The 57,671-nt window shown below is 37.5% G+C and carries 52 protein-coding genes, 5 tRNA genes and 1 pseudogene (2 of these 58 only partly in view); 42 read left to right on the forward strand and 16 right to left on the reverse strand.

Annotated elements, in window-relative coordinates:
• Positions 1 to 1,401: the 3' portion of an MBOAT family O-acyltransferase gene (locus OCV73_RS03640; RefSeq protein ID WP_147549134.1), read on the forward strand. It extends 45 nt beyond the left edge of the window; only the last 1,401 of its 1,446 coding nucleotides appear in the window; the start codon falls outside the window, past its left edge; the stop codon is at positions 1,399 to 1,401.
• A gap of 3 nt (positions 1,402 to 1,404) precedes the next feature.
• Positions 1,405 to 2,424, forward strand: coding sequence for a hypothetical protein (locus tag OCV73_RS03645; protein WP_147549136.1), 1,020 nt, complete (start codon positions 1,405 to 1,407; stop codon positions 2,422 to 2,424).
• Here the strand turns inward: OCV73_RS03645 and OCV73_RS03650 are convergent, their stop codons facing one another.
• The 3 genes from OCV73_RS03650 to OCV73_RS03660 form a co-directional block, all read right to left on the reverse strand.
• Positions 2,425 to 2,865: a GNAT family N-acetyltransferase gene (locus tag OCV73_RS03650; protein WP_147549138.1), complete on the reverse strand. Its 441-nt coding sequence runs from the start codon at positions 2,863 to 2,865 to the stop codon at positions 2,425 to 2,427.
• An 11-nt stretch (positions 2,866 to 2,876) separates the two neighbouring features.
• The gene (locus OCV73_RS03655; RefSeq protein WP_147549140.1) at positions 2,877 to 3,707 is read right to left on the reverse strand and encodes an META domain-containing protein; all 831 of its coding nucleotides are present in this window, start codon (positions 3,705 to 3,707) and stop codon (positions 2,877 to 2,879) included.
• Between the two features lie 85 nt (positions 3,708 to 3,792).
• Positions 3,793 to 5,079: an NAD(P)/FAD-dependent oxidoreductase gene (locus tag OCV73_RS03660; protein ID WP_147549142.1), complete on the reverse strand. Its 1,287-nt coding sequence runs from the start codon at positions 5,077 to 5,079 to the stop codon at positions 3,793 to 3,795.
• A gap of 152 nt (positions 5,080 to 5,231) precedes the next feature.
• On the opposite strand from OCV73_RS03660, the gene OCV73_RS03665 reads away from it, so the two are divergent.
• From OCV73_RS03665 to OCV73_RS03730, 14 genes are all read left to right on the forward strand, one after another.
• Positions 5,232 to 7,322, forward strand: a complete 2,091-nt coding sequence (locus tag OCV73_RS03665; protein WP_449500940.1) for a tetratricopeptide repeat protein — start codon at positions 5,232 to 5,234, stop codon at positions 7,320 to 7,322.
• 140 nt (positions 7,323 to 7,462) lie between these two features.
• Positions 7,463 to 9,403 carry a threonine--tRNA ligase gene (thrS, locus tag OCV73_RS03670; protein ID WP_147549146.1) on the forward strand — a complete coding sequence of 647 codons (1,941 nt, stop codon included), beginning with the start codon at positions 7,463 to 7,465 and terminating at the stop codon, positions 9,401 to 9,403.
• 6 nt (positions 9,404 to 9,409) lie between these two features.
• Positions 9,410 to 9,979: a translation initiation factor IF-3 gene (gene infC / locus OCV73_RS03675; protein WP_147549148.1), complete on the forward strand. Its 570-nt coding sequence runs from the start codon at positions 9,410 to 9,412 to the stop codon at positions 9,977 to 9,979.
• Positions 9,980 to 10,039: 60 nt separating this feature from the next.
• Entirely contained in the window at positions 10,040 to 10,237 is a 198-nt protein-coding gene (rpmI, locus tag OCV73_RS03680) for a 50S ribosomal protein L35 (RefSeq protein ID WP_147549150.1), read from the forward strand.
• A 116-nt stretch (positions 10,238 to 10,353) separates the two neighbouring features.
• Positions 10,354 to 10,704 (forward strand): 50S ribosomal protein L20, encoded by a 351-nt coding sequence (rplT, locus tag OCV73_RS03685; RefSeq protein WP_147549152.1) that lies wholly within the window; start codon positions 10,354 to 10,356, stop codon positions 10,702 to 10,704.
• A 502-nt stretch (positions 10,705 to 11,206) separates the two neighbouring features.
• A complete protein-coding gene (locus OCV73_RS03690) occupies positions 11,207 to 11,749 on the forward strand; it encodes a DUF1599 domain-containing protein (RefSeq protein ID WP_147549154.1) in 543 nt (180 codons plus the stop codon).
• A complete protein-coding gene (locus OCV73_RS03695; protein WP_147549156.1) occupies positions 11,739 to 13,085 on the forward strand; it encodes a BT_3928 family protein in 1,347 nt (448 codons plus the stop codon). Before OCV73_RS03690 ends, OCV73_RS03695 begins: the two co-directional genes overlap by 11 nt.
• A gap of 63 nt (positions 13,086 to 13,148) precedes the next feature.
• A complete protein-coding gene (gene tpiA / locus OCV73_RS03700) occupies positions 13,149 to 13,904 on the forward strand; it encodes a triose-phosphate isomerase (protein ID WP_147549158.1) in 756 nt (251 codons plus the stop codon).
• A 93-nt stretch (positions 13,905 to 13,997) separates the two neighbouring features.
• A complete protein-coding gene (locus tag OCV73_RS03705) occupies positions 13,998 to 14,486 on the forward strand; it encodes an SPOR domain-containing protein (RefSeq protein WP_167551199.1) in 489 nt (162 codons plus the stop codon).
• 21 nt (positions 14,487 to 14,507) lie between these two features.
• Positions 14,508 to 15,107 carry a GTP cyclohydrolase I FolE gene (gene folE, locus OCV73_RS03710; protein WP_147549162.1) on the forward strand — a complete coding sequence of 200 codons (600 nt, stop codon included), beginning with the start codon at positions 14,508 to 14,510 and terminating at the stop codon, positions 15,105 to 15,107.
• 156 nt (positions 15,108 to 15,263) lie between these two features.
• Positions 15,264 to 15,336 (forward strand) — tRNA-Gly (locus tag OCV73_RS03715).
• A 46-nt stretch (positions 15,337 to 15,382) separates the two neighbouring features.
• Positions 15,383 to 15,455, forward strand: a tRNA-Gly gene (locus OCV73_RS03720).
• Positions 15,456 to 15,481: 26 nt separating this feature from the next.
• Positions 15,482 to 15,565: transfer RNA gene (locus tag OCV73_RS03725), tRNA-Leu, on the forward strand.
• Positions 15,566 to 15,582: 17 nt separating this feature from the next.
• Positions 15,583 to 15,666: transfer RNA gene (locus OCV73_RS03730), tRNA-Leu, on the forward strand.
• Positions 15,667 to 15,778: 112 nt separating this feature from the next.
• Here OCV73_RS03730 and OCV73_RS03735 read toward each other — a convergent pair.
• A complete protein-coding gene (locus OCV73_RS03735) occupies positions 15,779 to 17,146 on the reverse strand; it encodes a hypothetical protein (protein ID WP_147549164.1) in 1,368 nt (455 codons plus the stop codon).
• A 324-nt stretch (positions 17,147 to 17,470) separates the two neighbouring features.
• Here OCV73_RS03735 and dnaN point away from each other — a divergent pair, with 324 nt between their 5' ends.
• The 6 genes from dnaN to rlmB are packed head-to-tail and all read left to right on the forward strand — an operon-like array spanning position 17,471 to position 23,983.
• Positions 17,471 to 18,598: a DNA polymerase III subunit beta gene (dnaN, locus tag OCV73_RS03740; RefSeq protein WP_147549166.1), complete on the forward strand. Its 1,128-nt coding sequence runs from the start codon at positions 17,471 to 17,473 to the stop codon at positions 18,596 to 18,598.
• Between the two features lie 19 nt (positions 18,599 to 18,617).
• The gene (locus OCV73_RS03745; protein WP_147549168.1) at positions 18,618 to 19,385 is read left to right on the forward strand and encodes a 3'-5' exonuclease; all 768 of its coding nucleotides are present in this window, start codon (positions 18,618 to 18,620) and stop codon (positions 19,383 to 19,385) included.
• A 20-nt stretch (positions 19,386 to 19,405) separates the two neighbouring features.
• Positions 19,406 to 20,608 carry a bifunctional phosphopantothenoylcysteine decarboxylase/phosphopantothenate--cysteine ligase CoaBC gene (coaBC, locus tag OCV73_RS03750; protein ID WP_147549172.1) on the forward strand — a complete coding sequence of 401 codons (1,203 nt, stop codon included), beginning with the start codon at positions 19,406 to 19,408 and terminating at the stop codon, positions 20,606 to 20,608.
• A 28-nt stretch (positions 20,609 to 20,636) separates the two neighbouring features.
• Entirely contained in the window at positions 20,637 to 21,542 is a 906-nt protein-coding gene (porD, locus tag OCV73_RS03755; RefSeq protein ID WP_394802945.1) for a type IX secretion system protein PorD, read from the forward strand.
• 11 nt (positions 21,543 to 21,553) lie between these two features.
• Complete coding sequence (recN, locus tag OCV73_RS03760; protein WP_147549177.1) at positions 21,554 to 23,221, forward strand: DNA repair protein RecN; 1,668 nt, start codon at positions 21,554 to 21,556, stop codon at positions 23,219 to 23,221.
• Positions 23,222 to 23,227: 6 nt separating this feature from the next.
• Positions 23,228 to 23,983: a 23S rRNA (guanosine(2251)-2'-O)-methyltransferase RlmB gene (gene rlmB / locus OCV73_RS03765; protein ID WP_147549179.1), complete on the forward strand. Its 756-nt coding sequence runs from the start codon at positions 23,228 to 23,230 to the stop codon at positions 23,981 to 23,983.
• A gap of 99 nt (positions 23,984 to 24,082) precedes the next feature.
• On the opposite strand, the gene OCV73_RS03770 is transcribed toward rlmB, so the two are convergent.
• A complete protein-coding gene (locus OCV73_RS03770; protein ID WP_147549181.1) occupies positions 24,083 to 24,688 on the reverse strand; it encodes a response regulator transcription factor in 606 nt (201 codons plus the stop codon).
• Positions 24,681 to 25,373 carry a hemerythrin domain-containing protein gene (locus tag OCV73_RS03775; RefSeq protein WP_147549183.1) on the reverse strand — a complete coding sequence of 231 codons (693 nt, stop codon included), beginning with the start codon at positions 25,371 to 25,373 and terminating at the stop codon, positions 24,681 to 24,683. Before OCV73_RS03775 ends, OCV73_RS03770 begins: the two co-directional genes overlap by 8 nt.
• Positions 25,374 to 25,538: 165 nt before the next feature.
• Between OCV73_RS03775 and OCV73_RS03780 the strand changes: the two genes are divergently transcribed.
• Positions 25,539 to 27,356: an outer membrane protein assembly factor BamB family protein gene (locus OCV73_RS03780; RefSeq protein WP_147549185.1), complete on the forward strand. Its 1,818-nt coding sequence runs from the start codon at positions 25,539 to 25,541 to the stop codon at positions 27,354 to 27,356.
• A 63-nt stretch (positions 27,357 to 27,419) separates the two neighbouring features.
• Here OCV73_RS03780 and OCV73_RS03785 read toward each other — a convergent pair whose 3' ends face one another.
• The 4 genes from OCV73_RS03785 to rpsF form a co-directional block, all read right to left on the reverse strand.
• Entirely contained in the window at positions 27,420 to 30,800 is a 3,381-nt protein-coding gene (locus OCV73_RS03785; RefSeq protein ID WP_147549187.1) for an AAA domain-containing protein, read from the reverse strand.
• Positions 30,801 to 31,133: 333 nt separating this feature from the next.
• Positions 31,134 to 31,577, reverse strand: a complete 444-nt coding sequence (gene rplI, locus OCV73_RS03790) for a 50S ribosomal protein L9 (RefSeq protein WP_147549189.1) — start codon at positions 31,575 to 31,577, stop codon at positions 31,134 to 31,136.
• 23 nt (positions 31,578 to 31,600) lie between these two features.
• Positions 31,601 to 31,870 carry a 30S ribosomal protein S18 gene (gene rpsR, locus OCV73_RS03795; RefSeq protein WP_147549191.1) on the reverse strand — a complete coding sequence of 90 codons (270 nt, stop codon included), beginning with the start codon at positions 31,868 to 31,870 and terminating at the stop codon, positions 31,601 to 31,603.
• A 3-nt stretch (positions 31,871 to 31,873) separates the two neighbouring features.
• Positions 31,874 to 32,230, reverse strand: a complete 357-nt coding sequence (gene rpsF, locus OCV73_RS03800) for a 30S ribosomal protein S6 (protein WP_147549193.1) — start codon at positions 32,228 to 32,230, stop codon at positions 31,874 to 31,876.
• 424 nt (positions 32,231 to 32,654) lie between these two features.
• On the opposite strand from rpsF, the gene OCV73_RS03805 reads away from it, so the two are divergent.
• Positions 32,655 to 33,110 carry a MarR family winged helix-turn-helix transcriptional regulator gene (locus OCV73_RS03805; RefSeq protein ID WP_147549195.1) on the forward strand — a complete coding sequence of 152 codons (456 nt, stop codon included), beginning with the start codon at positions 32,655 to 32,657 and terminating at the stop codon, positions 33,108 to 33,110.
• 4 nt (positions 33,111 to 33,114) lie between these two features.
• On the forward strand, positions 33,115 to 34,125 hold the full coding sequence (locus OCV73_RS03810) for an alpha/beta hydrolase (RefSeq protein ID WP_262512865.1): 1,011 nt from the start codon (positions 33,115 to 33,117) through the stop codon (positions 34,123 to 34,125).
• 90 nt (positions 34,126 to 34,215) lie between these two features.
• On the opposite strand, the gene OCV73_RS03815 is transcribed toward OCV73_RS03810, so the two are convergent.
• Entirely contained in the window at positions 34,216 to 35,061 is an 846-nt protein-coding gene (locus tag OCV73_RS03815) for a hypothetical protein (protein WP_147549199.1), read from the reverse strand.
• A gap of 22 nt (positions 35,062 to 35,083) precedes the next feature.
• Positions 35,084 to 37,276 (reverse strand): RelA/SpoT family protein, encoded by a 2,193-nt coding sequence (locus tag OCV73_RS03820; RefSeq protein ID WP_147549660.1) that lies wholly within the window; start codon positions 37,274 to 37,276, stop codon positions 35,084 to 35,086.
• 126 nt (positions 37,277 to 37,402) lie between these two features.
• Here OCV73_RS03820 and OCV73_RS03825 point away from each other — a divergent pair, with 126 nt between their 5' ends.
• From OCV73_RS03825 to trxA, 8 genes and pseudogenes are all read left to right on the forward strand, one after another.
• The gene (locus OCV73_RS03825; RefSeq protein ID WP_147549201.1) at positions 37,403 to 38,917 is read left to right on the forward strand and encodes a DUF4301 family protein; all 1,515 of its coding nucleotides are present in this window, start codon (positions 37,403 to 37,405) and stop codon (positions 38,915 to 38,917) included.
• A gap of 75 nt (positions 38,918 to 38,992) precedes the next feature.
• Positions 38,993 to 40,378 carry a DEAD/DEAH box helicase gene (locus OCV73_RS03830; protein ID WP_147549202.1) on the forward strand — a complete coding sequence of 462 codons (1,386 nt, stop codon included), beginning with the start codon at positions 38,993 to 38,995 and terminating at the stop codon, positions 40,376 to 40,378.
• A 549-nt stretch (positions 40,379 to 40,927) separates the two neighbouring features.
• Positions 40,928 to 41,065, forward strand: a complete 138-nt coding sequence (locus OCV73_RS03835) for a transposase (protein WP_262512866.1) — start codon at positions 40,928 to 40,930, stop codon at positions 41,063 to 41,065.
• Positions 41,062 to 41,384 (forward strand): annotated as a pseudogene (locus OCV73_RS03840) (transposase); the annotation flags it as partial. The gene OCV73_RS03835 and the pseudogene OCV73_RS03840, both read left to right, overlap by 4 nt.
• 577 nt (positions 41,385 to 41,961) lie before the next feature.
• Positions 41,962 to 42,396, forward strand: a complete 435-nt coding sequence (locus tag OCV73_RS03845; protein ID WP_147549205.1) for a hypothetical protein — start codon at positions 41,962 to 41,964, stop codon at positions 42,394 to 42,396.
• A 348-nt stretch (positions 42,397 to 42,744) separates the two neighbouring features.
• On the forward strand, positions 42,745 to 43,656 hold the full coding sequence (locus OCV73_RS03850; protein WP_147549207.1) for a DUF2156 domain-containing protein: 912 nt from the start codon (positions 42,745 to 42,747) through the stop codon (positions 43,654 to 43,656).
• Positions 43,656 to 44,705: a GNAT family N-acetyltransferase gene (locus tag OCV73_RS03855; RefSeq protein ID WP_147549209.1), complete on the forward strand. Its 1,050-nt coding sequence runs from the start codon at positions 43,656 to 43,658 to the stop codon at positions 44,703 to 44,705. Before OCV73_RS03850 ends, OCV73_RS03855 begins: the two co-directional genes overlap by 1 nt.
• A gap of 23 nt (positions 44,706 to 44,728) precedes the next feature.
• Positions 44,729 to 45,211 (forward strand): thioredoxin, encoded by a 483-nt coding sequence (gene trxA / locus OCV73_RS03860; protein WP_147549217.1) that lies wholly within the window; start codon positions 44,729 to 44,731, stop codon positions 45,209 to 45,211.
• Positions 45,212 to 45,308: 97 nt separating this feature from the next.
• Here the strand turns inward: trxA and OCV73_RS03865 are convergent, their stop codons facing one another.
• Both OCV73_RS03865 and OCV73_RS03870 read right to left on the reverse strand, forming a co-directional pair.
• A complete protein-coding gene (locus tag OCV73_RS03865) occupies positions 45,309 to 45,605 on the reverse strand; it encodes a hypothetical protein (RefSeq protein WP_167551200.1) in 297 nt (98 codons plus the stop codon).
• Positions 45,606 to 46,005: 400 nt separating this feature from the next.
• Positions 46,006 to 46,080: transfer RNA gene (locus tag OCV73_RS03870), tRNA-Pro, on the reverse strand.
• 208 nt (positions 46,081 to 46,288) lie between these two features.
• On the opposite strand from OCV73_RS03870, the gene aspS reads away from it, so the two are divergent.
• The 4 genes from aspS (at position 46,289) to OCV73_RS03890 (ending at position 50,479) form a co-directional block, all read left to right on the forward strand.
• The gene (gene aspS, locus OCV73_RS03875; RefSeq protein ID WP_147549221.1) at positions 46,289 to 48,052 is read left to right on the forward strand and encodes an aspartate--tRNA ligase; all 1,764 of its coding nucleotides are present in this window, start codon (positions 46,289 to 46,291) and stop codon (positions 48,050 to 48,052) included.
• Positions 48,049 to 49,152, forward strand: a complete 1,104-nt coding sequence (locus tag OCV73_RS03880; RefSeq protein ID WP_147549223.1) for a Nif3-like dinuclear metal center hexameric protein — start codon at positions 48,049 to 48,051, stop codon at positions 49,150 to 49,152. The genes aspS and OCV73_RS03880 overlap by 4 nt, the downstream gene beginning before the upstream one ends.
• A 4-nt stretch (positions 49,153 to 49,156) precedes the next feature.
• The gene (locus OCV73_RS03885) at positions 49,157 to 49,942 is read left to right on the forward strand and encodes a zinc ribbon domain-containing protein (protein ID WP_147549226.1); all 786 of its coding nucleotides are present in this window, start codon (positions 49,157 to 49,159) and stop codon (positions 49,940 to 49,942) included.
• 81 nt (positions 49,943 to 50,023) lie between these two features.
• A complete protein-coding gene (locus tag OCV73_RS03890) occupies positions 50,024 to 50,479 on the forward strand; it encodes a YhcH/YjgK/YiaL family protein (protein ID WP_147549228.1) in 456 nt (151 codons plus the stop codon).
• Between the two features lie 79 nt (positions 50,480 to 50,558).
• Here the strand turns inward: OCV73_RS03890 and OCV73_RS03895 are convergent, their stop codons facing one another.
• Positions 50,559 to 52,550 carry an OPT family oligopeptide transporter gene (locus OCV73_RS03895; protein ID WP_147549230.1) on the reverse strand — a complete coding sequence of 664 codons (1,992 nt, stop codon included), beginning with the start codon at positions 52,548 to 52,550 and terminating at the stop codon, positions 50,559 to 50,561.
• A gap of 166 nt (positions 52,551 to 52,716) precedes the next feature.
• Here OCV73_RS03895 and OCV73_RS03900 point away from each other — a divergent pair, with 166 nt between their 5' ends.
• Both OCV73_RS03900 and OCV73_RS03905 read left to right on the forward strand, forming a co-directional pair.
• The gene (locus OCV73_RS03900) at positions 52,717 to 53,379 is read left to right on the forward strand and encodes a DUF2461 domain-containing protein (protein ID WP_147549232.1); all 663 of its coding nucleotides are present in this window, start codon (positions 52,717 to 52,719) and stop codon (positions 53,377 to 53,379) included.
• Between the two features lie 283 nt (positions 53,380 to 53,662).
• A complete protein-coding gene (locus OCV73_RS03905; RefSeq protein ID WP_147549234.1) occupies positions 53,663 to 54,718 on the forward strand; it encodes a class I fructose-bisphosphate aldolase in 1,056 nt (351 codons plus the stop codon).
• 53 nt (positions 54,719 to 54,771) lie between these two features.
• Here OCV73_RS03905 and OCV73_RS03910 read toward each other — a convergent pair whose 3' ends face one another.
• Positions 54,772 to 55,017, reverse strand: coding sequence for a GlsB/YeaQ/YmgE family stress response membrane protein (locus OCV73_RS03910; protein WP_147549236.1), 246 nt, complete (start codon positions 55,015 to 55,017; stop codon positions 54,772 to 54,774).
• A 212-nt stretch (positions 55,018 to 55,229) separates the two neighbouring features.
• Between OCV73_RS03910 and OCV73_RS03915 the strand changes: the two genes are divergently transcribed.
• From OCV73_RS03915 to OCV73_RS03925, 3 genes are all read left to right on the forward strand, one after another.
• Positions 55,230 to 56,390: a DUF6051 family protein gene (locus tag OCV73_RS03915; protein WP_147549238.1), complete on the forward strand. Its 1,161-nt coding sequence runs from the start codon at positions 55,230 to 55,232 to the stop codon at positions 56,388 to 56,390.
• Between the two features lie 118 nt (positions 56,391 to 56,508).
• Positions 56,509 to 57,135, forward strand: coding sequence for a TetR/AcrR family transcriptional regulator (locus OCV73_RS03920; protein WP_147549240.1), 627 nt, complete (start codon positions 56,509 to 56,511; stop codon positions 57,133 to 57,135).
• A 19-nt stretch (positions 57,136 to 57,154) separates the two neighbouring features.
• Positions 57,155 to 57,671: the start of a TolC family protein gene (locus OCV73_RS03925; protein WP_147549242.1), read on the forward strand. It continues 731 nt past the right edge of the window; only the first 517 of its 1,248 coding nucleotides appear in the window; the start codon lies at positions 57,155 to 57,157; its stop codon lies off the right edge, out of view.

A 57,671-nucleotide genomic window follows, 5' to 3' on the forward strand; every position in this document is an offset into this window, starting at 1 on the left:
TTTCTTTTTTATTGGTATATACTAGGAAAAAGCCGGAAAGGACAAAATCTTTTCTTGTTGATATCCAGTTATATATTCTATGGATGGTGGGACTGGACTTTTTTGTTTCTGATACTATTTACGTCTGTTTGCAGTTATTGCGCAGGACTTATTATTGGAAATAGTGAAAATAAGAAAATCAGAAAGCTTGTTACGATTGCGAATGTATTTATTAATCTAATGATTTTGTTCGTATATAAGTATTATGATTTCTTTATATTGAATTTTCTTCAGGCATTTGAAAGTATAGGTATTCATTTATCTCTTTCAACTTTAAAATTGGTTTTGCCGGTAGGAATCAGTTTTTATACATTTCAGGCATTAGGTTATACAATAGATGTATATAAAAGAAAGGTTAATCCAGAAAAAAATGTAATTATTTTTTTAGCTTTTATAAGCTTCTTTCCTCAATTGGTTGCCGGACCTATAGAACGGGCCTCAAACCTTCTTCCTCAGTTTAGAAATTCCCGCCGATTTAATTATGGCAAAGCGGTGGATGGTATGAGACAGATGTTGTGGGGCTTTTTCAAGAAGATTGTAGTAGCAGACAACTGCGCTATATGGGCGAATACCATATTTTCACAATCCGATACCGCAAGTGCCTCTACATTATTGCTGGGAGCTGTTTATTTTACATTTCAGATATACGGAGATTTTTCCGGATATTCCGATATTGCAATAGGTGCAGCCCGGCTTTTTGGAATAAACTTAATGAAAAATTTTAATGTACCGTATTTTTCCAGGGATATAGCTGAGTTCTGGCGACGATGGCATATTTCTTTAACTACATGGTTTAGAGATTACGTATATATACCTTTAGGCGGAAGTCGAGTCTCGAAAATTAAAGTTATACGAAATGTATTTATTATTTTTTTATTAAGCGGTTTTTGGCATGGTGCCGAGTGGACTTACATTTTATGGGGATTTTACCATGCTTGTCTGTTTATTCCTCTGTTAATCTGGGGTACTCATCGTAAACATACCCGTGTTGTTGCAGAAAATAGGATATGTCCTTCATATAAAGAAATGGCTCAGATGCTTATAACGTTTAGTTTTGTCATGATAGGGCTGGTCATCTTTCGCTCCGAAAATATAGAACAGGCATTTCATTATATTAAAGGAATGTTTAATATTTCCATTTTTTCTATACCGGAATTTATTAATAAAAAGGCATTGTTCGCTATATTCTTTATGCTGGTCGTGGAGTGGTTTACCCGAAAAGCAGATTTTGCCCTGGATTATACGCATATAAAATCATCACTGAATACTCCCGTTATACGTTGGGCATCCTATATTATTATTTTATTGTTGATTTTGTGTCTGGGAGGCAGACAAGCGACATTTATCTATTTTCAATTTTAATATATGGATAAGACTGATTTAAATAGATTTATACGAAAGGTTTTATTGGCTTTAGTGCCGCTTTATATATTGCTGGCATTTTATCTTTGGAGCGACCCTTTTAAAGTTGTTCAGAATTATGATTCGTTTTATGAAGACGGAAAGCCTTCTTATGTAACATTGGACGTTGATTATGTGAGTACGTCAACTTTTGATAAGTATAATAAGATATATAGATACGATTCATTCGTTATGGGTAATTCCCGGAGTATTTTCTATGAAGTGGATGATTGGATGCGACATTTGGATGATTCTTCCAGTTGCTTTCATTTTGATGCTTCTGCAGAATCTTTGTTCGGGATATATAAGAAAATAATTTATTTGGACAGCAGGGTGCCTATTAAAAACTTATTATTCGTTTGGGATGCAAGCATTCTTTTGCAAACAGAGAGAAGAGAAGAGTCTCATTTGTATTTTTTATCTCCTCAACTGGAAGGATATAAGCGTTGGTTTGCTTTTCATAGTTGTTTTATACGTACATTTTTTACACCCCGTTTTTTGATTGCCTATTGTGATTTCAAGATATCGGGTCAGATGAAAGACTATATGAAACGAGAAGGGTTACTAAACGATGATCCTATAACTTATTCGTTAAGGTATAATGAAATACGGCATGATATTTTTGAAGAAGAGATAAAAGCGGGAACGTATTATAATGAAAAACGTATGAAAGTTTTTTATGACAGGCCTTCCAAAGAGATGTATTCAGAAGCTTTTATTGGAGAGAAACAGATAAAAATGTTGAAAGAAATAGCTTCTGTCCTGGCTCGTCACCGCGCAAACGTTAAAATTGTAATAAGTCCTCTATATGATCAGAAAAAGATGGCAGTGGAAGATATTGAAATTTTAAAAGATATTTTCGGAGAAAACGTAGTTTACGATTTTTCCGGTAAAAATGAATTTACCGAAGATTATCGTAATTATTACGAATGTTCACATTATCGTCCTCACGTGGCTCGGGCTATCCTCGATTCTATTTATTAGTTATATTATTTTTTGCATAAGATATTCGGAATGTCCGGTATTTTTGTCAATTCTTTCCTGTAAGATGAAAAAACCGTGTCTTAAATAAAAAGAAACAGCTTTTGTGTTTTCTATGTATACCGAAAGTGTCAGATTGGAAAACCGGTCCGAGACATATTGCAACAAAAGGCTTCCTGTACTTTGGTTTTGATACGGGACGTCGATAAATAAGGCTGCAATGTGATGGTTCCCTACTATTGAGATGAATCCTGTTATTAGATCATTCTCATTATCATAAGCGACTATGGTGTAAGAATTGGGCAAATAAAGCCGTTTCATATTTTCGACTTTATCTGTCCAAAAATCTTTCGGTATAAAATCATGGGCCTTAACGGATGCGTTTAACCATATTTCGGTTAATCTTTCATTGTCTTCCGGTATTGATTCCCGAATAGAAATCATTTTTATGATTCTTATATTTTTTCGATGATAATAATATTTTCTCCTTTGTGGAGAGCGTCATATAATTCGAGCCGGTTTTCGTCTATTTCCTGAAACGCATTGATCGCTTCCAATGACAGTAAAAATTCCATTTCTACGTTGGGCCCCATACAGGCACGCCGGGTCGTTGCTACTCCTGCGAATTGTATGCTGTTGGGCCATTTGTTATCGAGGACAATTGTCCCGTTCATAATATTGCAACTGGTGTTACCGTGTAATTTTTTTTCAGGAATGTCAATAACCATGGTAGGAGCATTTTCTGTAATATTTTTCCCGTTCAGTGATGTGACTTTCCAGCGTCCGTTCAGCAAATAACTTATTCTTTTATTGATTTGCATGACAGGTTGTTTCTGTGCATTATATAATTCTACAACCATAAATTTCCCGTTTTCGGATTTTACTTTAAATGATTGCACATCATTCAGTGCTTTCATAACGGCACCATCGGTTACATTTGGAGCGCAAGCTTTCATTGTCATGACCATCTGGTCGAAACGGATGTGGTTATTACCGCTTAATATAAAATTTCCGTTAAATACGTTACACCCATTATTTCCATATACACGTTTGTTTTTCATATCAAAAGTGATTTGTACCGGTTCTTCTCCTACAACGGTATTACCATTCGCCGTTTCTATGATCCATTCGCCTTCCAGCATTTCAGGTTTAGTATTGATTACGGGTTTAGGTTTTGAAGAAACGGTGGTATTTTTCTTTTCTTTTATAGTTTGTTTACCGGTATTGCAGGATACAGCCAGTAAAATGGCAGATAATGCGATACAAAGATAAATTATTTTTTTCATGTCAAATAAATTTTAGTTAAGTTGTCAGCAAATATAAAAGATACTTTGTGAATAAGTTTCGGTATGAAGGCTTATTTTAGAATGTTTATGAAATAGGTTCTTTCCATTTTTTTCTTATAGGATAAAATGTAGGACGTATAAGTAGTCTTAATGAAGCGTTGTAAGTAAAATAATTCCAGGTCCAGTTTAATAATACGAATATTTTATTTTTCATTCCTAAAAGAGAGATTAAATGAACAAACATCCACATGAACCAGGCAGGTCGTCCATACATATGCATATGAGTGAAATCTGCTACAGCCCGGTTTCTGCCGATAGTCGCCATGCTTCCCATATCATTATATATGAAGGGGGTGTCGAATTTTCGGTTGTTCAGGTGTTTTGCCAGCAATCGTCCCTGTTGTATTGCCACTTGTGCCAGTTGAGGGTGTCCGGACGGATATGCTTCTGTAATCATAAGGGCTATATCTCCTAAAGCGAATATATTGTCGTATCCTTTTATTCGGTTATACTCGTCTGTGAGAATACGGTTTCCACGGCCTATTACTTCTTTAGGCAATCCATCGATAAGAACACCCGTGACACCGGCGGTCCATATAACAGTACGACAGGCCAGTGTTTCTCCGTCATTGAATTGAAGGACTTCTTTATCGTAAGATACCAAGCTTTTATTCAGCTTTATTTCTACTTCCAGTTGCTGCAGATACGTACGAGCCTTTTCCGAAGCGATAGGGCTCATTGTACGTAATAATTTATCGGTTCCCTCGATGATGATAACACGTACATCTTCTTTTTTAAGTTCAGGGTATTCCCGTTGCAATATATATTTTTTCATTTCACCTAATGCTCCGGCTATTTCTACACCCGTGGGCCCCCCTCCGACAACGGCGAAACAAAGCAACGATTTTTTTAGTTCAGGATCGCTACAGGTACTGGCAAGTTCCAGATTATTGAGCACTTCGTTGCGTACCCTGATTGCTTCGGCTGTCGATTTAAGCGTAAAAACAGATTCCTGCAAGTTATTTATATTGAAAAAATTATTCGTCGTACCGGTTGCGATAATTAAATAATCGTAATGCAATATTCCCGAATCTGTTGTAACTGTTTGTTCTTTTGTATCGACAGATTTTGCGTTTCCCATATGAAAACGGACTTGTTTTAATTTCCTTAATTCCTGACGGAACGGAAAACAAATGGCCGCCGGTTCCAGGCCGGATGATGCTATCTGATAAAACAAAGGTGGAAATGCATGAAAATTGTTCTGGTCTATAAGTATTATATCATAGAGGTGGGTATCTATTTTTTTTATCAGGTTTATACCTGCGAAACCTCCTCCTATAATGACGATTTGTTGTTTTGCAGTGTGTGACATATTATTTATCTTAATTATAGTTTTAACGGATAATAATAAAAAATGTTCATTTTCCCGTGTTTAAGAGAAAAAACATATAAAATAGAATACGAAGATAGTCAGAATGCTTTTATTTATTTACATTTGCGTATAATATTGTAATAAATAAATTCATGCTCAAGCTTAGATTTAGATACATACTTCCGGTAATTTTATCTGTTATATCTTTTACTCTTCCAGCCCAGATTAATACAGACAGGGTCATGAACATTGGGCGAAATGCGCTTTATTTCGAAGACTATGTATTGTCCATTCAATATTTCAATCAGGTAATAAAAGTCAAACCGTATCTGGCCGAAGCTTATTTTTACAGGGCCGTAGCGAAGATCAGCCTGGATGATTATACAGGGGCTGAAGAGGATTGTAGCCTTTGTATAGAACGTAATCCTTTTATTGTGAATGCTTACCAGGTGAGAGGGATTGCGCGGCAGAACCTGGGTAATTACCAGGGGGCTATTGATGACTATAACGAGGGGCTTCGTTATGCTCCCGAAGACCGGACTTTCCTTCAAAACAAGGCTATCGCTTTTGTACAGTTAGAAAAATATAACGAAGCGGAAGTAAGTTTTGAAGAGTTGATAAAAATACATCCGAATTATTATAACGGATATATGAGCAGGGGGCAGTTCTATTTAGAAAAAGGAGATACGATAAAAGCCTTAGCCGATATTGACAAAGCTATTTCTATAGATAAGAATATCTCCTCTGCATATGCACAACGTGCGGTAATTAAGCTTCGTCATAATGATGATTATGCCGGAGCTTTGGAAGATATGAACGAGGCTTTGAGGTTGAGTCCGGCCGAGGTGGCATACTACGTGAACCGTGCTTTGATAAAATATCATATGGAAGATCTGAGAGGTGCTATGGCCGATTATGATCATGTTCTTGAAATACAACCGCACAATCTTATTACGCGCTACAATAGAGGTTTGTTGCGCATGCAGGTAGGAGACCGGAACCGGGCTATTACAGATTTTTCGGAGGTTATTAAAGCCGAGCCTGAAAATTACTTTGCTTATTACAACCGGGCCGTATTGAATGACGAATTGGGCAATTATCGGGCTGCCATTAAAGATTATGACGTGGTTCTTAAGGAATATCCTGATTTTGCCGCAGGATTTTATGCCCGTTCCGAAGCCAAAAGGAAATCGGGAGATATGAAAGGTGGCGAACAAGATTTTAACAAGGCTCTGGCTTTACAGAAAACGACACAATATACTCCGGTATCGGCAGATGGTAAGACGGACAATAAAAAGTCAGGCGATAATTCGGAACGAAAAGAATCAGATAAGAATATTAATAAATTTGACCGCATATTAGTTGCCGATGCCGAAAATGACATTAAACCTAAATATGATAACCGTATGAGGGGAAGGGTACAGGATCAAAATATACAGATTACCATAGAACCGTCTTTTATTCTTACTTATTATGAAAAGACCCGTGAGGTAGGTCACGGTGTTGCATATTCCCGTGAGGTAGATGATATTAACAGGTCGAAGTTACTGGCACGCCAGTTATTACTGACCAATGCCGAACTCTCTTTATCAACTGCCCAGATAAATAATCATTTTTCTTCGATAAACGATTATTCGAAATTGATAGATATTAATTCTCAAAATCCAATGCCTTATTTTGCCAGGGCTTTGGATTTCATGCTCATTCAGGATTTTTCCAGTGCTATTGATGACTTGAACCGTACCATAATGTTGAGCCGCAATTTTATGTTGGCATATTTTATGCGCGCTGCTATCCGGTTTAAACAAATCGAGTACAAAATATCCACCGAATCAGCTAATGGCATTGATTTATTACCGTCGCAACAAGAACGGGGAACTTTCGGGTTGCGAGCTCATAAAATAGATACTCCCTTGAAAACAGGCTCGAAAGACGAATCGTTGTCTTTGGAATATGAAATGGTTTTGAGAGATTACGAGAAAGTACTGGAAATGTCTCCCGGTTTTGTTTATGGCTGGTTCAACCGGGCAAATGTACGTTGCGCCCAAAAAGATTTCCGGGGAGCGATTCTTGACTACAACGAAGCAATACGGCTTCGCCCTGATTTTGGCGAGGCCTATTTCAACCGTGGACTGGTTTATTTAAAACAAGGAAATGAAAAAGAAGGTATAGCCGACTTGAGTAAGGCTGGGGAGCTCGGCATAGTAGGAGCTTACAATATTTTAAAGAGATTGAGTGATTAAAACTATTTTTTGTTTCATACCTTTTGGTATTAAAAATTATTATTATTTTTGTGCCTTAATAAAAATGCGTAACTATGTTAAAGTTGGATATCGGCTTGATGTAAATTCGTATTTAATGAAACCAACAAGAACTTAACATTATGATAAAGATCACATTTCCTGATAATTCGGTTAAAGAATTTGAATCCGGGGTTACTCCTTTAGAAATAGCCGAAAGTATCAGTTCTCGTTTGGCGCAGGATGTTCTGGCTTCGACTGTAAACGGTGAAGCCTGGGATTTGATGCGGCCTATAGATAAAGATGCGGCTGTAAAATTGTTCAAGTGGGATGATAATGAGGGCAAACATGCTTTTTGGCATTCTTCCGCTCACTTATTGGCGGAAGCTTTGCAAGAATTGTATCCCGGTATTAAATTTGGTATTGGTCCTGCAATCGAGAATGGATTCTACTACGATGTTGATCCCGGAGAGACACCGCTGAAAGATACCGACCTTCCTGCTGTGGAGGCGAAAATGCTCGAATTGGCAGCCCGGAAAGAAGCCATTGTCCGCAAAGAGATAGCAAAGAAAGATGCTCTCAGGATGTTTGCAGACCGGGGAGAAGAATATAAAGTTGAACTTATCAGCGAATTGGAAGACGGTTCTATCACTACATATACTCAAGGTTCGTTTACTGACCTGTGCCGGGGACCGCATATCCCGAATACAGGAGTGATAAAGGCTGTGAAATTGACATCATTAGCAGGTGCATACTGGCGCGGGGATGAAAAGCGTAAACAGCTTATTCGCGTATATGGAATTTCATTTCCGAAAAAGAAAATGCTGGATGAATATCTTGTGCTGATGGAAGAGGCGAAGAAACGCGATCATCGTAAAATAGGGAAAGAAATGGAATTATTCGCTTTTTCTACGGCTGTGGGACAGGGTTTACCGTTATGGTTACCCAAAGGTGCACAGTTGCGGGAGCGGTTAGAAACTTTTTTACGTCGTATACAAAAACGTTTCGGATATCTTCAGGTAATAACTCCGCATATCGGAAATAAATTACTATATGTAACTTCAGGTCATTATGCAAAATATGGTAAAGATTCTTTCCAGCCGATACATACTCCCGAAGAAGGAGAAGAATTCTTATTAAAACCCATGAATTGCCCTCATCATTGCGAGATATATAAAGCGTTTCCGCGTTCTTATAAAGAATTGCCTTTGCGTTTTGCGGAATTCGGTACTGTATATCGTTATGAACAAAGTGGCGAGTTGCATGGTTTAACGAGAGTACGAGGATTTACTCAGGATGATGCACATATTTTCTGCCGTCCCGAACAGTTGAAAGAAGAGTTCCTCAAGGTGATGGATATTATCTTTATAATATTTAAAGCACTTGATTTCCAAAACTTTGAAGCACAGATATCGTTAAGAGACCCGAATAATCGTGAGAAATATATAGGAAGTGATGAAAACTGGGAAAAAGCCGAACGTGCAATTGTTGAAGCCTGTGAAGAAAAAGGTTTGAAAGCACGCGTCGAATTAGGAGAGGCTGCATTTTACGGACCAAAACTCGATTTTATGGTAAAGGATGCCATAGGTCGCAGATGGCAGTTAGGAACAATACAAGTCGATTATAATTTGCCTGAACGATTCGGTCTTGAATATACGGGAAGCGATAACCAGAAACATCGTCCGGTGATGATTCACAGAGCGCCTTTCGGGTCAATGGAGCGTTTTGTTGCTGTACTTATTGAACATACAGGCGGAAAATTCCCCTTGTGGCTTACTCCCGATCAGGTAGTTATCATGCCTATCAGCGAGAAGTTTAATGATTATGCCAACGAAGTGGCAAAAGTTCTTGCAGAAAAAGATATTCGTGCAATCGTGGATGACCGTAACGAAAAAATCGGTCGAAAAATACGTGATAATGAGTTGAAGAGAATCCCTTATTTGCTCATTGTGGGTGAAAAAGAATCAGAAAATGGTGAAGTTTCTGTAAGAAAACAGGGTGAAGGTGATAAAGGTATCATGAAAATTGCTACCTTTGCCCAGAATTTGACTCAAGAAGTTGAAAGTATGATTAACCAATGGTAATTTTGAATGGAGAAAAAACCTATCGTAGGACCTAAAGGAAACTTCCCTCCCAAGAGAAATGAGGGTATTAAAGAACAGTATCGTATCAACGAAAGAATTCGGGCTAAAGAAGTTCGTCTGGTTGGTGATAATATAGAGCAGGGTGTGTATCCGGTTCAAGAGGCATTGAAAATCGCCGATGAATTAGGGCTCGATTTGATAGAGATCTCGCCTAATGCTGTTCCTCCTGTATGTAGGGTTTTAGATTACCAGAAATTTCTGTATCAGCAAAAAAAGAGACAGAAAGAACAGAAGGCTAAATCTACTAAGGTGGTTGTAAAGGAAATTCGTTTCGGACCACAGACCGATGATCATGATTATAACTTTAAGTTAAAACATGCGATAGGTTTCTTAAATGAAGGAGCGAAAGTGAAAGCTTATGTCTTTTTCAAGGGACGTTCCATATTGTTTAAAGAACAAGGTGAAGTGCTTTTATTGCGCTTTGCAAATGATCTGGAAGACTATGCTAAGGTAGAGCAACTGCCAGTACTGGAAGGGAAGCGGATGATTATCATGTTTACTCCCAAAAAGAAATAAGAATAATTTGAGGAGACTCAAAGTTATATATACAAATTTATAAAACTAAAATTTAGTAAAATGCCAAAGATTAAAACTAACTCCGGTGCCAAAAAGAGGTTTGCCCTTACCGGATCAGGAAAAATCAAAAGAAAACATGCTTTTAAAAGTCACATTTTGACCAAAAAGACTACAAAGCAGAAAAGAAATCTTACTCATATGGGTCTCGTATCTCATGCCGACGAAAATAATGTGAGAGCATTATTAGGTATGAAATAATATTCTTTTCAATGTTTCTTTTAAAACAAATAGTTTAAAGATTTTTATTAACCGAATGCTTTTAGCTTAAAGATCACCGTGAAAAGTGACGCTAACATTCAAAACAAGAAAAAACTATGCCAAGATCAGTAAATCATGTTGCTTCAAGAGCAAGAAGAAAGAAAATTTTAAAACTTACCAGAGGTTACTATGGTTCCAGAAAAAATGTTTGGACGGTAGCTAAAAATACCTGGGAAAAAGGTTTAACATATGCTTATCGTGACCGTAAGGCTAAAAAACGTAATTTCCGTGCATTGTGGATACAACGTATCAATGCTGCAGCCCGTTTGGAAGGAATGTCTTATTCTAAATTAATGGGTGCGCTTCATAAAGCGGGTATCGAGATTAACCGTAAAGTGCTTGCCGATCTTGCTATGAATAATCCTGAAGCATTCCAGGCTATAGTAGCAAAGGTAAAGAATGCCTGATAAGCCAAAATATTTTAAAAATAGGGTTACAATATATTTGTAATCCTATTTTTTTATTTCAACTATTGCAAAATACATATTCAATGCTTATATTTGTAATAGAAAGTACAAGTCGCATTCAAGTTGAATGGGAAACTCATCAAAAATTATGAAATGCCGAGACAAGCTTTCTTCACCAATGGCGGGCCACACCTTCGGGTATGCTTTAGCACGGTGGATTACAAAGGGGGAGGAGCACTCAAATCCTGTCATTCGGAGTTTCATCGCATCCTTGGATGCGACTTCTTTATAGAATAAGGACGCTTGAAAAGGCGTCCTTATCTTATTATATGGCTATTGTTTTTAAGCAAGGGTTGGATATTAAAGTTCAGGAAGAGTTCCGGATTATTTTATATGAGAAGTAATCGTATATTTAAGTAATAAATATGCTCTTTTAATGCCTCGAAAAAATGTGGCTGTTTAAGTTATTTTTTTTACCTTTGCATGAGTAAAAATATCAATTATGGCAGATACTATAGCACAATTTGAGCATGTCATAGGAATATGTCGCGATCTCTATGCAAAAAAATTGAAAGATTACGGACCTTCTTGGCGCATTATGCGTCCTGAGTCTATAACTGATCAGCTTTTTATTAAAGCTAACCGTATACGTAGTATCGAGCTGAAAGGCGAAACAATGGTAGACGAGGGAATCCGTCCCGAATTTATCGCTTTGGTAAATTACGGTATTATCGGTCTTATCCAGCTTTCTTTGGGATATTCCGATGGGGAAGATATTTCGGCAGAAGAGGCTTTGGCTTTGTATGATAAGTTTATGACCGAAACGAAGACTTTGATGTATGCTAAGAATCACGATTATGATGAAGCATGGCGCAGTATGCGGATAAGTTCGTACACCGATCTTATCTTGACTAAAATATACCGCATAAAGAAAATAGAAAACAATCATGGCAAGACACTTGTTTCTGAAGGTGTGGACGCTAATTACATGGATTTGATAAACTACTCCCTGTTTGGCCTTATCAAACTTGAGTATGGAGAATAATAAGGAAAAAACGATTATAAGGAACGGGTGGATAACAGCCGGCGTTATTATTTCAAGAATAGTGGCGGGCGGTACTTTTATATTTTCCGGCTTTGTGAAAGCAATAGATCCGATGGGAACTATATACAAGCTGGAGGATTATTTTTCCGCATTCGGGCTTAATTCCATTTCTATGCTTATTCCTTTAATTGCATTCGTTTTAATAGCATTTGAGTTTTTGTTCGGGGTGCATGCGTTACTGGGTTCATACCGAAAAAGGACGCCCTGGTATCTTTTGCTATTTATGCTGGTCATGACGCCTTTGACTTTATATCTGGCGGTAGCCAATCCGGTGAGCGATTGCGGCTGTTTTGGCGATGCTGTCGTTTTGACTAATTGGCAGACATTCTGGAAAAATATAGTTTTACTTGTGTTTGTAGTTTTTCTTTTATGCTATAATACCCGGGTTAGAGGACTGTATAACATGTCGGTGCAATGGCTCACAGGGTTATTCTCTTTATTATTTATTTTTTCGGTGATGTGGGTTGGATATAATCATCAGCCTATATTGGACTTCAGGCCTTATAAGATAGGGTTGAATCTTTCCGGTGCAGTATCTCATGCAACCGGAGAAGATATGGAATATTTATTTGTGTATGAGAAAGACGGAGTTAAAAAAGAGTTCGGTATAGATGATATTCCGGTCGATGATTCGACATGGGTATTTGTAGAGCGCCATGAGAAAATATCTGATAAAGAAACAATCCGGTCTCAGTATCCGGTTATAGATAATTTTGTGATATATGATGGAAATGAAGATGTTACGAATGATATACTTGGTGACGAGAATTATGTATTTCTTCTTTTATCGCCGGATTTATCTACGGCCGATGACTCTGAAATAAATAAGATAAATGAGCTTTACGACTATAGCAGGGAGTACGGTTATTCATTTTATTGCCTTGCATCTTCTTCCCCCAACGAGATTGCAGAATGGAAAGAGAATGCAGGTGCCGAATATCCTTTCTTTTTTATGGATAAAACGATTATTCGTACTATAGCCAGAGGTAATCCCTGCTTGCTCATTTTAAAGAAGGGTGTCATATATGCTAAATTATCTCCCCGGATGATGCCTGACGAATCGGAACTTACTGCCGGCTTTGATAAACTGGTTTATGGTAACCTGCAGGGATATGACGAACAAAAACGCATAATTTTTATGGTAGGACTATATTTTGCTCCGATGATATTTTTATTATTAACAGAAAAAACAGTAGGCGTTATACTGGATGCTTTGCGTGAGAGCAGGAGAAGGAGGGTCGCCCAAAGGAAAAAAACTTCTAATCCCGGAACGTAAGTGTGCTATGTAAGATTGAAACTATAAAATATTCATTTTTAAACTAATAAAGTTATTATCATTATGAGAAAGAACATTGTTGCCGGAAACTGGAAGATGAACACTACTCTCCAGGAAGGTATTGCACTTGCAAAAGAATTGAATGAGGCTTTAGCTAACGTAACACCTAACTGTGATGTCGTAGTATGTACCCCGTTTACACATTTGACGTCTGTCGTAAATACGGTCGATACGAAAAAGATCGGAGTCGGAGCTGAAAATTGTGCAGATAAAGCAGCAGGTGCATATACAGGTGAGGTTTCGGCTTCCATGGTGGCATCTACCGGTGCAAAATATGTGATAATAGGCCATTCGGAACGTCGTGCTTATTATCATGAAACAAACGATATACTTAAAGAAAAAACATTGTTGGCTCTTGCAAACGGACTTACTCCTATTTTTTGTATCGGGGAAGTATTGGAGGAACGTGAGGCCGGAAAACATTTCGATGTGGTAAAAAAACAAGTAGAAGAATCTCTGTTCGGGCTTTCATCTGAAGATTTCGGAAAACTTATTTTGGCATACGAACCGGTATGGGCTATAGGTACAGGAAAGACCGCTTCGGCTGAACAAGCAGAAGAGATTCATGCTTTCATTCGCAAAACGATAGCAGATAAATATGGTAAAGAAGTTGCAGAAAATATTTCTATATTATATGGAGGAAGCTGTAAACCGTCTAATGCAAAGGAACTGTTTGCAAAAGAAAATGTTGACGGAGGTCTTATCGGTGGGGCCGCTCTGGATGCTGCCTCCTTTATGGGGATAATCACAGCATTTTGATAATTAGATATTTTATGGCTGCGAAAATAAGAAATATTTCTTATTTTTGCAGCCTTGTTATTATGTATGACGTTTATATCTAATTTTATATTTATGATGCGCAGACATTTGTATTTATTCGTTTGTTTCTCTTTCTTTTTTTCTTCTTATTTGTACGCTGAAACTGCGGTATCGGATACTTCGATTGTTCAGTACTTAGAACGTTCGGAAACCGGAGGTATCGTAAAGATATACCAGCCTAAGGAATTAGCAGGAAGGGTGTCGCGTTCTACTGAAGACAGAACTATTATTGAAGCCGGGAAGACAAATTACGTTCAGCGAAATGGATATAGGATACAAGTATTCTCAGACAATCAGCGTCATGCAAAGACTGAAGCACAAAATAAGCAACAACAGATTCGGAATAAATTTCCCGAGATGGGAACATATATTATTTATAATTCTCCTTTTTTTAGATTGCGTGTGGGAGATTTCCGTAGTTATGAAGAAGCGAATAGAGCTTTACAAGACCTTAAGAATGCTTTTCCTCAATTTGCCAGAGAAATGCGCGTGGTTCGGGACAAGATTAATGTCCCGTTATGATTTTTATAATTTGAGAATATAATGATGGACGAACAAAAGATAGGACCGGAGGATGAAAAAAACTCTGTGAAAGAACAATTAGCTTATCATTACCGTTGCATACTTTCCCTTTTGGGAGAAGATGTAGAGCGGGAAGGTCTGAAAAAAACACCGGAACGTGTAGCCAAGGCAATGATGTTTCTTACTAAAGGATATAAGCAGTCGGCAAAAGAAATTCTCTCATCAGCCCGATTTAAATATGAGGGAACACAAATGGTTGTCGTAAAGGATATCGAATTTTATTCTATGTGTGAACATCATATATTGCCTTTTTTCGGAAAAGTCCATATTGGTTATATCGCTGCCGACCAGATTGTGGGGCTTAGTAAAATTCCCCGGCTTGTAGATGCTTTTGCCCGCAGATTACAAGTACAGGAACGTTTTACTACGGAAATGATGAACGCTCTTTCCTGTGAATTAAGTACGCATGGTGTTATTGTTCTGGTCGAAGCCCGTCATTTGTGTATGCAGATGAGAGGAGTGGAAAAACAAGATTCTTCGACTGTTACCTGTGATTTTTGCGGTGACTTTAAAAATGAAAGTTTAAGACAGGAATTTTATCGCCGGATAGGTAGATATTAATAAACATTTAGCTGTAAAAAAGAATAAAAATAAACGGCGTTTTATGTAAATAATTCACATACAAAGTTTAATAAAGTATATCGAAAAAAGTACGAAAAAAATGACTTAAAGCATTTGCATAAACCAAAAACTCGAATTATCTTTGCACACGCAATCGCGAAAGTAGCTCAGTTGGTAGAGCATAACCTTGCCAAGGTTAGGGTCGCGGGTTCGAATCCCGTCTTTCGCTCACAAGCTCAAGAGAGATTGAGTTTTAACTATTGTTTTAATGATTTGCGAAAGTAGCTCAGTTGGTAGAGCATAACCTTGCCAAGGTTAGGGTCGCGGGTTCGAGTCCCGTCTTTCGCTCCGCTCTATTTCTTCGAAATAGCATTGCCCAAGTGGCGGAATTGGTAGACGCGCTAGTTTCAGGTACTAGTGATCGCAAGGTCGTGCAGGTTCGAGTCCTGTTTTGGGCACGCTTCAAAAACAGAATGTCCGGGTGGTGGAATTGGTAGACACGCTACTTTGAGGGGGTAGTGGGCGTTGGCCTGTGTGAGTTCGAATCTCATCCCGGACACTTTCGATAAAAAGCACAACCGATAATTTTGGTTGTGCTTTTTTATTTTCAAATTATTTGTGCATTACATTATCAGGAACAGAATCAATGCCGTAAAGAATATTTTTCCTTGTTAATTTATTGTTGTTAACAACGTCGTATTATAGTACGATCCGTCAGGTTCTTTGCTTATAGTGTTCATATAAAAGAATGGAGCAGGAATTGAATCTACGTCTTTAAATACAGGTATTACCGGATTAAGTTCATTGATTCCAAATGAGAATATACAGGCAGTATCTCCTATTTCTTTAAATAAAGTTGAAAGGTCCGGAGCCATTTCTATATTTTCGTCTGTTGTTATATCATATAAATATGATTCCAGGCTATTCTTGTCCTTCGATATATATAACGCACTATCAAGAATGACTCCGAAATTAATTTCTTCCAGGAAAGAATCAGGAATAAAAAGATTATTTAAAAATATTTTGGGAATACGGTAAGGTGAATTTTCATCATTATCTTTAAAATACATCTTTAAAAGTTCCGGTTTTTTAAGGGGGAGGATAATAACAGCCTCGTTTGTAAGACTGTCTTTACGAGTGAATGCAATATTTATAAAATTGTCAATAGAATGCATTAAAATGTCTTTTGTACTTTGGACTGTATCTTTTGTCGTGTTGTACTCGAATCCTATTTGAATCCCTTTTATGGAGTATTTACTGAAATATTTCGGCTGGAAGAATCTGTTCTTTAAATATGTTGGGGCGAACGTGTTTTTGGGCAAATATCCCGTCAGCCATATTTGGTTGCTTTGGAGAATCATATCCTGTATATACCAGTTCTCTGTTTTTAAAGGAGAAAAGTAATTAATTGTTTGTAATCGTGACAGTAATGTTATAGTACCTTTTTCTTTTATAGCCGGAATAGTATCGTTCGGCTTATTTTGATAGGGGGGAGTTAGTAAATTTTTTATATAGTGGCTACATCCGAATACTCCTGTACCAAAATAACAATGTAAAAAATTTCCATCGGGTAATATATAGTGGTATAGTTCGTTTTTACCGTGGTTTTCTGTTACCGGGTTAAATCCTGATGACTGTTTTTGCTGCAGTCTCTTTTTTATCTGTTTCTGTTCTTCAGGAGAAACGGAAATCCATATTCCACAAGTTTTGTCTTGATAAATAGCAATGTATATGGCCTTTTCGGATAATTTTTTTTCCTTTATATGCAAGAGCCTTATAATATCTAATAATTCGGATAAGCGGGGTATGCTTTGTATATAGTTATGACAAATAGTGTTTTGAGTGATTTTTTCTAAGGCTTTCGGACCGCTTAGCTCTAACAATTGTGTGTTTACAGGAGTAGGTATATAATGTCGGATGTCCGTTTTTGCATAAGTTATTTGTTCATGATACCTCAGAATGAAAATAAGGCAGCAAATACTGGCCAAAAGGAGCAGGGAGACAGGAACCCCCCACTTTGTATATATCTTATTGTCCATACTTTCAATAATTTGATATACAAAATTAATGATTAATCCCATATATATTTATTGGGGATGTATAAATGGAATTATAAATTTTGTATAAGTCGGTAAAAATGGTGTTTGTAATTTGCTGGGGAAAGAAAAATCTTTGGTTATTTCTCTTTCGGAAATATAGGTATTTAATGAAAAAATAGTTACATTTGTTCGTTTAAAGTCTATTGTTAAATGAGGGTACGGTCGGTTAATTTATCTGTTTTACCCTTGATGGAGAAAAATTATATTTTTTGTGGGAATAATTAAATTGAGATTTATTAGAAACAAAATAAAATTAAAATATTTATGAAATTTATCGTATCAAGTACTGCATTGCTTTCGCATTTGCAAACTATCAGCCGGGTTATCAATTCTAAAAATTCGATGGCGATTCTCGATAATTTTTTATTTCGTCTCGAAAGAAATAAACTAACAATGACGGCGTCGGACCAAGAGACAACCATGACAACGTCTGTCGAGGTGATCGAAGCCGAGGGTGAAGGATTATTTGCCGTAAATGCTAAGATATTACTGGATCCGTTGAAAGAATTGCCCGATCAACCGCTTACTTTCGAGATCGATGATAATAATTTGGAAATTTTCCTTTATTTCCAGAATGGTAAATACAATTTTATCGGTGTGAACGGAGATGAATATCCGCAGAAAATGCCTTTAAGCGACTCTGCTATTACTTTTAAAGTGGAAGCTCAGCAATTACTTAATGGCATCGGCTGTACTTTGTTTGCGACGGCCGACGATGAGCTACGCCCGATTATGAACGGTATTTATATGGATATATTTCCCGAGAATGTAACATTTGTATCTTCCGATACTCATAAACTCGTGCGATTTAAAAATGCGGCAATTCAGCCGGGGGTAAAAGCTTCATTTATACTGCCTAAAAAACCTGCTAATCTTTTGAAAAATATATTACCGAAAGAACCGGGAGAGGTATTGGTGACCTTCGATGATAAAAACGCTTGTTTTACGTTGACTAATTTTGTATTGAATTGCCGTCTTATAGAGGGAAATTATCCTAATTATAACTCTGTGATTCCTCAAAGTGGCCCTAATAGATTAATCATAGACCGTTCTATGTTTACGAATGTATTGCGCCGTGTCTCTGTTTTTTCCAATCAGGCAAGCAGCCTTGTGAAATTGCAGTTACAAGAGAATCAGATGGTAGTATCGGCACAGAATATAGACTTTTCTACTTCGGCAGAAGAAACGATTGAATGTAACTATTCGGGAGATAATCTGGTTATCGGTTTCAGTGCCAATTATTTGATTGAAATATTAAATAATATACCTTCTCAGCAGATTGTTCTGGAGCTTTCCGATGCAACCCGTGCCGGTATTATTTTACCTTTGGAAAACAAAGAGAATGGGGAGTTACTTATGCTGCTCATGCCTATGATGCTGACAGATTTTTGATGAAAAAAGCAAACGAAACATGCAATTAAAATTAAATAACCCGATTGTCTTCTTTGACCTGGAGACAACGGGTATAAATGTATCTGCCGACCGTATTGTGGAACTGTCATACCTGAAAGTTTTTCCGAATGGTAATGAAGAGAGTAAAACGATGCGTATCAATCCAGAACGCCCTATTCCTCCCGAATCTACAGCTGTGCATGGAATTACCGATGCAGATGTCGAAAATTGTCCAACATTTAAAGAAGTGGCGCGTACTTTAGCCAAAGAGATAGAGGGATGTGATATCGCAGGATATAATTCGAACCGTTTTGATGTACCCTTATTGGTAGAGGAATTTTTGCGTGCCGGTGTGAATATAGACCTGTCCCGCCGTAAATTTATAGATGTCCAGACTATTTTTCATAAGATGGAACAACGGACTCTTTCGGCGGCTTATAAATTTTATTGCGATGCCGAGCTGGAAGGGGCTCACTCTGCCGATGCCGACACCCGAGCGACATATGAAGTTTTGAAAGCTCAATTGGATCGCTATCCCGAATTAAGGAACGACGTGAGTTTTCTGTCCGAATATTCCTCCCACAACCGAAATGTCGATTTTGCAGGACGTATCGTATATAATGATAAAGGAGAAGAGGTCTTTAATTTCGGTAAATATAAAGGACGAATTGTATCGGAGGTGTTCAAGACTGATATAGGATATTACGGTTGGATGATGCAAGGTGATTTTACACTCAATACTAAAAATGTAATTACGGCAATCAAACTGAGGGAAATGCAGAAGTAATTATTTATTACGGATACGGAATTATGTTGAAAGGAAAGAAAATAGTTTTAGGTATAACCGGTAGTATTGCTGCTTATAAAGCTGCATATCTTTTGCGTTTGTTTATAAAGAAAGGTGCGGAGGTGCAGGTTGTCATTACTCCTGCCGGGAAAGAATTCATTACTCCCGTGACTTTGTCTGCTTTGAGCGGAAAGCCAGTCGTAAGTGAGTTTTTTACGGCAAATGACGGAACGTGGCACAGTCATGTGGATCTGGGACTTTGGGCCGATGCAATGGTGATAGCACCTGCAACGGCGTCCACTATAGGAAAAATGGCTCATGGCGTTGCCGATAATATGCTTATTACCTGTTATCTTTCCAGTAAAGCCCCGGTGTTTATAGCTCCGGCTATGGATCTGGATATGTTCGCACATCCTTCTACTCAGCAGAATCTCGAAACTTTGCGGTCTTATGGTAATTATATTATAGAACCGGGGATCGGGGAGCTGGCGAGTCATCTGGAGGGAAAAGGCCGGATGGAAGAACCGGAACGTATTATTGAATACCTGGAGCATTATTTCGGAAGGAGGCAATCCCTTAGAGAAAAAAAGATCGTGATAACTGCCGGTCCCACATACGAAAAGATTGATCCAGTACGTTTTATTGGTAATTATTCTTCGGGAAAAATGGGTTTTGCACTGGCGGAAGCTTGTGCAGAGAACGGAGCCGAGGTGACGTTGATAACAGGCCCGGTGGCGTTGAAAACTCATTTCTCTTCTATACATCGTATAGATGTGGAATCTGCCGAGGAGATGTATGAGGCTGCCTTAAAATCGTTTCCGACAGCCGATGCTGCAATTATGTGTGCGGCTGTGGCCGATTATTCTCCTGAAGCTCCCAGTGATGTTAAGATTAAGCGTACGGCCGACGATATGTTGTTAAGGCTTAAACCGAATAAAGATATTGCAGCCGCATTAGGACAAATGAAACGGGATGACCAGATATTAGTTGGATTTGCACTCGAAACGAACGATGCTGTGAATAATGCGCTGGCAAAGATGAATAAAAAGAATCTTGACTTTATTGTTTTGAATTCGCTGGAAGATGAGGGTGCAGGTTTCCGTTATGATACCAATAAGGTGACTATTATTGAAAAGAATGGTTGTAGTACGGAATATGATAGTAAGCCTAAGTCCGAGGTTGCGGATGACATTGTAGAATTGCTATCCTCCTATATGCAGTGATTGAATGGATTGAATATATATAAGCATGATGAAAAGGATAACTATACTGTTGGGATGTTTAATATTATGTTTACCCGGACTGATGTCGCAGGAGTTGAATTGTCGTGTCGAAATAAACAGTGATAAGATACAGGGTACTAATAAACAGGTATTCACGACCCTTCAGGAAGCTATTATGGAATATATCAATAACCGGAAATGGAGTAATGCACAGGTTGCAATAAACGAGCGTATAGAATGTACCATGATGATTACGGTAAATACATATGCCGATGACCATTTTGCCTGCGATATACAGGTACAATCGCGCCGTCCGGTATATAATAGCTCTTATTCTACAACATTGTTCAACTTTAAAGATACGAAATTCGAATTCGATTACAGGGAAGCCGAACCATTGATATTTAATGAAAATACGATGGAAAGTAATCTTACTGCAGTACTTAATTATTATGTATATATGATTTTGGCTCTGGATTTCGATAGTTTTTCTCCTCAGGGAGGCTCTCCTTTTTTAGAATTGGCCGGCCAGGTAGTTGCGATGGGACAGTCTTCCATGGAACTTGGTTGGAAAGCTTTTGAGGATTCCCGTAACCGGCATGCTTTGCTCTCTGCTTTCACTGATCAGAATACCGCCGCATTTCGTCAGTTGTGGTATAATTATCATCGTAAGGGATTGGATGAGATGGCTTTGAGTGTAGATAAAGGACGGGCCAATATTACAGAATCTTTGAAAATGCTGAAACAAATATATGATGTTGCTCCTATGTCGGTCTTGCTGCCTTTATTTAAAGACAGTAAACTGGACGAATTGGTTAATATATATTCGAAGGCTAAGCAAACCGAGAAGGACGAGGTTTATGAACTTTTGAACGGAATGTATCCGACTGAGACTACGAGACTGGAAAAAATCAAGGAAGTGAGCCGTAATTAAGTACCGGGACTATGATAAAAAAACTTATCGTAAGAAATTATGCTCTTATTGACAGTCTGGAAATAACATTTAATTCAGGTCTGTCTGTAATTACGGGAGAAACAGGTGCAGGAAAATCCATTATATTGGGAGCATTGGCATTGATTTTGGGACAGCGGGCCGATTTAAAAGTTTTTCGGGATTCTGCTGCGAAGTCTGTTGTCGAAGGTTTTTTTGATATTTCGGCTTACGGGCTTTTTTCTTTTTTTGATAGAAATGATTTGGAATATGATCCGGTGAATTGTATAATGCGCCGGGAAATATTGCCTTCCGGTAAATCCCGGGCTTTCATAAATGATACACCGGTTTCTTTGACCCAGCTTAAAGAGTTGGGAGATGCATTAATAGATATTCACTCTCAACACCAGAATCTTTTGCTGGCCGATACGCGCTTCCAGCTCAATGTCATAGATGTACTGGCTGGAAACGGTAAAATATTAGCTCAGTATCAGGCGGAATATAATAGTTATAGAAAATTAGTTCATCGGCTTGAAAAATTAAAAGAAGAAAATTCGGATAGTAAAAGGGAAGAGGATTATTTACGTTTTCAGCTATCTCAACTAACCGAAGCTTCATTGCGTTGCGGAGAGCAGGAAGAACTGGAAGAAGAGCAGCAGCAGCTAACGCATGCCAGTGATATAAAAAGTGAATTATATGTTGTTCATGAGTTATTGAGTAATGATGAAAGCGGAGCTTTGATGTCGATAAAGTCCGCGCTTACCCGTTTGCAATCGCTTGTCCGTATTTATCCGGCTGCATCAGAATTGAGTGAACGGTTGAATTCGGATTATATAGACATAAAGGATCTTGCATCTACTGTAGGAGAGTGGGAAGAAGGATTATCGGCCGATCCGGAACGCTTAAACTGGATCGAAAACAGATTGGACTTGTTATATACATTGCAGCAAAAGCACAGAGTACACTCTGTCGATGAATTATTGAGTATACAAGGTGATCTGAATGATAAACTTGGAAAGATCGATAGTTTCGAAACAGAAATTAAAAATCTGGAACAGGATATTAGGAAACAATATGAAGTGGTTAAACTCTTAGCGGATCAGTTGACGGAAAGCCGTAAAAAAGAGGCGGACCATTTTGCAGGTTTACTTATCCGAAAAGTAAAACCTTTGGGTATGCCGAATTTGGGTTTTGAAGTGGAATTGTTAAGAAAGACGGTGTTGGATGAAATGGGACAGGAACAGGTTCGTTTTCTTTTTTCTGCAAATAAGAACCAACCTCTTTTACCCGTTTCTGATGTTGCTTCGGGAGGTGAAATATCCCGGTTGATGCTTTGTATAAAGGCATTAGTTGCTAATACAATGGCATTACCTACGATAATATTCGATGAAGTTGATACCGGAGTTTCAGGTGAGATTGCCGATAAAATGGGAGATATTATGTGTGATATGTCCCGTTATATGCAGGTTATCAGTATAACGCATCTTCCTCAGGTCGCTTCTAAGGGGAAAACGCATTACCGTGTGTATAAATCGGATACGGAGGAAGTTACAAATACTCATTTGGTATTGCTTTCTCAGACTGAAAGAGAAGAAGAAATTGCCCGTATGCTGAGTGGAGCTTCTATTACTGAAGCAGCGCTAATCAATGCCCGTACTCTTTTAAATGCTAATAAGAATTAGAAATATATGGAAAAAAATGAAATGATTTTCGGTATTCGGGCTGTGATAGAAGCGATCGAAGCTGGAAAAGAGATAGATAAAGTACTTATAAAAAAAGATTTGCAAGGAGATCTCTTCAAAGAACTTTTCGGTATTCTTAAAGAAAATAATATTCCGGTACAACGTGTTCCTATGGAACGCATCAATCGTATTACGCGGAAAAACCATCAGGGGGTCGTGGCTTTTATTTCATCGGTTACTTATCAGCATCTTGCCGATATCGTACCCTCTCTTTATGAGGATGGGAAATTACCTTTTATCGTATTGTTGGACGGTATTACCGATGTCCGGAATTTCGGAGCAATAGCCCGAACATGCGAATGTGCCGGAGTAGATGCTATCGTGATACCGGAGAAAGGAAGTGTGTCGGTAAATGCGGATGCGGTGAAAACTTCGGCAGGAGCATTACTACATATTCCTGTATGCAGAGAGAAAAGTATACAGGAAGCAATCCGGTTTCTGCAGGGAAGCGGGGTGAGGGTAGTGGCTGCCACTGAAAAGGCTGTAAGAAAATATACAGAGGTAGAGTATGCCGATCCGGTCGCTATAATTATGGGAGCAGAAGATACCGGTGTTTCTTCGGATAATTTGCGGATTTGTGATGAAATGGTTTCGATTCCCCAAATGGGGACCATAGGTTCCCTGAATGTTTCTGTCGCTGCCGGAATTATGATGTACGAGGTAGTGAGGCAGAGATTAAGTGACAATATGACAGTTGAATAGATGATTTTTTTAATTCAATAAAAATGTTCGGGACGAATACTTTTATCCCGGACATTTAATTTCTGATCTTTAATTAGGTAACTATTATAGCTTCATATTTTAGTTCTCATTTATACTATCCTTGATATCATTTAATTCTACCAGTTTGTTTACAATGGCGTAGATGGTGAGGCCCGCCGTACTATGTATTTGCAGTTTATTTGTAATGTTTCTCCTGTGCGTCATTACCGTATGGGTAGAAAGACATAGACAATCTGCAATCTGTTTATTACTCATACCTTTGACAATACAGACGATAATTTCTTTTTCCCTGTTGCTTAAGGATTTTGATGAATCATCGTCCGGGTCTTCTATATGGAAAAGACGGTTTATTTTTTCTTCGATTTGTTCCGCAGTATCATATATAGTGATGGTTTCATCAAATTGCATGGCAGGAGTCGCCATAATATACTGGATAGCAACATAACGTATCAGCCGGTTGGGACAATCGTTTTTTATCTGGTTTAAGGAGGGTAATCCAGGAAATAGCGGATTGAAAATAAGCAGGTCGGCCTCGAATTTTTTTAGTAGCCCGTTGATAAAAGTTATTTCGGGAATTTCCAGAATATGAATGTCATATCCGGGTAATCTTTTCAATACCGAAATAAGTCCGCTTCGGATAATAAGAGACGGTTCTGCTAATGCAATTTTAAGACTTTTACTCATGGTTGCTTAACTTATTTTCCCATTCAGTAATCATGGGAACCAACAGGTTGTCTTCGATGAGATTATGTGATGCCAGGTCTTGTTCGCAAGAAAAGATGTCAAATAAGACGCTATTCAGGTCGTTACTGCTATTTGCCGGATAATATTTAATCAGGATATTCTTTAGTTCGGTAAGCTTTGCTTCTACCTGGTCGTGTTGCTTGCTGAATATATCAATTTTATATTCTGGCAATGGTTCTCCATTTATAAGAGCACGGATATAGGGGAATACTGTTTCATCTTCATAATTCAAATGTTTTCTCACTTCTTCCACATATCCGTCGAAAAATTTAAGGATGGCAAAAGATGCTTCGTTGTTGTAATCTATAGCTTCTATTAATTTTCGGCGGATAGAAGGTAAACGGAAATCCAGATAATAATTGTGAGAATTTTCGAGATAGTTTAATAAAGAAGAAGCCGATATATCTTGGGGCGATATGATTGTCTCCGCATCTTCTAACAAAAAATTGACTACCGTCAAGAATGTATTGACATCTACTTTATTTTGTTCACACACTTTCTGGATACTTTGTTCTCCGAATCCCAATGGTATGCCAAACCGGCTCATTACGAGTAACATGGGGTAATTTTGACAGATAAGATCGCACATCTTATCTTTTGCCTTATATTTTCCTGATAGGGACATAAGAATTATTTTTTACAAAAATACGACTATTTTGAAATACAGTCAATCCCTAAAAATAGGTATTTTAAAGATGAAAAATACTCATTATGAATCGTTGCAATTATTTTAGGAATTGTTATCTTTGAAAATTAATATCATAACATTTTAATCTAAATAAGAGTTTATATGAAAAAGAGAGTTGTAGCATTGCTCTGTTTCTGGTTTATTGTGGTTTGTGCGATAGCACAGACTCGATTTGCTTTGTTGACAGATATACATGTTGTTCCCGGAAATAATAATGAAAAATTTCTGGAACAGGTTGTGGATGAGATCAATCAGTCCGATTTACCGTTTGTAGTTATTACCGGGGATCTTACAAATGAAGGGAGTGATGAACAGCTGTATAACGTAAAACGTATATTTGACGCTTTGAAGAAACCTTATTATATTATACCCGGAAATCATGAAATGAACTGGTCACAAAGTGCCGGTAAAACTTTTAATGATATTTGGGGAAGTGACCGTTTCTGTTTTAAAAGAGATGGTATGTTATTTTTGGGCTTTAACTGTGGGCCATATATGAAAATGGGTGACGGAAATGTGAAGAGAGAAGATATTCTTTGGCTGGAACATACCTTGAAAGAGCAAGCCGGAAATAAGCCCGTAATCGTGTTGGCTCATTATCCTTTTACTCCCGATTTGGGAAACTGGGATGAAGTGGTAAACATATTGAAAGATTATAATGTAGTTTCTGCATTTTGCGGCCATGGACATCGTTATATACATTCGAAATATGGAGAGCTCATTAATGGAGTTATGTGCAGAGCTTTAGATATGAGAAAAGATAATTTCGGAGGGTACTCTATCATTACTGTGAAAAATGATTCGGTAATGGTACATGAAAAGCCTTACGGACAGCCGGCCGTGGAAAAATATAAATTTGCAGCAGGGCATCGTGTAATATCAGCTCCGGTAGGAACAGGAACCGAGACAAAGAGTGACGAACATGCCGAGCTTTTCTTTTTTGACAATGCCTCTGTTTTTACAGGTGTGGCGGTCGATAAAAATAATATTTATTTCGGTAATTCTATGGGTGAAGCAAAAGCTGTATCCAAAAAAGACAAGAAGGAGTTATGGTCCGTTAAAACAGGAGCGTCTCTTCACTCTGTACCCGTCGCGGTAAAAAATGAGGTTATTGTTCCGGCTACGGACGGACGTATAATGGCGCTCGACAGCCGAACGGGTAAAATAATTTGGGAAAATCCTGCAGTAGGGCCTTTTGTTGCGAATGGTATAAAAGAAGGTAATTATCTTTATCAGGGTGGTTATAAGAAATTTTCAAAAATAGATGTCCGCAATGGAAAAACAATATGGACTTATGACAGTATAGGTAACTATTGCCAGGCACGTCCTGTGATTGCCGGAGACCGTATCCTGTTCGGCGCTTGGGATACGCACTTATATTGTTTGGATAAAAATACGGGACGTTTACTCTGGAAATGGGATAATGGAAAGAGCGCTAATATGTTGTCTCCCGGTAATTGCGTCCCTGCTGTATATCAAGATAAGGTGATCGTTGTAGCTCCTGACAGATATATGACAGCTGTTTCATTAACTGATGGACACGAGATTTGGAGAAGCAACAAATATAAGGTAAGAGAGTCGATGGGACAATCTAAATCCGGCAACATCATATATGCGAAGTTAATGGATGGTGAATTACTGGCTGTTTCTGCCGATGGTGATACCTATAATGATCTGTGGGTCGAAGATACAGGTATAGGCTATGAACACAGCCCATGTCCATTACTGGAATATAATGGAATAATTTATCTTAGTTCCAGAATGGGCGATTTAGTTGCCGTAGATTCGCTAACACACCGAATATTATGGAAAAAGAAATGTGGTTATTCGGCATTCAATAGTTTTACGGTCGATGGCAACGGCGATATATATGCATCTATGATAGAAGGTAAGATATGGCGTATACCCGCCAAGAAATAAGGAATAAATAATTTGATCTGTGCCGGCTCGTCAGGATATAATCCGAAATGAGCCGGCTCGTTTTTATAGTGGGATAGGGGTATAACTTCCATGTTCACTTATATATTCCAGTAAACGGTTATAGATAGGACTATATCGTAATATGTCAGGATTTCCTGTAATTATTATCTGTTTGCGGGAACGGGTAAGTGCGACATTTAATTTCCGGTCGATTGCTTTTTCGCCTTCATAAAGGATATTGGATAACATGTCAATTTGATAAGTTTTATTCACCGAGAATGAATATATGATGATGTCACGCTGAGAGCCTTGATACCTTTCCACTGTGTCGATAGTGAGATTATTCAGCTCCGGAATGTTTAATTTTTCTATTTCTTGCCTGATTAGTGCTATTTGACTACGATAAGGGGTTATGATACCTACGCTCTTTTCCGGAATGAATGGCTGATTGTTTTGCCGATACAGATCATATATAGTATTTAGTATATTAGTTGTTATTCTGGCCTCTGAATAGTTGGTTTTATGGGTTCTGTCCGTTAAATCCTCTTCGGAAGGTATAAAAATAAGCCTTTGGACGGCTAACAATCTTTGTAACGGATTTTGATTGTCATATATATTAAAAAGAATATTTTCCCGTTGATGAGCTGTAGGTACCGGACTCAGTAATCCGTTGTAAAATTCTTTGTTTGGAAAATCTGCAATAACAGGATGCATTCGTCCTTGTTTGCGGAGCATATCCCATACCGGGGATTCTGTGCCTTTGTGGATATTGTATAGCCTCTCGAAAAGAGAGTTTCTGCGGTCATATAATCCTATATCGTTTAACAGGGGATTTTTTGACTCCGATTCTTTTGGGTTTTGTAGGACTATTGCCGGTAACTGCTTATGGTCTCCTATAAGAATGAATTTTTCTATTGCATTGTTGCCGTCCGGATTGCGGGCACATAGTATGGGCAGCAAATGAGGTTCCAGTATTTGCGATGCTTCATCTATAATTGCCACGTTGAAGTGAAGTAGTCCGAATAGTTCACTGCGTGAAGATATGGCGGTTATAGTCCCTATAAAGATGTGGTGTGAATTGATGCATTCTTTTACTTCTTCGCGGGTAGAACAACGGCCGATAACTTTTTCTATCAAGTGCCGACGGTAAGCCTCTTCACAGGATAATTCAGAACCTATTCTGATGTATTCGCATCTCGGAGTAATTTCTTCTATGGCTCTGCATATTTCATCGACTGCACGGTTGGTATAAGCCAGGAGAAGTATGTTGCAAGATGTGTTGGACCGGAGTTCCATTACCATGGATTGTAATGCGATAGAAGTTTTTCCTGACCCTGGGGGGCCTATAAGTAAAAAGAAATCGTCGGCTTGCAAAGATTTTTCCAGTATCCTGTTTAAGTCTTTATTTCCATAGTCTTTGGATAAATGGCGGTTTTTTGTAAAAGCCGGAGAACGCTGGTTCAGTAACAGGTCTTTACGATCCTGGTTAGCAGTGCAGAAAGTATACAATCCTCTGTAAATTGTGTTGAACGATGTGTCCGGGGAATCGTGTTCGATCGCGTACAAGCCGTTTTGGGGAAGTATTTTGGGATTTTCCTGTTTATATCGTAACCGAACTGTCACGCTCTTGTTTGAAATGCTTTCTATAAATCCTTTAAATATCTGCCTGTTAGTCACATTGTCGTTTTCATTTTCTCTGAGGTACAAAATTACGGAGTCCCCGTTGCGAAAATTAGGCAAAACTATCGATTCATAAACAGGAATAGAGAGTCTGATAGAAGGAGGTTCGCCTGTGCTGCCGCTTTTCTCGATAACAGAGAGATTATAGAGAATGTCTCCGTTCTCTTTTTTGTGTTCAAAATCGAGCCAGTACGATCCATCCCGGTTTTTATCCATTTCCCGGATCTGTAATTTCGATAAATAATGTTCTCTTGCAGTAAAGGAAAGCAACGAAATAAAATAATTTTTTTCCAGTTCCGAAAGTTTGTTTATATTTTCCCGGAATGCGGAGATAGGTGCTTTGAGGTATAAATCCCAGTAATGCGATACAAGATGTCTTGTATTTAAGGTTTCGGGACATATCATGTTCAGAATCTGAGCGGCTTGTTTTTCTTCTGACCCTATTCTGTATAAATATGAAACTATGCGATTCCTTATATCTAAAACCTTTTTCAGATAGTTATGAGCTTCTTTTTCCCTGAAGAGGAGCGGATAACGGGAATAGAGAAGGTAAGATTTTACCTGATTGGGGCGGATATTCAATGTATAATGCAATACTTCCAGATATAAAAGCATTTGAATATAATGATTTTCTTTAGAATGAATACTGCCTAAAAAGTCATTCGCTTTTCCCGATTTTAATTCGATAAGACATCTGTAGTCATCCTGAAGAAAATCCATACGCCCCTGTATGCCTAATTTCTCACAGATGAAAGCTGGCTCTATGATAGTTTTACTTCGGTCTATTTTGTATGCCGGATCTTGAAACGTTTGGAATACTATTTCCCTGATATTATGATATTGTCTTCGAAGCTCATCTTTAAATTTACTTTCTTTATCTCTATATGTTAAGTCTTTACATGTAGAAAATTCTAACGGGTATTGGTGAAATGTATTTGTAAAAATATCATATAGGGAAATATCTTCTTCTTTTTTAGCATACAATAATGTGTCCAATACCTGATTGGCAAAATTACCCAATATGATAGCCGATGAGTTTGGTTTAGGCATGAACAGGCCTAAAATATAATTAAGAGGATGGTTTCCGTAATCTTTATGGCATTCGGCCAGCGAACTTATATCCAGTAAATAGTCTGGTTCTGTAATAATTATTTCGGGTATATAAATATTATCCTCAGAGAAATAAACGTCGATCAGGTTTATCTGGCATCCAGGCCATATTTGTTTTACACTTTCGTTGAATTCAATATTAATTGACGGAATATTATATTTTACTTTTACAGGTTTTTCGGATGGGAGTGCTTCATCGTATCCATATATGAATTCATCGTCCACAGAAGAAACTAAAATACGTATCCGTTCTGTTTTCTTTTCCTTTTTATATTGGCTTTCCCGGATGTCATCGTGCTTGGTCTCCTGCAGACTTTGAGGAATTGTACCTCCTGTTAAATGATATATTGCTTGTGCCAAAGCTTGTATATCATTTTCTGTTTCGCTTTTGGAGGGAATATATGTTCCTTTTATGGCCTGGCTGGCATGTATCCGCAGTTGTTGTAATTGCCGGGTAAGAAGTGGAGATAACTTATGTTTGTTACAGGTATAACTTAATCGTGCAAAAAAAGTGGAAAAAGCAGGACCTTTTCCGTGTTCCGGATCTATGCAAAGCTGTTCCAGCAAAGAACGCATTCTGTAATATTTTTCGGGGACACTTTGTTTTTTATTTCTATATTCAAGTAATTCTTTATAATATGATTCCGGAGTCATTTCAAGGTGTTTATATATTGCAAATATAAATATATATTACAATGATTTATTGCGAATATAATTATTTAGTTATTAATTATGTGTATTCGCATAGATGCAAATATGTTTTTTATTAATTACATTTTAAAAATAATCAAAAGATTTTTAGATATTTACTTATACGATTTAGTGTAAGAGTTTAAATAATTGAGTGGTTCTCTGTGAAATTATATATTGGTTTGAGAATATGGAATAAATCTCTTTTTAGATAGTCATGTATAGGAGATATAGAACCAGTAAGGGTATAAAAAAACTCCGAAAATTTTTCGGAGTTTTTTTTAGTATTTTGATGTTTTATTCAGAAACAACTTCAAACGGTATTTCTACACTAACTTCTTTATGAAGCTTTACAACTGCTTTATAAGATCCAACTTCTTTTACAGCCTCTTTGATTATAATCTGTTTACGATCAACGTTATGGCCTAATTTTTCAAGAGCTTCAGCGATTTGTATATTGTTTACAGAACCGAAAATAGTACCAGTAGAACTGGTTTTTGCTCCTATAGTGAGAGTTATGCCTTCCAGTTTAGCTGCGGCTTCCTGAGCATCTGCTTTGATCTTTTCAAGTTTATGAGCACGTTGTTTCAGGTTTTCTTCCAACATTTTCAATGCAGAAGGAGTTGCAATTACAGCTTTTCCCTGAGGTATAAGGTAGTTACGGCCGTAACCGCTTTTTACGTTTACTACGTCGTCTTTATAGCCCAGATTTACGATATCTTCTTTTAAAATTACTTGCATTCTTAATTTCCTCCTTCGTTTAATTATTTCATCAAATCAGTTACATAAGGAAGCAACGCTAAATGACGAGCTCTTTTTACAGCTTGTGCAATACGACGTTGAAACTTCAAGGAAGTACCCGTGATACGGCGAGGTAGTATTTTACCTTGTTCGTTCAGGAATTTCTTTAAAAATTCAGGATCTTTGTAATCGATATACTTGATACCGCTTTTTTTAAAGCGACAATATTTTTTCTTTTTGATGTCCACCGAGGGAGGAGTTAAATATCTGATTTCAGATTGTGCTTGTGCCATTGCTTAATTCTCCTTTACTTCTTCTTTTGTTGATGATTTAACACTTCTTCTTTTTGCAGCGTATTCTGCAGCATACTTATCCATCTTGAATACCAAGAAACGGATTACTCGTTCGTCGCGACGGAAATTGATCTCCAATTTTTCAATGACAGACGGTTCTGCGTTAAACTCCAAGAGGTTGTAAAAACCAGTTGTTTTTTTCTGGATAGGATAAGCTAGTTTGCGTAATCCCCAGTTTTCTTCGTTCACAATTTCGGCTCCTTGTTCAACCAAAATAGCTTTGAATTTGTCTACCGCTTCCTTCATCTGTACATCAGATAAAACGGGAGTTAAAATGAAAACGGTTTCGTAATGATTCATACTCGTTTAATTTAACTTGTTAGTGTAATTTTTTCAATTGCGGTGCAAAGTTAATGATTATAATTTAACTTACAATGTTTTTTCAGGCATTTTTTATCTCGTTAATATGGATAAAGCGGATAGAGTGAATGATGAGGTGAGAAATAACTGTATTTTGTCGGTATAAAACAGAGTGATGGGAGTCGGAAGTGTAGTGGTTCGTTCTATTACTGAGAACTGTGCGAAGTCTGTAATTCGCATAACGCAATGAAAGATGATTGTGATAAGGAAAATGGCTTTTGTAAAAAGCAATAAATAATCTATAGCCGCAAAATAGAAAGTTCTTAATTTATATTATAATAGTTCGATTTTATAGTTGTCGGGTGAACTATATGTCATGAAATTGTTTTATATTTGTATCGTTGTTTAAACAATTATTGTATTTATGAATCTTGAACAGTTTAATCCCGAAATGCTTTTTGCTATAGTGAGCGGGAAATTGTCGGCAGCTATTAACAGGCAGTTGTATAGAAGTTTTAGGAAATCGGGAGTGGATATTACCCCCGAACAATGGACGGTATTGTATTATTTATGGTCTAAGGATGGAGTCACTCAACAGGAACTTTGTAATGTAACTTTTAAGGATAAACCGAGTATGACTCGTCTTATTGATAATTTGGAAAAGCAAAGTCTGGTTGTCAGGAGTCCGGGTGTCTCGGACAGACGCATCAATATCATACATTTGACCGAAACAGGCAAAAATCTGGAAAATGAGGCAAAACCTATTGTACAGGATATAATGAAAAAAGCGCTTGACGGGTTAGATGAAAAAGATGTTGAAGTCGGATTTGTTTTGCTTACCAGAGTGTTTAATAATCTTAAAACAGCTCTTGATGATTAATTATATGAAACGTATATTTGGCGTTATCTTATGTTTGTGGGTGCTGGTTATCGGAGCGCAGGCCCAATATCGTACAGATATCCTGGCACATGGTTTCGAGCAACGGACTTTATCTATGCCGGATGATTATAACGGTAAAGTTGAAGCAACTCTCATACGCCGGTTGTCGGAGTGCAAAACGAGCCGTGCATTACTGTATGTGCATGGTTATAACGATTATTTTTTTCAGCGCAATTTAGGAGAGATATTTAATGATTCCTGTTTCAATTTCTATGCGGTAGACCTTCGGAAATACGGGCGTTCTTTACTTCCCGGACAAACTCCTTTCGAGGTAAGAGATTTGAGTGAGTATTTTGCCGATATTGATGCAGCAATACATATTATAAAAGAAGAAGGTAATTCTGAAATAATTTTGATGGGACACTCCACAGGAGGGCTCATAACCTCGTTATATTGCGATAGATATAAGAATGATTTGCCGGTACAGGGGCTGGTGCTGAATAGTCCTTTTCTGGATATGAACCAGGGTTGGTTTAAAGAAAAAATATTGATACCTGTTGTTTCTTTTTGGGGTAAATTTAATAAAGGGACAAAGATCAGGCAAGGTACGTCAACGGCTTATGCGGAGAGTTTATTGAAAAAATATCATGGTGAATGGGATTATAATACCCATTGGAAATTCATGATTTCTCCATCTGTTACATCAGGATGGATCCGGGCTATTCATTTGGGGCAGGTAAAAGTACATAAGGGATTGGATATTCCTTGTCCCGTATTAGTTCTGTTTTCCGACAAATCTGTATATGGCGATAATTGGACCCCTGAATTTCAAAAAGGAGATGCAGTTCTGGATGTTGGAGATATAGCAAAATACGGAAAATCATTAGGGCCTAAGGTTACGGAATTTGAGGTAAAAGACGGATTACACGATTTGATATTGTCGGGCAAAGAATCCCGAGAAGCGGTTTACCGGGAAATATTTCGTTGGATGAGAAATAATCATTTGGATTACTGAATCGTTTATGATATTGCAAGAATAAAAAGGGCGTAATTTTTTACGCTTTTTTATTAAAATGATTATATGATATTGAAATTATCTGATAATTTATTTTTCACCTGCCTTTTGTTCCATATCTGTAATCTGCCGGTTTACTATTTCGATCGTTTTTTCATTTAATAATTTTTCCCGTTTTAGATCTTCGGTTATTTTCATTAATAGGGTCAGGTCACGCGTCGCCTTGATCATTTGTTTGGTAGGCATATCCAAAGATAAAATATATTTTTTCCCTCCTTTATAAGTAATTAAAACGGGACTTTTCATATTTTCAGAAATGAGATTAACTATTTCGGTACATTGCCCGTCTTTATAAGTAACGATCTCGGTTACATGACCGTCATTTTTAAAACGATAATTATTTCCCCCATCGTAAGGAATCCGAAATGTTTCTGCAAAGTTTTTATCCGCTAAATCGGCACGGACAAAAGTATGATTAAGCGGAACATTTCCGTAATATACACTGGATAATTGCATTTGTCCCGATTCGGTGACAAGGGCTCTTATCCGGCTGCTGTTTATTATTGTTTTTCCTTTTTGATTTTTGTATATATAATTGCCTTCTTCCTGATACTTTTCATCTTTTTCCAGATAGAAATCTTTTTTCAGTGTTTCCAGTTCTTGTTGTCTTACCTGTAAAAGGCTGTCTATATATGTCAGGTTTCGTTGGCTTTCTTTTAGTTTTACCTGGCACATAAGCTGCATACCGGAACGTATCTGTTCAAAAGCTTTCGGATATAATATGCCGATGCTGTCTATAGCTGTCTTCGCTTCGGAATAAGCCCCGTAGTCGAATAGTTGTTTGGCTTTCTGTAATTGCTGCGCGGCTTTTTCATTTTGGTTTCCGCACGAAATAATACTTGCGGAGAATAGTAATCCAAGTATAAATTTATTCATGGTGGCGAATTTATAAAAACGTTTATATTGATCCTCTTTGTACGTCTTTCACTCCTTTTACTGTTTTGAGCTTTTTAATCAGCCCGTTCAGTGCCGATAAATCATTTACGGTAACTGTGATATGGCCCTGGAACAGTCCGTCGTTAGAGTCTATAGAAATACTTCTCATCGCTACATTTTTCTCTTTTGAGATAATAGAAGTTATGTTGGTAACTATTCCTATATCGTCGTTTCCTACGACCCGGAGTACGGTTACATATTGCGAACCTTGTTTTCCCGACCAGCGTGCGTTAATGATGCGGTAACGAAAACGGCTGAACATTTGAGGTGCATTCGGACAATCTTTACGATGTACTTTTATGGTACCCTGGGTAGACACAAAACCGAAAATATCATCTCCATAAATAGGATTGCAACATTTGGATAGAGTATAATCCACGCCTTTCAGATTACTTCCGATAACGAGTTCGTCCTCTTTTGTCTCGGATGTCAGAACATATTCTTCGGCTGTACGGGTTTCGAAAGTTTCTTCTTTTTCTTTCCCCATTTCCAGGTATTTCTCTATGATGTCATTGACATCGAGACGTTCCTCAGCCAGTTCCCGATAAAAATCTGTTACGGTTTTGTAACCTGTTTTTTTGATAAGACGCATGAGAATGGCATCATCCATCTCTATTTTCCGGTTCTTGAATCTTCGTTGCAGTAATTCTTTTCCGAATTCCGCTGCTTTATTTAAAGCTTCGTTCAGAGCCTGTTTTATTTTTATCCGCGTTTTGGAGGTGGTCGCGATATTTAACCAGTCCTGTTTTGGTGTCTGGGTGGGAGAAGTGAGAATTTCTATCGTATCGCCGCTTTTAAGCTGATATTTAATAGTCTGGTTTTTACCGTTCACTTTTCCGCCCACGCATTTACAGCCCAGTCTTGTATGTATGAGAAAGGCAAAATCAAGGATTGTAGCCCCCAATGGCAATTTGTATAAGTCTCCCTTAGGTGTAAAGACAAAGACTTCCTTGTCATATAGGTCCATACGGAAATCTTTCATTAGTTCCAATGGACCAGAGTCTGCCGTTTCAAGAACTTCCCGGACATTGTTCATCCAATCGTCCAGTCCCTTTTCACTTTTTAGTCCTTTATACTTCCAGTGCGCAGCCAATCCCCGTTCTGCGATCTCGTCCATTCGCTTGGTGCGTATCTGCACTTCGACCCATCGGTTTTCAGCCCATACGGTTATATGTAGCGATTCATAACCGTTTGATTTAGGGATGGAAAGCCAGTCTTTCAGACGTTTTGGATTTGGCTGATACATATCCGTAATAATGGAATATACTTGCCAGCATTCGGCTTTTTCGTGTTCCGTAGGAGTATCCAGCACTACACGGATGGCAAAAAGGTCGTATATATCTTTAAGCTCCGCTTTTTGTTTCTTCATCTTGTTCCAGATGGAGAATATGGATTTTGTGCGGCCTTTTATTTCAAATGAAAGACCCGCTTCTTCCAGTTTTTTTTGGATAGGAGCTATGAAATCTGCAATAAACCGGTCTCTTTCTCTTTTGGTCGCATTGAGTTCATGAGCTATTTTCGAGAATGTTTCCCGGTTGGTATATTTAAGAGAAAGATCTTCCAGTTCCGATTTGATACCATATAATCCCAGACGATGAGATAGTGGTGCATATAAATATGAAGCTTCGCAGGCCACATCATACCGAAATTTTTCGTTCGGATGATGGTTAATCATTCTCATGACGCAAAGCCTGTCTGCGATCATTATGATAATAACCCGTACATCTTCGGCGAAAGTAAGCAGAAGTTTCCTGAAATTATCACTTTCGACTGCTGCTTGTTTTGCGTACAGGCTTTTTGCTTTCATGAGGCCCCGGATAATTTTTGTAATATCTTCGCCGAATTCTTGTTCTATCTCTTCTATTGACATGAATTCGGAAACGACCAGGTTATATACCAGTACAGATACCAGCATACTTCTTTCGTAACCTACTTTTTGGGCTAAAATCAGAGCTGTGTTTATATTGCGCAAAGCCGGATTCAATCCATGTTTATCTCGTTGATAATGGCCAGTTTTTACCGCTTCGCTAATCAGTTTCCTGATGTGGGTAAAATCTTCCTGCGTTGACACGTTACGGGTGCAACGGCATAGTTCCCGGTAACTGTTCAGGAAAGTATTTTTTTCTTCTTCGGTAAAGTAGTTGTTACTTGCCATAATATCTCTTTCTTTCATGAAATATGCATCAAATATATATTTTTTCTCTTAAATGAGTATGAAAATTAAGAGCTTTTATGTAGATTTGAATGCTTATTTTAACTTTAATCATAATTAATATATATCATGTATTCTTCAGAAGATTTGCAATTATTAGCCTCTAAGGGCATAACCGAAAAACAGATAGAAGAACAACTCTGTTGTTTTATGAAGGGTTTTCCTTTTTTGAAAATAGATGCTTCGGCCTCAATCGGTAACGGGATTTTGTCGGTGTCTCCCCAAGAGGCCGGAACATATTTGAATGTTTGGGAACAATATCTGAATGAGAATCATAAGATAGTAAAATTTGTCCCAGCATCGGGTGCGGCAAGCCGTATGTTCAAAAACTTGTTCGAATTTACATCTGCCTCGTATGATGTACCTACTACCGAGTTTGAGAAAAAGTTTTTTAAAGATATCCGAAAATTTGCTTTTTATTCCGACCTGAATGCCGTATGCAAGAAAAATAATGGTCATAGTGTTGAAGAACTTATGGTATCGGGAGAATATAAGGCTGTAGTTTTAAATCTTCTGGAAGAAAAAGGACTTAATTATGGTTTTTTACCTAAAGGCATGCTTAAATTTCATCATTACGACAATGTAGATCGTACAGCTATGGAAGAGCATTTGGCCGAAGGAGCCATGTATGCTGCTAATAAAAGTAAAGAGGTAAATGTTCATTTTACAGTTTCGCATGAGCATATGCCGTTTTTTAAAGAATTGGTTGCAAAAAAACAAGCCCTATATGAAAAAGAATTCGGAGTAAAATACGATATTGGTTTTTCGGAGCAAAAACCTTCTACCGATACTATTGCAGCCGATATGGATAACGAACCATTCAGGGAAAACGGGAAATTGGTTTTTCGCCCTGGTGGACACGGAGCTTTAATTGAGAATCTGAATGATATAGATGCAGATGTTATATTTGTAAAAAATATAGATAATGTAGTTCCGGACAGGTTGAAAGATGAAACGGTTTATTATAAAAAATTAATAGGAGGGGTTCTTATCAGTCTTAAACAGAAGATTGATAATTATGTCCGGTTACTTAAAAGCGGAAAATATACGATGGACGATTTACGTGAGATGATAGAATTTATGCATCGCAGATTATTTATACGTAATCCGGAAACAAAAAATCTGGAAGATGGTGAACTGGCTCTTTATTTGTTGAAAAAATTAGATCGTCCGATTCGTGTCTGTGGTATGGTAAAAAATGTAGGAGAACCGGGTGGAGGACCGTTTTTGGCATATAATGAGGATGGAACTATCTCTTTGCAGATTTTGGAGAGTTCACAGATAGACGTTAATAATCCCCGTGCAAAAGCACAATTTGAATCTGGAACTCATTTTAATCCGGTAGATTTGGTCTGTTCGGTAAAAGGAGTGGATGGAAAATTTGATTTGCCGAAGTATGTTGACAAAAATACAGGTTTCATTTCATATAAATCAAAAGGAGGCAAAGACTTGAAAGCGTTGGAGTTGCCGGGATTGTGGAATGGAGCTATGAGCGACTGGAATACATTGTTCGTAGAAGTGCCTATCGAAACTTTTAATCCTGTAAAGACCGTGAACGATTTGTTAAGGGATCAACATCAATAATATAATAAAAGGCGATAATCACTGTGGTTATCGCTTTTTTTGTGTACTTTTGGCACTATAACTAGAAATAACTTTATGAGATTTGATGAATTAGATTTAGAAGAAAGTGTTTTACAGGGATTAGATGCCATGAATTTCAGGGAAACTACGCCTGTGCAGGAACTCACTATACCCGTTATTTTGAAAAAAAGAGATTTGATTGCGTGCGCTCAGACCGGAACAGGAAAAACAGCTGCTTATATACTTCCGCTATTGAATTTGCTTATAAAAGAGAAACCGGCGAAGGATGCTATACGTGCCGTTATTGTTGCTCCAACCCGAGAACTTGCTCAACAAATAGATATGCAGTTTGAAGGTTTTTCTTATTTTCTTCCTATTTCGACTGTCGTTATATCGGGAGGAGGAGACGGTGCTTCCTGGGATCAGCAAAAGAGAGGACTGAATATGGGGGCCGATATTATTATTGCAACTCCGGGCAGGTTGCTTTCTCATATGAAAATAATGAATATTGATTTTTCGAAAGTTCAGTATTTTATTCTGGATGAAGCGGACAGAATGCTGGATATGGGTTTTTACGATGATATCATGCAAATAGGAAAGAGTTTGCCGGTAGACCGTCAGACGATCCTTTTTTCTGCGACAATGCCACCTAAAATCCGCCAACTGGCCAAAAATATATTGCGTGATCCTGTGGAAATAAATGTAGCGATATCAAAGCCGAACGAAGCTATCGTACAAAGCGCATACATATGTTATGAACCTCAGAAAATGGGAATTATAGAGGATTTGTTCCAGAAACCCTCTGGAAGTAAAACGATCATTTTTGCTTCATCCAAACTAAAAGTGAAAGATTTGGCATATACTTTGAAAAAGAAGAAACTGAAAGTGGCAGCTATGCATTCCGATCTGGAGCAATCTCAACGGGAAGAGGTTATGCTGGATTTTAAGAATAATAAAATAGATATACTGGTTGCTACAGATATAGTATCCAGAGGTATCGATATCGATTCGATAGGGTTAGTCATAAATTATGATGTGCCTCATGATCCAGAAGATTATATTCACCGTATAGGCCGTACGGCACGTGCTAATGCTGAAGGGGCAGCCATAACTTTTGTGTCGGAAAAAGACCAGAGTAAATTTCATCGGATAGAATCATTTATCGGGCGGGAAATTGATAAAGCAGTTTTGCCAGAAGGTTTGGGTGAAGCCCCTGAATATGCTCCCGAGAAGAGAAGAGGTAGTAATTACGGAAGAAGAGGGTCGAAACATGGTGATAATAGGGGCAGAGGACGTGCAGACCGTGCGCGGAATGAGCATTCCAAACATTTTAGAAAAAAAACGGATAATAATGATTCTGTATCGGGAAACGATGAAAGCCAGGGAAGTTATCCTAAGAATAAAAAACGCTATTATCGCCCGAAACGTAATACAAATAACGACACTGGGAAAAAAGATTAACCAGATTGGTAAAAAAATAACGCATCTATATGCTTTAATGTACCCAGATAATTTTGCAAATCCTAAACTGTAGTATAATTACAATATATGGAAATAAAAAACATGGCGGAGCCTGCTTACCATGTTTTGATAGGGGAATAAAATCAATAATCGCTTTATCGGATTGCAGAAATACATTTGATTCATTGTTATTATTGCCTTTTAATCTATAATGATTTTGTATAACTGTCCGTCAATAATTTGATAACAAAAGTTATTCATTTGTACTTCCTTTCTGTTTTTATAAAATGCTCGGTATTGCAGGCTACTGGGCACTTTTGTATTGTGATAATATTGACACGCATATTATACGCGAAAAAGTGTCACTAATAAACGCTAAAAAATCAATTGAATTTTGTTAAAGTGTATAAAAATGGTCAATTAGGAAACTGATTGACCATTTTTTATTTTGCTGATATTCAGTATAATGCGATAAAATATGAAACTATTTATCATTTTTAGTGCAAATTTGCCACTCAGTGTAGTACTATATCCATATAAAAATGGAATATGCTACAATTTGAGTCACTTTTACATTTGATAGATACCTTGCATACTGAGGAGGAATGCAGGCAATATCTTGAAGATGTCAGATGGAATGGAAATCCTGTCTGTCCTCATTGTAGTAGCATTTCAGATAAGCTCTAATATATGAACTTGTCGAGAAAGGAACTACAATAGTTTCGGACGGTTGGCAAGGGGTTATATTCATGAAGTTGTAGACCATAGTCATGGAGAATACATAAAGCATGGTTTCCATGCCAATTCGATTGAAGGATTTTGGAGTCAATTGAAACGTGGCATATTAGGAATATACCATTTAGTAACGCCAAAGTATTTAGCAAAATATTGCTATGAATTTGCATTGAGATATAATACAAGAGATATATCAGACGGTAACAGGTTTAGCCAATTCATTATCTTTGCAGATAAAAGATTAAGATATTGTGAATTAGTGTATCCGTAATTTTGCAATTAATGGCAGCTCATGTATAGAACGCATAAACAAATTCATTATCTTTGTAGTGTCTTAGCAATGAGACATACATAGTAAATGGAAAGCGTTTAGCTTATTCCTCATTGATGAATCTGGACAATTCAATCTGTGTTGAGGGATTAAGAAAGATACGTTCTCCTTTGGTTTCGTATATGTACAAAAACATATAAGAGCCAAAGGCGTGAGCTGTTTTCTTATGTTCAACACAGGTTTGTCCAGAACCTATCAATGGCGTAAGTTAACAGTCTTGCGCCTTTCCTGTATTTGATAACTCCTTTTTGGGACTGGAAGGAAAGAAAACTTATTTAATATGAAAAATTATTTTTGTGAGAAATGCAAAACGCTTGTAACAAGTAACCAGCCACCGTATCCACATAATTGTCCAAGTGGAGGGAATCATAAATGGACGGATTTAGGAGAAATTGGCAATGATACTTATCAGTGCGGGAAATGCGGACTTGTTGTAAAATCAAAAAATATGCCATATCCGTTTAGTTGTCCCAATGGTGGAACTCATCAGTGGAATAAACTTTAGAATAACTTGAAAATGTCTGATTATGAGGAAATCGTTATTGACTGGTCAAAGAGACATAAAATTGACACAGTTGATGATATTAAAAAAATTGATACAGATAAAACAAACGTCCTGTATCAATTATATGGCGACCATCACATTTATGGCAGAGATACGTTGTTGTACATTGGCATTTCCACCTATGCGGATAATCGAATTAAAGCGCATTTGAATGGAATTTTTGGCTATGTGAATAATCTTAGCGTGTCATTTGGCAAAATAGAGCATTATAATGATAGCTTAGAGATACCTGAATCTATCTTGATTGCATGTCATAAGCCAAGTTATAATAAGGAGTTTATCCATGATATATCTCCACAAGCTAAGGTGCATAAAATTATCATAATAAACAATGGTAATAATGAAGCATTGAAAACTTGTTGCACCAATTTTTGGTGGTTAAATTGATGATATGTTGAAACTGAAAAGCCAAGCTACTATAAATGTAGTTTGGCTTTTTTTTGTTGTAAAAGTAGTATACATTACAAAGGATTAAAAACACAAAGCATTTTGGTACATCAAAGTATATAGATGCGTATTTTTATTTTGGTTGTCTTATTCTTGCCAGGAATCTCACTTATGACAAAACCGAAAATAATATTAAGAACAATATCAGAAATAATATTATATTAATAAACAATTAAATGATAAATCCGCCTTATTTTGAATTATTCTTAAACCATTAACATAATTAATACGTTTTTCTTATCGGTTACTTTTTTTGTTATAACTTCGCTAAAAAATAAAATAAAGAATATGAAAATCGGTTCAATTCCTTTCAGGCCTATAACGATAGCCGATAAAGAAATTATTACCAGTTATACTTTTTTTTCCAATTTACGAAATTGTGATTTTTCATTTGCCAATATATGCAGTTGGCGTTTTTTATATGATAGTGAATTTGCTGTTGTGAATGATCTGTTATTAATCAGGTTTTGGATTGACGAAGGAAGAGTGGCATATATGATGCCGGTAGGCTCAGGCAATATAGTGCAGGCAATTCGGGAGTTGGAACAAGATGCCGAAAGACAGGAGCATGCCCTGTGTATTTTGGGAGTATCGTCCGACTCGAAAAATTTTCTTGAATCAGTTTTTCCCCAGGAATTTAAATTTATTCCCGAGCGTGATTATTACGATTATATTTATCTTAGAGACGATCTGATACGTTTAGCAGGTAAGAAGTATCAGTCTAAACGCAATTTTATAAATCGTTTTATGCAGGCATATCCGCAATATTCTTTTACAGCTATAACTCCGGAAATAGTTCCGCAATGTCTCGAACTGGAATCGGTCTGGTGTAAGGAGAACGGATGTGAAGAAGATGAAGCATTATTGAACGAGCGACGATCTATGACTTTTGCTTTAAATCATTATGAGGAGTTGGACATATTAGGGGCCGCTTTGTGGGTAGACGGCAAGATTGTGGCTTTTACTTATGGTGCACCGATTAACGGAGACACGTTCGGCGTACATGTCGAGAAAGCCGATACGACGATAGAAGGGGCTTATCAGGTAATCAATAAATTGTTTGCGGAACTTATCCCTGAAAAATATATTTATATCAATAGGGAAGAAGATCTTGGCTTGCCGGGATTGAGAAAATCCAAACTTTCTTATCATCCTTATATTTTGCTGGAAAAATATGCAGCGATAAAATTCAGAGAATAATGGAAAAGCAACAAGTAATAGATTTATGGCAAACTTGTTTTCAGGACGATGAAAGCTTTGTGTCTCTTTATTTCAGCCGGGTATATAAAGATGAAAACACAATAGGCTATTCTGAAAATAATAAATTGGTCTCGGTATTACAAATGATTCCTTATACGATGACTTTTCATAAAACGGAAATAAAGCTGGCTTATATTTCAGGTGCTGCTACATCCCCTGATTTTCGGGATCGTGGTTTAATGACCAGATTACTGGGTGATGCTTATAAGACAATGAGAGAACGTGGTATACCTCTTTCTGTACTTATTCCTGCCCAGCCCTGGCTGTATGGCTATTATGGACGTATGGGATATTCTCCGGTTTTTTACCAGAAGGTGGAACGATATACTTCTGTTCATAATTTTCATGAAATGCCTGGTTTCCATCGTGCAGATGTTTCGAAAAAAGAAATATATGTTTTTTTCGACCGGATGATGAAATGTCGCCCTTGTTGCGTACAACATACGTTTGAGGATTTCGAAGTAATTTGTGATGATCTGGAACAAAGTGGGGGAGAGCTCGTTGCTATGGCCGACGATTTAAACAATATCGTCGCATTGGCATTCGTTCAGGTACATGACGGAGAAGCATGGATAATTGAATCTCTTTATTCCCATGATAAAATAAAAGATATATTAATGGGAGAGGTTACACGTATTTTTCCTGGTATGTCTTTAAATCTGATAATTATACCTTCAGTAAATACTACTGATAATGTAAGATTCGGAATGGCACGGGTTATTGATGCGGAAAAATTACTGGGATTAGTAGCTGCTGCTTATCCTTATTTTAAATGTACGATACGCTTATCGGATGATATACTTTTGGAGAATAATGGTTTTTTTGTAATTTCGAATGGTAAATGTTTTATTATCGATGAAAAAGATATAGAACCCGATTATGATATAAATATCGAAACATTGGCTTCTATGTTGTTTGGGGATAATCATGTGGCAGAATTATTGTCGTTTCCGTCTCAAAGACCTTATATGAGCTTGATGTTGAATTAATTATTTTTTTAATACTGATGAATATGAAAAAGATTCTTGTGTTCGTTTTATTATTTTCCGGTCTTTTATTGGCAGGAAGTTGTTCCGGAACTGGCAAAAACAAAGAAGTTGCTCAAAATAGTACGGAACAGGCTATTAATGAGAAAGTTCTTGTAAAACCTTTATCACAAACCGAATTCTTACAAAAAGTTTCGGATTATGCCAGTAATCCGGATGACTGGAAATATCTGGGTGATAAACCTTGTGTTATAGATTTTTATGCTACTTGGTGCGGACCTTGTCGTCAGATGTCTCCTATCATAGAAGAACTGGCGGGAGAATTGGAAGGAAAAGTTATATTTTATAAAGTAGATGTAGATCAGGAGCCTGAACTGGCCGGAGCTTTTGGCATTCAGAGTATACCTACTTTCGCATTATGTCCCATGGAAGGGGAACCGCATTTTATGATGGGGGCTATGGATAAATCGGCTTTCAAGGAAGCGATAGAAAAGTATCTTCTGAAATAGGTTTATTATATTTAAGAACAGGTAGTTAATACATAAACAGAAAATCTTGTTTGATTAATTATCCATCATTCTAAAATGATGGATAATTTTTTATTGATTAGTTCATTAAATTTTGTATATACTCGAAATCTTTACACTTTAATAAATGTTCAGGAATTTCTTTCTCTATTTTCTGAAATTCAGGTTTATATATTTCAAAAAGTTTTTCTATTTTATTTTTGTAAAAATATTCGTCATAAAAATGATAAGTATCATATATTTCACGGCTAAATTTGTTTACTAACAAATGATATGCTTTGTCATTTTCTCCGCGAATCAATAATAATTCATATTTTTTAGATTCGTCTTTATTATCAATAAGTTCTCTTTTTATCATTTTGACATTATTAGCCATTCCCCACAATTTAAAAAATAGGATGACCGGGAAGATCGCTAAAATAATGCTTACTACAGTGCGTATTTCATGCATAGCCTTAAATATTTATATAATTGATAATTTCAGGATACATTTTGTATCTGATAGTATTTTAAACAGGGAAAGACTATCGACAATAAATCGGGTTACAATGTAACGGGTTTCTTAATTTGTGGCAAACAGCTACTCTGATTTTGTGTCTGCCATTTTTTAAAATCTTTCCTTTGAGAGTTGTCATATTGATTAAAAATTAAAAAATAAGCTTTTGTGTCCATTGGCGGACAAAAACTTATTTTTTAAATCAATAAAATGGTGATATTAAAATAAAAAAGCTCTAAATAACAGCTTAAATGGCTGATTTTAGAACCTTTTTATTTTGTCGGGGTACCAGGATTCGAACCTGGGACCCCCTGCTCCCAAAGCAGGTGCGCTAACCGGACTGCGCTACACCCCGTTGCTCTTTTTAAAAGCGATGCAAATATACGGACATTTTTTTTATATGCAATAGTATTCCTTTATTTTTTGGAAAAAATCTTTTATCAATCCTTATTGTTTTACCCGTGAATTTATTATAATTTTGCACAGTTATTGTCTTATGTTTATTGATTCTGAATGGATAATAAAGAAAGAATACTAGTAAGAAAACTTATAAATAAAAATATATGTACAGAACTAAAACTTGTGGAGAATTACGCCTTTCGGATGTAGGTCAAAAAGTTACGTTGGCAGGTTGGGTACAACGCAGCCGTAAAATGGGCGGTATGACTTTCGTCGATTTACGGGATCGTTACGGTATAACTCAGCTCGTATTTAATCAGGAAAATAACTCTGGATTATGGGAGAAAGCCAATAAACTGGGACGTGAATATGTTATCCAGGTAACCGGAATGGTGACGGAACGCTCCAATAAGAATCAAAATATACCTACCGGGGAGATCGAAATAGAAGTTTCGGACCTGATCCAGTTAAATAGTTCTGACATTCCTCCTTTTACAATAGAGGATGAAACTGACGGAGGAGACGATTTACGCATGCAATACCGCTATCTGGATTTACGTCGTCCTTCGGTCCGGAAGAATCTGGAATTGAGGCATAAAATGGCATTTGAAGTTCGTCGTTATTTGGACGAGCAGCATTTTATTGAAGTAGAGACCCCTGTACTTATGAAATCCACTCCTGAGGGTGCACGTGACTTTATTGTGCCTTCACGAATGAATCCTGGCGAATTTTATGCATTACCTCAGTCTCCTCAGTTATTCAAACAATTACTGATGGTTTCGGGATTTGACCGGTATTTCCAGATTGTAAAATGTTTCAGGGATGAGGATCTTCGTGCCGACCGTCAGCCCGAATTCACTCAGATAGACTGTGAAATGTCGTTTGTTGAACAGGAAGATGTTCTTAATATGTTCGAAGGAATGGCAAAACATTTGTTTCGTTATATAAAGAATATCGATTTTACGGAACCGTTTCCACGCATGACCTGGGCAGATGCGATGAAATATTATGGTAGTGATAAACCTGATATCCGTTTCGATATGAAATTTGTCGAAATAAAAGATTTGACCGTAGGACATAATTTCGTTGTATTTGACAGTACTCCTTATGTTGCCGGTATTTGTGCCGAGGGATGTGCTTCTTACACCCGTAAACAGCTGGACGAACTTACGGAATATGTGAAACGTCCTCAAGTTGGAGCAAAAGGGCTTGTATATGTCCGTTGTGAAGAAAATGGAATGTTCAAGTCTTCCGTAGATAAATTTTATTCTCAGGATGATTTAAAAGTGTGGGCGGAACGTTTTGGAGCTAAACCCGGTGATTTGATACTTATTTTGGCCGGAGATAAGATTAAGACTCAAAAAGCTCTTTGTGAGCTACGTCTGGAAATGGGAAACCGTCTGGGATTAAGAGACAAAAACATTTTTGCTCCTTTATGGGTTATCGATTTTCCGCTCTTTGAATGGGATGAAGAGACTCAGCGCTTCTATGCTATGCATCATCCGTTCACATCTCCTAAGCCTGAAGATATTGGTATGCTGGAAAGTAATCCGGGAGAAGTTCGTGCAAATGCTTATGATATGGTTATTAATGGTGTTGAGCTGGGGGGGGGGTCTATCCGTATTCACGATAGTGTATTACAGGACCGGATGTTCCGCGTACTGGGATTCACCGAAGAACAGGCTCAATATCAGTTCGGCTTCCTGATGAATGCGTTTAAATATGGTGCGCCACCGCACGGGGGACTGGCTTTCGGCTTGGATCGTTTCGTTTCCATGTTTGCAGGCCTCGATTCTATCCGGGATTGTATAGCGTTTCCTAAGAATAATTCCGGACGTGATGTTATGAATGGTGCTCCTTCAATTATAGATAATAAACAGTTGGAGGAACTGCATTTAAAACTGGACCTGAAGGATCTGGGTAAATGAAAAATCCGATTATAGCCGACATAATACAAGCGATTGAAATTGTTGCGCCCCCTGCGTTACAGGAGAGTTATGACAATGCCGGTATGCAAGTAGGGAATAAGTTTCTTACAGCATCCGGTGCCTTATTGTGCATTGATGTGACCGAACCTGTCATTGACGAGGCTATCGAACTGGGGTATAATCTTATCATTTCACATCACCCGCTTCTTTTTAAGGGACTAAAGAGCCTGACTGGTAAAAACTATATCGAACGGGTTGTAATGAAAGCTATCCGGCATGATATTGCTATTTATTCTGCCCATACAAATTTAGATAATGCATGGAACGGAGTTAATTTCAGAATGGCTGAAAAACTCGGTTTGAAAGACATATCAGTATTAGATCCGGTAAAGGGTAAGTTAGTGAAACTTGTGACATTTGTTCCTGCAGAATATGTTGATAACGTGTCGAATGCTTTGTTCGATGCCGGGGCCGGACATATAGGCAATTATGATCGTTGCGGTTTTCGTAATGAAGGAAAGGGAAGTTTCCGGGCAGGAAACGGTTCGCATCCTTTTTGTGGAGAAGTAGGAGAGATGCATGTGGAACCGGAGATCCGGATAGAGGTCGTATTACCTTCCTGGAAAGAAGACAATGTAGTTCAGGCCTTACGATCGGCACATCCATATGAAGAACCTGCTTATGATGTGATTTCTCTGCAAAATTCCTGGGAACAGGCCGGATCCGGAATAATAGGTTGTCTGGAAAACCCCATGGAAGAAATGGTATTTCTTCAACATATCAAGGATGTATTTTCAGTAGGTTGTGTCCGGTATTCTCCGTTAAAAAAAGAACCGGTACGCCGTATCGCTCTTTGTGGAGGAGCTGGTGCGTTCCTGATACCTCAAGCTTTAAACGCCGGAGCTGATGTGTTCCTGACAGGAGAAATAAAATATCATGATTATTTCGGTTATGAGGGCCGTATTTTATTAACAGAAATAGGGCATTATGAAAGTGAACAATATACAAAAGAAATATTTTGTGATATTATTCAAAAAAAATTCCCTACATTTGCAACTCAATATACTAAGGTAGAAACAAATCCTATAAATTATTTGTAAGCACATGGCTACTGATAAGACAAAAGTTGAAAAAGAATATACAGTGGAAGAAAAACTGAAAGCACTGTACGAATTACAAACGATGCTCTCTGAGATTGACCGTATCAAGACTTTAAGAGGGGAACTTCCTCTTGAGGTTCAGGATCTTGAGGACGAAATCGTGGGACTCGAAACTCGTATCCAGAACTTCCATAAGGAAATAGAAGAGCTAAAGGCTGCCGGTGTCGCCAAGAAAGTGGAAATTCAAAATGCTCAGACACTCATAGATAAATATACCGCTCAGCAAGATAATGTGAGAAATAATCGTGAATTTGATTTTTTGTCTAAAGAAATTGAGTTTCAAACCCTTGAAATCGAACTTTGTGAAAAGAGAATCCGCGAATTTGCCGCTGCTCAGCAATCTAAGAACGAAGAAGTCATTGCTTGTCAGGAAACATTGCAGGACCGGAAACATATCTTAGGTGAAAAGAAAAGCGAATTGGAAGAGATCGTGTCGGAGACTAAACAAGATGAAGAGAAATTACGTGAAAAGGCTAAAAAAATAGAAGCACGCATAGAGCCACGTTTGCTTTCTGCTTTTAAACGTATCCGTAAAAATGCCCGTAATGGTCTGGCCGTTGTATATATACAACGTGATGCTTGCGGAGGTTGTTTCAACCGTATTCCGCCTCAGAGACAACTGGATATCAAGATGCGTAAAAAAATTATCGTATGTGAATATTGCGGACGTATTATGATCGATCCCGAATTGGCCGGAGTAGCTGAAAAATTAGCAGAAAAAGAAAAGTAAGTTAAGAGTTTATATTAAATATCGGTAAGCCGGAAAGTATGTGATTATTTTTCCGGCTTATTTTATATAAAGCAGAATAATATGATTTTAGGTACATTGGAAAACAGCAAACGTATAGAATTGCTTCATCCGGCCTTTAAAACTCTTTTCGAGTATGTGAAATCTCATAATTTTTTGAAAGAAAAGGAGACCTGCGTAAAATTAGACGGAGATAACCTTTACATAAATAATTCAGAGTCGGAGCTAAGAGATAAAAGAGAAATCCAGCTTATTGAAGTTCATCGTAAATACATTGATGTACATATTCCTTTGGACAAGATGGAAACGATAGGATGGAAGCCTCTTTCCAAATTATCTGGAGAGAAAGATGTTTATAACGAAGAAAAGGATTTCATTTTTTATGAAGCGTCTTGTGATACTTATGTTGATGTATGGCCCGGTCAATTTCTTATCATATATCCTGAGGACGGTCATGCTCCTATTATAGGTAAAGGAAAGATCCGGAAATTATGTGCTAAGGTCAGGATTATAGAATAGTATTAGAAGCATCTTGTACGTATATCATAAAAAAGCCGTAAATAATTTACGGCTTTTTTATGATTATCAGATAGAAGTATTATTTCTTTTCTGCATTCATACTTGCTTTTATTAGATAACCGATAAGTAATAAATATATTATTAAACCTACAGCCTGGAGGGCTCCTTCGCTCATCTCATTGTTATATTCGAAACCGGCAAACCGTATACAGGTACTTACAACTCCCATTAAAGCACCTCCTGCAATGAATCCGGACGCGAGTAACGTTCCTTTGTCCAGACGGGCTTTATTGACTTTTTCATCTTTACTTCGTGTACTTACATACCAGCTTACAAATCCTCCGATAACCAGCGGGGTGTTCAGTTCCAATGGAATGAACATTCCTAAAGCGAATGCCAATGCAGGAATTTTAAAGAATGTAAGAAGAACGGCAAGTAACGCACCTATACCGTATAATAACCATGGAGCGCCCTTGCCCATCATTAAAGGTTCTATAACTGCAGCCATTGCATTAGCCTGGGGCGCGACGAGGGCATTTTCTCCTGTAAATCCGTAAGTTTTGTTCAACAGGAGTATAACACCTCCCACTGTAGCTGCAGATACGAGGGCCCCCAGGAATTTCCAACTTTCTTGTTTTGCCGGTGTGCTTCCCAGCCAGTAACCTATCTTCAGGTCGGTAATAAATCCTCCCGCCATAGATAGTGCGGTACATACAACGCCTCCGATAACCAAGGCAGCGACCATTCCTGTTGTCCCTTTTAGTCCTATGGCTACCAGTATGACCGAAGCCAGAATCAAGGTCATCAGGGTCATACCCGATACGGGGTTGGTGCCTACAATAGCGATGGCATTAGCGGCTACGGTCGTGAATAGAAATGCTATTATGGCAACAACCAAAAATGCGATAACAGCTTGTGTCAGATTGCCTATCACCCCCAGATAAAAGAAAAGGAAAGTAAGTATGAGGGCGACAATGCTGGCTATAGCTATAAATTTCATTGAAAGGTCGCGTTGTGTACGTGGAACAACTTTTTTTATAGTTTCCGTTTTTCCTTTCAGTTCTTTTGATGCAAGTCCTACCGCACTTTTAATAATCCCCCAAGAGCGTATGATACCTATTACTCCGGCCATGGCGATACCTCCGATACCGATATGACGGGCGTATGTAGTAAATATTTGTTCGGGCGACATCTGATTTACAGTGTTAATAATATCGTTGTTACCTAGTGCCAGTACAATGTCTCCGAAAAAAAGATTAAGCCCGGGTATGATAATGAACCATACGAAAATAGAACCGGCACAAATGATCATACTATATTTGAGCCCTACTATATATCCGAGTCCTAATACGGCAGCACCGGTATTTACTTTGAATACTGTTTTTGCTTTTTCGGCAACTAAATCTCCGAACGGAAGGATGCGGGTCGTGAGAACTTCGCTCCACCAACCGAAAGTAGATAGGAGAAAATCATAAAGACCTCCTATGAGACTAGCAAAAATAAGAGGTTTTGCCTGATTACCTTCTTTTTCACCGGAGATAAGAACCTGTGTTGTAGCTGTCGCTTCGGGAAAAGGATATTTTCCGTGCATGTCCGAAACGAAATATTTACGGAAAGGAATAAGGAACAAAATACCCAGAATTCCACCTAAAAGTGAACTCAGGAATACTTCTATGAAATTCACTGTTACTTCGGGATAACGCGATTGCAGGATGAAAAGGGCCGGTAATGTGAATATGGCTCCGGCTACGATGACACCCGAACAGGCTCCGATAGATTGTATGATGACATTTTCTCCCAAAGCGTTTTTTCGTTTGGTTCCATTTGAGAGCCCTACGGCGATAATGGCGATAGGTATCGCAGCTTCAAATACTTGTCCTACTCTTAAGCCCAGATAAGCTGCCGCTGCTGAAAAAATGATAGCCATGATAATTCCCCAGGATACCGACCATAAATTTACTTCCGGATAGGTACGATCTGGTGACATCACAGGCTCAAACTTTTCACCGGGTTTTAATTCCCGAAATGCGTTATCGGGTAACTCGACGGGTTGTTTTTTGTTTGTTTCCATTCGTATTATTATATTATATTCTTGTTGTTTGTTAAAATTCGAGGCAAGTTAATAAAAAACGGAAATATAACAGATATAACCTCTTCACTTTTTAAAAATATTATAATAGTATTTAGATAAGGATTTCGATTTTTCTGATTAAATTTGTTTTATCAAGAATGAATATATGAAAGAGATAATAGATTTTTTAATCCGGTTACGGGAGAATAATAACCGGGAGTGGTTCCAGGAGCATAAGCCCGAATATGATAAATTGAGAACAGTCTTCATCCGTTACCTGGAAGATTTGCTGCAACAACTGGCTGTATTTGATGATGATATGAAAGGACTTGAGGCAAAGGATTGTTTATACCGCATATATAGAGATATTCGTTTTTCATCAGATAAAACTCCTTATAAAACATATTTTTCCGCCTATATGGCAAAAGGAGGGCGTAAGAGTTTGCGGGCCGGATATTATTTGCATATCGAACCCGGGAATTGTTTGTTGAGCGGAGGAGTGTGGTGTCCTGAACCAAAGTTATTAAAATCTCTTCGTCAGGCTGTTTATGATAATGTAGATGAATTTCTCGGAATCGTTGAAGATGCACGATTCAAAAGAGTGTATCCCGGATTTGAGGGTGAAACACTTAAAATAGTACCCCGTCCTTTCCCGAAGGATTTTGAATACCCCGATTTATTAAAAAGAAAAGACTATGTAGTAATTGGTAGGAAACCAGAGACTTTCTTTTTTAAACCGGATTGGATGAAGAAAGCGGCGGCGGATTTTCAAGTACTGAAACCGTTCAATGATTTTTTAAATTATACTGTAGATGAACTGTATGAGTAATAGGAAAGTTTAGATAATTAGATAAAAGATAAGCGGATTGTATAACAAAATATATAGTCCGCTTATCTTTTATTTGTTTGTCTTATATTTTTAGGTCGTATTATTTTGAAACTCACCTTTAATGAGACGCCTTATAGACCAGTATGCGGGATGCAAGGTATATTTAGGACGTATGTTATTTTCTTTTACCCTGAATAATAACAGGCAAAAAACGGTTTTTAGGAGATGAACTAATGTTGTTCGGTGAATGTTATATTCCATTACCAATTATAATCCGAACAATATGGATACAAATATTCTAAAAATTCTGGGTGATGACCAGGAATACCTGCTGGGGCACATCTGTCGTACTATAGATAAGACTCTTATACATATTCCTTCTCCCCAGATCATTGATAAAATATGGAGTGAGACGGACAGAAACAATCCTACATTGAACAGTTTGCAAGCTTTGATAGGGCATGGGCGTTTGGCACATACCGGATATGTCTCAATTTTACCTGTGGATCAGGGTATTGAACATACTGCAGGTTCTTCTTTTTCTCCGAATCCTATTTATTTTGATCCTGAAAATATTGTAAAATTAGCGATGGAAGGCGGATGTAATGCCGTTGCTTCTACTTTTGGCGTATTAGGTATGGTCGCCCGAAAATATGCGCATAAAATTCCGTTCATCGTGAAAATAAACCACAACGAACTTCTTTCTTACCCTAATTCTTATGACCAGGTTTTATTCGGAACTGTAAAAGAAGCCTGGAATATGGGAGCCGTGGCTATCGGCGCCACTATATATTTCGGATCTCCCGAAAGCCGCAGACAAATTACGGAAATTGCGAGAGCTTTTGCATATGCGCATGAATTGGGTATGGCTACTATTTTATGGTGTTATTTGCGTAACAATGGGTTTAAGAAGGATGGCATCGACTATCATGCATCTGCAGATCTTACCGGACAAGCCAATCATTTGGGGGTAACTATAGAGGCTGATATCGTGAAACAAAAGTTACCTGTGAATAACGGAGGTTTCAAAGCAATTCAATTTGCTAAAAGCAATGATAAAATGTATTCTCAATTATCTTCGGAGCATCCGATAGATATGTGCCGTTACCAGGTAGCCAACGGATATATGGGACGTGTAGGACTTATAAATTCAGGGGGTGAATCTCACGGGGATTCCGATTTGAAAGAAGCCGTAGTAACAGCCGTAATTAATAAGAGGGCAGGCGGTATGGGCCTAATAAGCGGAAGAAAAGCCTTTCAGAAACCTATGAAAGAAGGAATAGAGCTATTACATGCTATACAAGATGTTTATCTGGATACAAAAATTACATTGGCATAGTATCAAATAAAACTCCTCACAAAAAGTGTGAGGAGTTTTATTTGTCATAGTAATTATTTTTTAGGTTGTAGAAAAGATATTAACCACAATAGAACAATTGCGCCGACGACTGAAGTTACCAGACTTCCCCAGAAACCGATGGCTGCAAGTCCGAATAGTCCGAAAATCCATCCTCCCAACACTCCTCCTATTATACCTACGATTAGGTTTACAATAAGACCGAATCCTCCGCCTTTCATTATTCTACCTGCCAGGTATCCCGCTAAAATACCGATAATGATGTACCAAATGAATCCCATAATTTTATACAATTATAAATTAAATACATTGTTTATATAACAGGATTGTCTGTTATTTTGTTCCCTGCTTTGCATGACTTGATAATAATTCGCCACTTATTATGGACTTTTGCCCCATATTTATATTTTAGACCCATTATTAATGCATATATACCGTTCTTTTGGAAAACATTAAAATCGTGTGTTTGTTTGTATAAAAAAGGACGAAAATTATGATTCTTGCAAAAAAACATGAGGAGTTAAAAACACTGTTTTCGCTTAATAAACCTACAGTGTTGAATGATGGTAAGACGGAGATTAATTTCTGCAGTTTCATCCAGAAAAAAGGTGAAGATGAAATGCTGGTTTTCCAAAGTCAGATGAAAGGAGCCGGTTTTTGTTCTGTAAGTGATGATGAAATACAGGAAAACAGAGAATTTGTATATCCTGTATTCCGTCCGGTAAGCAGGAGCAAGTCAAATAGTGCTATCCTTTTATTGCATGGGTTGAATGAACGAAGTTGGGAAAAGTATTTAACGTGGGCCGATTATTTGTGCCGAAATACCGGACGTGCCGTTATTTTGTTTCCCATTGCTTTTCATATGAATAGGACTCCGGGGTACTGGACCAATCCTCGTTATATAATTCCCTGGGTAATGGCCAGAAGACAGCAAATAGCCGATCTCAGTAATTCTACGTTTGTTAATATGGCTTTGAGCAGTAGATTGTCCGAACATCCTGTGCGATTATACATTTCGGGACGGGAGTCTGCATATAACATATGGCAACTTGTAGGGGATATTGTATCGGGTGGACACTTATTGTTTGAAAAGAATACGCAGATAAATATCTTTGCCTATTCTATCGGAGCATTACTTTCACAAGTATTGTTGTTGGCAAATCCGGATAAGCTGTTTGACAGCACAAAATTATTTATGTTCTGTGGCGGATCTATATTTAAACGTATGAACGGAAATGCCCGCGATATTATGGATAAAGATGCATTTTCCCGTGTGCAGGACTATTTTATGCATACATTTACCGATAGAAAAAAGGAGCCTATGCTTTCTCGTTTTCTTAAAAACGATACATTAGAAAATGCTTTCAGAACGATGTTGAAAGCAGAGACATATAAAGAACTCAGGGAGTCTTTCTTTGAAAAAGCAAAATCAAGAATTCATATTTTGGCATTGCAAAAAGATATGGTAATGCCTACCAATGGTATACATGAAGCTGTCGGAGACAATAATTATGATGATATGGTAGAGGAGCTGGACTTTCCATTCCAATATTCACATCAGAATCCTTTCCCTTTGAATAATAATAAAGATAGTTCTTTGATTGATCAGGCGTTTCAGATGGTTTTCGGCCGTGCTGCTTCATTTTTAGCATAAGAATCATTTAAATCATATCTCTACTTTTATTATTGCTATATGTTAATAAATAAAAAAACATTTGGTAATAATAAATTTATTATGACATTTGCATTATTAACAAAACTGTTAAACATTTATGATAACAAAAAAGGATAAAAAAAAGAACACGGAACAGGATATACTCAAAGCTGCCGAAAACGAGTTTCTCGATAAAGGATTCGTAGGAGCGAAAACTACCGAAATAGCGAGATTGGCAGGCGTAAATCATGCCATGTTGCACTATTATTTCAGGACAAAAGAAAATCTTTTCGATGAAATATTTAAACGTAAAGTAAAAATAATGACGAAATCGGTATATGAAGTTATGAATACCGATTTGCCGTTTCTGGATAAATTGGAATATGGAATACGGAAACATTTCGAATTTGTTCTGAAAAATCCCAAGTTACCTTTTTTTCTTTTGAACGAAATTCTTAGAAATGAAACTTTGTCTTACTGGCGCACTAATTATTTTATTCCTAATATCGCTGTATTATTGGATAAACTGGAAGTATTGATTCAAGAGGAAGTAGAAAAGGGAAATATTCGACATATACATGCAATCGATTTAATAACTGATATTATATCACTTAACGTCTTTGTTGTCTGTTTCCAACCTATTATAGATGGTTTAACGGAGAGGTGCGGGATCGGTTATGAAGAATATACCGCTCGCAGATGTGACGAGAATGTTATGCTTATTATAGGGAGATTGAAAAAATAATTTATAAAGAACAAGATATATGAAACTTTTATTGCATAGTCTGGTATTTGGTATCAGTTTTTCATTTTCGGCATATGCTCAATATACCATTGATGAGTGTTGGAAAAAGGCTGAAGAAAATTATCCTATGATAGAACGCTACGGACTTATTGAGCAGAGCGAAAATTATACTTTGTCCAATGCTTCCAAAGGCTGGTTGCCTCAATTCACGCTATCGGCGAAAGCGACATATCAGTCCGATGTCACAAAATTACCTATGAATATTTCAAATATGAACATAAAGACTCCTGATAAAGATCAATATCAGGTTGCGGCTGAGGTCTCTCAGGCTATATGGGATGGAGGGAATATCCGTTCACAAAGAAAGATTGCTCAGGCGTCTTCAGTAGTTGAAAAGAAGCAGCAGGATGTTAATATGTACGCTTTACGTGAAAGAATAAACAATTTGTTTTTCGGTATTTTGTTACTGGACGAGCAATTAAAGCAAAACGCTATTTTACAACAGGACCTGGAACGGCAATTCAATACTATAAGTT

It is taken from the genome of Barnesiella propionica, from assembly GCF_025567045.1.
GTDB classification, from domain to species: Bacteria; Bacteroidota; Bacteroidia; order Bacteroidales; family Barnesiellaceae; genus Barnesiella_B; species Barnesiella_B propionica.

Bases quoted from the DNA above. Each gene is read 5' to 3' on its own strand.
- rpmI (WP_147549150.1), top strand. From the start codon at position 10,040: ATGCCAAAGATTAAAACTAACTCCGGTGCCAAAAAGAGGTTTGCCCTT.
- OCV73_RS03825 (WP_147549201.1), top strand. From the start codon at position 37,403: ATGTATTCTTCAGAAGATTTGCAATTATTAGCCTCTAAGGGCATAACC.
- OCV73_RS03705 (WP_167551199.1), top strand. From the start codon at position 13,998: ATGATGCGCAGACATTTGTATTTATTCGTTTGTTTCTCTTTCTTTTTT.
- OCV73_RS03770 (WP_147549181.1), bottom strand. From the start codon at position 24,688: ATGAGTAAAAGTCTTAAAATTGCATTAGCAGAACCGTCTCTTATTATC.
- thrS (WP_147549146.1), top strand. From the start codon at position 7,463: ATGATAAAGATCACATTTCCTGATAATTCGGTTAAAGAATTTGAATCC.
- OCV73_RS03885 (WP_147549226.1), top strand. From the start codon at position 49,157: ATGGCTACTGATAAGACAAAAGTTGAAAAAGAATATACAGTGGAAGAA.
- OCV73_RS03780 (WP_147549185.1), top strand. From the start codon at position 25,539: ATGAAAAAGAGAGTTGTAGCATTGCTCTGTTTCTGGTTTATTGTGGTT.
- dnaN (WP_147549166.1), top strand. From the start codon at position 17,471: ATGAAATTTATCGTATCAAGTACTGCATTGCTTTCGCATTTGCAAACT.
- OCV73_RS03645 (WP_147549136.1), top strand. From the start codon at position 1,405: ATGGATAAGACTGATTTAAATAGATTTATACGAAAGGTTTTATTGGCT.
- OCV73_RS03830 (WP_147549202.1), top strand. From the start codon at position 38,993: ATGAGATTTGATGAATTAGATTTAGAAGAAAGTGTTTTACAGGGATTA.
- tpiA (WP_147549158.1), top strand. From the start codon at position 13,149: ATGAGAAAGAACATTGTTGCCGGAAACTGGAAGATGAACACTACTCTC.
- OCV73_RS03845 (WP_147549205.1), top strand. From the start codon at position 41,962: ATGTCTGATTATGAGGAAATCGTTATTGACTGGTCAAAGAGACATAAA.
- rplT (WP_147549152.1), top strand. From the start codon at position 10,354: ATGCCAAGATCAGTAAATCATGTTGCTTCAAGAGCAAGAAGAAAGAAA.
- rpsF (WP_147549193.1), bottom strand. From the start codon at position 32,230: ATGAATCATTACGAAACCGTTTTCATTTTAACTCCCGTTTTATCTGAT.
- OCV73_RS03850 (WP_147549207.1), top strand. From the start codon at position 42,745: ATGAAAATCGGTTCAATTCCTTTCAGGCCTATAACGATAGCCGATAAA.
- OCV73_RS03805 (WP_147549195.1), top strand. From the start codon at position 32,655: ATGAATCTTGAACAGTTTAATCCCGAAATGCTTTTTGCTATAGTGAGC.
- rplI (WP_147549189.1), bottom strand. From the start codon at position 31,577: ATGCAAGTAATTTTAAAAGAAGATATCGTAAATCTGGGCTATAAAGAC.
- OCV73_RS03655 (WP_147549140.1), bottom strand. From the start codon at position 3,707: ATGAAAAAAATAATTTATCTTTGTATCGCATTATCTGCCATTTTACTG.
- infC (WP_147549148.1), top strand. From the start codon at position 9,410: ATGGAGAAAAAACCTATCGTAGGACCTAAAGGAAACTTCCCTCCCAAG.
- OCV73_RS03880 (WP_147549223.1), top strand. From the start codon at position 48,049: ATGAAAAATCCGATTATAGCCGACATAATACAAGCGATTGAAATTGTT.
- OCV73_RS03775 (WP_147549183.1), bottom strand. From the start codon at position 25,373: ATGTCCCTATCAGGAAAATATAAGGCAAAAGATAAGATGTGCGATCTT.
- OCV73_RS03815 (WP_147549199.1), bottom strand. From the start codon at position 35,061: ATGAATAAATTTATACTTGGATTACTATTCTCCGCAAGTATTATTTCG.
- OCV73_RS03745 (WP_147549168.1), top strand. From the start codon at position 18,618: ATGCAATTAAAATTAAATAACCCGATTGTCTTCTTTGACCTGGAGACA.
- OCV73_RS03855 (WP_147549209.1), top strand. From the start codon at position 43,656: ATGGAAAAGCAACAAGTAATAGATTTATGGCAAACTTGTTTTCAGGAC.
- OCV73_RS03735 (WP_147549164.1), bottom strand. From the start codon at position 17,146: ATGGACAATAAGATATATACAAAGTGGGGGGTTCCTGTCTCCCTGCTC.
- OCV73_RS03665 (WP_449500940.1), top strand. From the start codon at position 5,232: ATGCTCAAGCTTAGATTTAGATACATACTTCCGGTAATTTTATCTGTT.
- OCV73_RS03905 (WP_147549234.1), top strand. From the start codon at position 53,663: ATGGATACAAATATTCTAAAAATTCTGGGTGATGACCAGGAATACCTG.
- OCV73_RS03915 (WP_147549238.1), top strand. From the start codon at position 55,230: ATGATTCTTGCAAAAAAACATGAGGAGTTAAAAACACTGTTTTCGCTT.
- rpsR (WP_147549191.1), bottom strand. From the start codon at position 31,870: ATGGCACAAGCACAATCTGAAATCAGATATTTAACTCCTCCCTCGGTG.
- porD (WP_394802945.1), top strand. From the start codon at position 20,637: ATGAAAAGGATAACTATACTGTTGGGATGTTTAATATTATGTTTACCC.
- OCV73_RS03810 (WP_262512865.1), top strand. From the start codon at position 33,115: ATGAAACGTATATTTGGCGTTATCTTATGTTTGTGGGTGCTGGTTATC.
- OCV73_RS03695 (WP_147549156.1), top strand. From the start codon at position 11,739: ATGGAGAATAATAAGGAAAAAACGATTATAAGGAACGGGTGGATAACA.
- OCV73_RS03920 (WP_147549240.1), top strand. From the start codon at position 56,509: ATGATAACAAAAAAGGATAAAAAAAAGAACACGGAACAGGATATACTC.
- OCV73_RS03690 (WP_147549154.1), top strand. From the start codon at position 11,207: ATGGCAGATACTATAGCACAATTTGAGCATGTCATAGGAATATGTCGC.
- OCV73_RS03650 (WP_147549138.1), bottom strand. From the start codon at position 2,865: ATGATTTCTATTCGGGAATCAATACCGGAAGACAATGAAAGATTAACC.
- folE (WP_147549162.1), top strand. From the start codon at position 14,508: ATGATGGACGAACAAAAGATAGGACCGGAGGATGAAAAAAACTCTGTG.
- rlmB (WP_147549179.1), top strand. From the start codon at position 23,228: ATGGAAAAAAATGAAATGATTTTCGGTATTCGGGCTGTGATAGAAGCG.
- OCV73_RS03895 (WP_147549230.1), bottom strand. From the start codon at position 52,550: ATGGAAACAAACAAAAAACAACCCGTCGAGTTACCCGATAACGCATTT.
- OCV73_RS03820 (WP_147549660.1), bottom strand. From the start codon at position 37,276: ATGGCAAGTAACAACTACTTTACCGAAGAAGAAAAAAATACTTTCCTG.
- recN (WP_147549177.1), top strand. From the start codon at position 21,554: ATGATAAAAAAACTTATCGTAAGAAATTATGCTCTTATTGACAGTCTG.
- OCV73_RS03890 (WP_147549228.1), top strand. From the start codon at position 50,024: ATGATTTTAGGTACATTGGAAAACAGCAAACGTATAGAATTGCTTCAT.
- OCV73_RS03865 (WP_167551200.1), bottom strand. From the start codon at position 45,605: ATGGCTAATAATGTCAAAATGATAAAAAGAGAACTTATTGATAATAAA.
- OCV73_RS03900 (WP_147549232.1), top strand. From the start codon at position 52,717: ATGAAAGAGATAATAGATTTTTTAATCCGGTTACGGGAGAATAATAAC.
- OCV73_RS03910 (WP_147549236.1), bottom strand. From the start codon at position 55,017: ATGGGATTCATTTGGTACATCATTATCGGTATTTTAGCGGGATACCTG.
- OCV73_RS03660 (WP_147549142.1), bottom strand. From the start codon at position 5,079: ATGTCACACACTGCAAAACAACAAATCGTCATTATAGGAGGAGGTTTC.
- trxA (WP_147549217.1), top strand. From the start codon at position 44,729: ATGAAAAAGATTCTTGTGTTCGTTTTATTATTTTCCGGTCTTTTATTG.
- OCV73_RS03785 (WP_147549187.1), bottom strand. From the start codon at position 30,800: ATGACTCCGGAATCATATTATAAAGAATTACTTGAATATAGAAATAAA.
- aspS (WP_147549221.1), top strand. From the start codon at position 46,289: ATGTACAGAACTAAAACTTGTGGAGAATTACGCCTTTCGGATGTAGGT.
- OCV73_RS03835 (WP_262512866.1), top strand. From the start codon at position 40,928: ATGCTACAATTTGAGTCACTTTTACATTTGATAGATACCTTGCATACT.